Origin of the sequence: Bacteroides muris (ex Afrizal et al. 2022), assembly GCF_004793475.1 — a bacterium.
GTDB classification, from domain to species: Bacteria; Bacteroidota; Bacteroidia; order Bacteroidales; family Bacteroidaceae; genus Bacteroides; species Bacteroides muris.
This window is the reverse complement of record NZ_SRYZ01000029.1, coordinates 1-46998: the sequence shown is the minus strand read 5'-3', so window position 1 is coordinate 46998 and position 46998 is coordinate 1. Positions and strand designations below refer to the sequence as shown.

Annotated in this window: 25 protein-coding genes and 1 pseudogene; 3 read left to right on the top strand and 23 right to left on the bottom strand. The window is 50.0% G+C overall.

From position 1 onward, the window contains the following. Positions 1-73 precede the first annotated feature (73 nt). The 19 genes and pseudogenes from sufD to E5355_RS12575 all read right to left on the bottom strand — a co-directional run bounded on the left by sufD (position 74) and on the right by E5355_RS12575 (position 29900). Positions 74-1417: a Fe-S cluster assembly protein SufD gene (sufD, locus tag E5355_RS12665; RefSeq protein ID WP_136010636.1), complete on the bottom strand. Its 1344-nt coding sequence runs from the start codon at positions 1415-1417 to the stop codon at positions 74-76. Between the two features lie 17 nt (positions 1418-1434). Beyond that, on the bottom strand, positions 1435-2190 hold the full coding sequence (gene sufC / locus E5355_RS12660) for a Fe-S cluster assembly ATPase SufC (protein ID WP_136010635.1): 756 nt from the start codon (positions 2188-2190) through the stop codon (positions 1435-1437). A 41-nt stretch (positions 2191-2231) separates the two neighbouring features. Next, positions 2232-3686, bottom strand: a complete 1455-nt coding sequence (gene sufB, locus E5355_RS12655; protein WP_136010634.1) for a Fe-S cluster assembly protein SufB — start codon at positions 3684-3686, stop codon at positions 2232-2234. A 48-nt stretch (positions 3687-3734) separates the two neighbouring features. Next, positions 3735-4247, bottom strand: coding sequence for a CvpA family protein (locus E5355_RS12650; RefSeq protein WP_136010633.1), 513 nt, complete (start codon positions 4245-4247; stop codon positions 3735-3737). A gap of 121 nt (positions 4248-4368) precedes the next feature. Then, positions 4369-7416: a translation initiation factor IF-2 gene (gene infB, locus E5355_RS12645; RefSeq protein WP_136010632.1), complete on the bottom strand. Its 3048-nt coding sequence runs from the start codon at positions 7414-7416 to the stop codon at positions 4369-4371. A gap of 123 nt (positions 7417-7539) precedes the next feature. Further along, the gene (gene nusA, locus E5355_RS12640) at positions 7540-8805 is read right to left on the bottom strand and encodes a transcription termination factor NusA (protein ID WP_136010631.1); all 1266 of its coding nucleotides are present in this window, start codon (positions 8803-8805) and stop codon (positions 7540-7542) included. Between the two features lie 4 nt (positions 8806-8809). Next, on the bottom strand, positions 8810-9277 hold the full coding sequence (gene rimP / locus E5355_RS12635) for a ribosome assembly cofactor RimP (protein WP_136010630.1): 468 nt from the start codon (positions 9275-9277) through the stop codon (positions 8810-8812). A 145-nt stretch (positions 9278-9422) separates the two neighbouring features. After that, positions 9423-9590, bottom strand: a pseudogene (locus tag E5355_RS12630) (HlyD family secretion protein); the annotation flags it as partial. A 95-nt stretch (positions 9591-9685) separates the two neighbouring features. Next, positions 9686-9988, bottom strand: coding sequence for a hypothetical protein (locus E5355_RS12625; RefSeq protein ID WP_136010629.1), 303 nt, complete (start codon positions 9986-9988; stop codon positions 9686-9688). 53 nt (positions 9989-10041) lie between these two features. After that, positions 10042-11916, bottom strand: a complete 1875-nt coding sequence (locus tag E5355_RS12620; RefSeq protein ID WP_370281904.1) for an alpha-L-fucosidase — start codon at positions 11914-11916, stop codon at positions 10042-10044. A 118-nt stretch (positions 11917-12034) separates the two neighbouring features. Beyond that, the gene (locus E5355_RS12615) at positions 12035-14524 is read right to left on the bottom strand and encodes a glycoside hydrolase family 3 N-terminal domain-containing protein (protein WP_136010627.1); all 2490 of its coding nucleotides are present in this window, start codon (positions 14522-14524) and stop codon (positions 12035-12037) included. 136 nt (positions 14525-14660) lie between these two features. Continuing rightward, positions 14661-16988, bottom strand: a complete 2328-nt coding sequence (locus E5355_RS12610; protein WP_136010626.1) for a glycoside hydrolase family 3 C-terminal domain-containing protein — start codon at positions 16986-16988, stop codon at positions 14661-14663. A gap of 3 nt (positions 16989-16991) precedes the next feature. Then, positions 16992-18188, bottom strand: a complete 1197-nt coding sequence (locus E5355_RS12605; protein ID WP_136010625.1) for an esterase — start codon at positions 18186-18188, stop codon at positions 16992-16994. An 89-nt stretch (positions 18189-18277) separates the two neighbouring features. Beyond that, positions 18278-19480, bottom strand: coding sequence for an esterase (locus E5355_RS12600; protein WP_136010624.1), 1203 nt, complete (start codon positions 19478-19480; stop codon positions 18278-18280). A 169-nt stretch (positions 19481-19649) separates the two neighbouring features. Next, positions 19650-20534 (bottom strand): alpha/beta hydrolase, encoded by an 885-nt coding sequence (locus E5355_RS12595; protein ID WP_136010623.1) that lies wholly within the window; start codon positions 20532-20534, stop codon positions 19650-19652. 95 nt (positions 20535-20629) lie between these two features. Continuing rightward, on the bottom strand, positions 20630-22996 hold the full coding sequence (locus E5355_RS12590) for a glycoside hydrolase family 3 C-terminal domain-containing protein (protein ID WP_136010622.1): 2367 nt from the start codon (positions 22994-22996) through the stop codon (positions 20630-20632). Positions 22997-23008: 12 nt separating this feature from the next. Beyond that, entirely contained in the window at positions 23009-24652 is a 1644-nt protein-coding gene (locus E5355_RS12585; RefSeq protein WP_136010621.1) for a RagB/SusD family nutrient uptake outer membrane protein, read from the bottom strand. A 25-nt stretch (positions 24653-24677) separates the two neighbouring features. After that, entirely contained in the window at positions 24678-27758 is a 3081-nt protein-coding gene (locus E5355_RS12580) for a SusC/RagA family TonB-linked outer membrane protein (RefSeq protein WP_136010620.1), read from the bottom strand. A 480-nt stretch (positions 27759-28238) separates the two neighbouring features. Continuing rightward, positions 28239-29900, bottom strand: coding sequence for a carboxylesterase/lipase family protein (locus tag E5355_RS12575; protein ID WP_136010619.1), 1662 nt, complete (start codon positions 29898-29900; stop codon positions 28239-28241). Positions 29901-30256: 356 nt separating this feature from the next. Between E5355_RS12575 and E5355_RS12570 the strand changes: the two genes are divergently transcribed. Further along, entirely contained in the window at positions 30257-34339 is a 4083-nt protein-coding gene (locus E5355_RS12570) for a two-component regulator propeller domain-containing protein (protein ID WP_136010618.1), read from the top strand. Between the two features lie 203 nt (positions 34340-34542). Here E5355_RS12570 and E5355_RS12565 read toward each other — a convergent pair whose 3' ends face one another. Genes E5355_RS12565 through E5355_RS12555 form a run of 3 tightly spaced genes read right to left on the bottom strand, consistent with a single transcriptional unit; the run spans position 34543 to position 40196 of the window. Next, positions 34543-35370: an MBL fold metallo-hydrolase gene (locus tag E5355_RS12565; RefSeq protein ID WP_136010617.1), complete on the bottom strand. Its 828-nt coding sequence runs from the start codon at positions 35368-35370 to the stop codon at positions 34543-34545. Positions 35371-35420: 50 nt separating this feature from the next. Then, positions 35421-37082, bottom strand: coding sequence for a RagB/SusD family nutrient uptake outer membrane protein (locus E5355_RS12560; RefSeq protein ID WP_136010616.1), 1662 nt, complete (start codon positions 37080-37082; stop codon positions 35421-35423). Positions 37083-37103: 21 nt separating this feature from the next. After that, complete coding sequence (locus tag E5355_RS12555) at positions 37104-40196, bottom strand: SusC/RagA family TonB-linked outer membrane protein (RefSeq protein ID WP_136010615.1); 3093 nt, start codon at positions 40194-40196, stop codon at positions 37104-37106. Between the two features lie 307 nt (positions 40197-40503). On the opposite strand from E5355_RS12555, the gene E5355_RS12550 reads away from it, so the two are divergent. Then, positions 40504-44550 (top strand): hybrid sensor histidine kinase/response regulator transcription factor, encoded by a 4047-nt coding sequence (locus tag E5355_RS12550; RefSeq protein WP_136010614.1) that lies wholly within the window; start codon positions 40504-40506, stop codon positions 44548-44550. A gap of 74 nt (positions 44551-44624) precedes the next feature. Here the strand turns inward: E5355_RS12550 and E5355_RS12545 are convergent, their stop codons facing one another. Then, the gene (locus E5355_RS12545; RefSeq protein WP_136010613.1) at positions 44625-46313 is read right to left on the bottom strand and encodes a PHB depolymerase family esterase; all 1689 of its coding nucleotides are present in this window, start codon (positions 46311-46313) and stop codon (positions 44625-44627) included. A 138-nt stretch (positions 46314-46451) separates the two neighbouring features. Between E5355_RS12545 and E5355_RS12540 the strand changes: the two genes are divergently transcribed. Next, entirely contained in the window at positions 46452-46850 is a 399-nt protein-coding gene (locus E5355_RS12540) for a hypothetical protein (protein ID WP_136010612.1), read from the top strand. The last annotated feature ends 148 nt before the right edge of the window (positions 46851-46998 follow it).

Sequence of the window (46998 nt, the reverse complement as noted above, 5' to 3'; positions counted from 1 at the left end):
GACTAAATACTAATATATTAATCGCAGTGGTTGGATTTTTATCGCACCACTACTAAATCGAAATTATAAGTTATTACTTGCAGATGGCACATCCCCGGCATTTGTTCAGTTCACCCCGGAAACGCTTCTCTACCAACAAGTGCAGACGGTCTTTCAAAGCATCCAAACGGATTGTATCAATGACTTCGTTGACAAAAGCGAACATAAGCAGCAGGCGCGCCTCACGCACCGGAATACCACGCTGCTGCATGTAAAAGAGAGCGCTTTCATCGAGCTGCCCCACCGTAGCACCATGACTGCACTTCACGTCATCTGCATAAATCTCCAGCTGAGGCTGGGTGTACATACGTGCATCGCGGGTGGCACAAAGATTACGGTTGGTCTGTTGCGAACTGGTGTGCTGTGCGTCAGGACGCACTAAAACCAGACCGGCAAAGGCACCTACAGCCTGGTCGTCAAGGACATACTTATAAAGTTCATTACTGGTACAGTTGGGCACGGCATGGTCGATTGTCGTATGATTGTCCACATGCTGATTCTTGTCTGCAATGGCCATACCGCACAGATTCAGCTCCGCATGTTCACCGACAAGCGTCACACGGGTTGTATTGCGTGTAGTGCCATTGTGCAGGGTCATGCCATTCAGCAAAACATTACTGTTGGCTTCCTGCTTTACATACATATTGCTGATACGCACTGTACTGGTGTGCGTCTCCTCCAATTCATAAAAATCAAAAACAGCATTTTCACCGGCAAAGATTTCTATCACCTGTGTTGCCAGGAAGTTCACACTATCCATCGCATGGTCACATGCCAGCAAGCGAGCTTGCGCACCCTCTTCCAAAATAACCAGCATACGGCGGTTCACCATAAAATTGACGTCACCACGCAGGATATTCACCAGCTGAACAGGTTTCTCTACCACCACGTTCTTAGGAACATAAAACAGAACACCGTCTTGCGCAAAAGCCGTGTTGAACGCTGTCACTCCATCCTCTGTCGTATCAGCCAGTTTACCGTAGTATTTCTTCACCAATTCAGGATTCTGTTCAGCCACTTCCTTCAGACTACCGAAAATAACTCCATTAGGCAGATGGGATTTGGGCAAAGCCTTGCCATAGAAAGCATCGTTCACCACAAAATAAAGGGCAGTGCTCATGTTAGGAACATCGCACTTGAACACCTCGTATGGATTCACCGGAATTTCCAATCGGTTCAAGTTCAAGCCATAATCCGGCTCAAAGAACTTACTGATATCCGTATATTTGTATTTCTCCTCCTTACGGGTGGGAAAGCCTAGGCGCTCGAAGTCGGCAAAAGCAGCGGCACGCGGCGCATTCAGCACCTCAGTGCTATGCCGGCATATCATCGCCTCCGTCTGGGAGAAAAGGTCTATATATTGTTGCTCTACACTCATGTTTTCAGATTATGAGTTTATAATTCACTTGCTTCTTTCTTTATCCAATCGAAGCCACGTGTTTCAATCTCCTTCGCCAGTTCCGGTCCACCGGTCTTTACGATACGTCCGCCCAGCAATACATGTACCGTATCGGGTTTGATATAGTCCAACAATCGCTGGTAGTGGGTAATGACCATAGCACTGGTTTCCGCAGTCTTGAGTTTGTTGAAACCGTCGGCCACAATACGCAGGGCATCCACATCCAATCCGGAATCCGTTTCGTCCAGAATAGCAAAAGTCGGTTCCAACATCGCCATCTGGAATATCTCGTTACGCTTCTTTTCACCGCCGCTGAAACCTTCGTTCACGCTGCGGTTGGCAAGCTTGTTGTCTAATTCCACAATGGCACGCTTCTCGCGCATCAGCTTCAGGAACTCACTGGCCGACAAAGCAGGCAGATGGCGGTACTTGCGTTGCTCATTTACAGCAGCACGCATGAAGTTTACCATCGAAACACCCGGAATCTCTACCGGAGTCTGGAAAGAAAGGAAAATTCCTTCATGCGCACGGTCTTCAGGGCTCATGGCAAGCAGGTCCTTGCCATTAAAGGTGATGGAGCCGCGCGTCACTTCGTAAGCAGGATGGCCTACCAACACATTACTCAACGTACTTTTACCGGCACCGTTCTGTCCCATCAGTGCATGTACTTCTCCATCATGTATGGTCAAGTTGATGCCTTTCAATATTTCTTTGCCATTGATGCTGGCATGTAGGTCTTTTATCTTTAACATCTTTATATTTACTATTTGACTATTTACAATTTACAATTTAATCACCCCACGCTTCCTTCCAGCGAAATAGCAAGCAATTTCTGCGCTTCTACGGCAAACTCCATTGGCAGCTTATTCAATACCTCCTTGGCATAACCGTTCACAATCAGTCCTACGGCATCTTCCGTAGAAATACCGCGTTGGTTGCAGTAGAATATCTGGTCCTCACTGATTTTGCTGGTAGTGGCCTCATGCTCCACGATGGCCGTTTCGTTTCGGATGTCCATGTAAGGGAAAGTGTGCGCACCGCATTTGTCGCCAAGCAACAAGGAGTCGCACTGGCTGTAATTACGGGCATTGTCCGCTCTCTGTGCCACGCGCACCAGGCCACGGTAAGAGTTCTCACTCTTTCCGGCAGAGATACCTTTGCTCACAATGGTACTCCGGGTATTCTTGCCCAGATGAATCATTTTTGTTCCCGTGTCTGCCTGCTGATGGTTATTGGTTACTGCCACACTATAGAATTCTGCCGTCGAATTGTCGCCGGAAAGGATGCAAGACGGATACTTCCAAGTAATGGCCGAACCAGTTTCCACTTGTGTCCAAGACAGTTTACTGTCCACCCCTTTACAATGGCCACGCTTCGTCACAAAGTTATAGACACCACCCCGGCCCTCGGCATCACCGGGATACCAGTTCTGCACGGTGCTGTATTTCACTTCTGCACGGTCGTGCACTACAATTTCCACAATGGCTGCGTGCAACTGGTTCTCGTCACGCATCGGAGCCGTACACCCTTCCAGATAAGAAACGTACGAATCATCATCCGCCACAATCAAGGTTCTTTCGAACTGCCCCGTATTGCGGGCATTGATGCGGAAATAGGTAGACAACTCCATCGGACAGCGTACCCCCTTCGGGATATAGACAAAAGAACCGTCGGAGAACACCGCCGAGTTCAGTGCCGCAAAGAAGTTGTCACGATAAGGCACCACCGAACCGAGATATTTCTGTACTAAGTCGGGATGCTCGCGTACAGCCTCACTAAACGAGCAGAAGATGATTCCTTTCTCCATCAGCGTCTCCTTGAAGGTAGTCTTTACAGACACCGAGTCCATAACGGCATCCACAGCCATACCGCTCAACGCCATCTGCTCTTCCAGCGGAATGCCCAGCTTATTGAAAGTCTTTATCAACTCAGGGTCCACCTCATCCATGCTCTTCGGGCCCTCCTTCTTCTTCGTAGGGTCAGCATAGTAGGATATGGCCTGATAATCTATTTCGGGAATGCGGAGATGTGCCCATGTAGGCATCTCCAACGTCAGCCAGTGGCGATATGCCTTCAGGCGGAACTCCAGCAACCATTCCGGTTCTCCCTTCTTCTCAGAGATAAGCCGCACAACATCTTCATTCAGCCCGCGCTCAATGATGTCGGTATGCACGTCGGTCGTGAAACCATACTTATACTTTTCCTGAGTGAGTTCCTTTACATATTTATTGGGTTCTTCTTGTTGCATCACTTCTATAATTACAAATTATGAATTACAAAATCACGGCTCACGGTATCAGTCAAAGTCTCCGTTTACAATCTGCTCCGTAACCGCCTTTGCCGCGGGAAAGAATATCCCGGCAAACTCTTCCATAGGATAATATAACACTGATTCTTTCTTTTTTGTTTTGCCAATCAGCGCATTGTCTCCGTCTATAAATTCGATGACACCAATCAGCAGGCTCGTCAGCAGGAGGTACTTCAAAGCCCCCAGACCGGCTCCCAACCAATGATTGAGCCAGCCCAGCGAGACGGCCTCCATTGCCTGGGTCAGCAGAGAAGCCACCAGGGAGAAGAGCAAGGGAACAGCCAGCCAGATGAGGACAAATGCCAGTACTTGCGCCACTGTCATAGAGTCTGTCAATGTGGGGCACAGCTTCGCTGCCAACGAAGCATACAAAGCCTTTGCCGCCAGCAGACCGACAATCAGCCCCAGCAGAGAGGCCAATTGCTTCACAAAACCTTTCATGAAGCCGACGATTGCGCCCAAGCCGAAAACTGCCAATATGATGATATCTATAATTGCCATAAAATTAATGTATTAATGTACCAATGAGCAAATAGCTAATATGCAAAATGTGCCAATTGCCCTGCGGCATTTTCTTTACACGCAGCCAATTGGCACATTAGCATATTTGCACATTATTCAATTATAATGTTTGCTTCACTTCTATTTCTTCGTAAGATTCGATAATATCGCCCACCTTGATGTCGTTGCAGTTTGTCAGGCTGATACCGCACTCGAAGTTGGTACCTACCTCCTTCACGTCGTCCTTGAAGCGCTTCAGGGCATTGATGGCACCTGTAAAGATTACGATACCGTCGCGTATCAAACGGGCCTTGTCGCTGCGTTTCACCTTTCCGGTCTTGACCATGGCACCTGCCACAAGTCCCACCTTCGTGATGTTGAACACCTCGCGCACCTCGATGGTTGCCGTAACCTGCTCCTTCAAAGTCGGTGCCAGCATACCTTCCATGGCAGCCTTCACCTCTTCGATGGCATCGTAGATGACGGAATACTTGCGGATATCCACACCCTCCTGCTCTGCCAGCTTGGCGGCAGCACCCGAAGGACGTACCTGGAAACCGACGATTATCGCATCCGAAGCGGCAGCCAGAGAAACATCCGATTCGGAAATCTGACCGACACCCTTGTGAATTACGTTCACCTGCACCTGCTCCGTAGACAGCTTAATCAAAGAGTCGCTCAACGCTTCCACAGAACCGTCCACGTCACCCTTCACAATCACATTCAGCTCATGGAAGTCACCCAGTGCCAGACGGCGGCCCACTTCGTCAAGCGTCAACATCTTCTGCGTACGCAGACCTTGTTCACGCTGTAATTGCTCACGTTTGTTGGCAATCTCGCGTGCTTCCTGCTCCGTCTCGATTACGTGGAACGTGTCACCTGCAGCAGGCGCACCGTTCAAGCCCAATATCAAGGCCGGTGTAGAAGGACCGGCTTCCTTCATGCGCTGGTTACGTTCGTTGAACATGGCCTTTACCTTACCGTAGCTGGTACCTGCCAGCACGATGTCGCCCATCTTCAGCGTACCGTTAGAAACCAATACCGTAGCCACATAGCCACGCCCCTTATCCAATGAAGATTCGATGATGGACCCGGTAGCACGACGGTTCGGGTTTGCTTTCAGCTCCAGCATTTCCGCTTCGAGCAGCACTTTCTCCATCAGCTCGGGTACACCGATACCCTTTTTGGCAGAGATATCCTGCGACTGATACTTACCGCCCCACTCTTCCACCAGGAAGTTCATGGCAGCCAGCTCTTCCTTGATTTTGTCGGGGTTGGCAGTCGGCTTATCAATCTTATTGATTGCAAATACAATGGGAACACCCGCAGCCATGGCATGGTTGATGGCTTCCTTTGTCTGCGGCATCACATTGTCGTCAGCAGCCACAATGATGATGGCAATATCCGTAGCCTTGGCACCACGGGCACGCATGGCGGTAAACGCTTCGTGACCCGGAGTATCGAGGAACGTAATCTTACGTCCGTCGTCCAATGACACGTGGTAGGCACCGATGTGCTGTGTGATACCACCCGCCTCACCGGCAATCACATTCGCCTTGCGGATGTAATCGAGCAATGAAGTCTTACCGTGGTCTACGTGACCCATCACCGTCACAATCGGAGCACGAGGTTCCAAGTCTTCCTCATCATCCTCTTCCTCTACAATGGCCTGCGCCACTTCCGCACTGACATATTCCGTCTTGAAGCCGAATTCCTCAGCCACCAGGTTGATGGTCTCCGCATCCAGACGCTGGTTGATGGATACCATGATACCAATGCTCATACAAGTGGCGATGACCTGGGTAACGGAAATATCCATCATGCTTGCCAACTCGTTGGCTGTCACAAATTCCGTGATTTTCAACACCTTACTTTCTGCCATTTCCATGTCTTCCAATTCCTGCATACGGCTGGAAGCCATTTCACGTTTCTCCTTACGATACTTGGCACCTTTGTTCTTTCCTTTTGAAGTGAGGCGTGCCAAAGTTTCCTTTACCTGCTTTGCTACATCTTCCTCGCTAACCTCCTGCTTGATGACCGGCTTCTTGAAGCGGTCTTTATTGCGGTTGCGGTTATTGTTGGAATTGCTTCCACCAGGCTGGTTCCCACCTTGCGGGCGGGCACCCTGACCTTGCTGGGCACCTGCGTGTCCACGATCGTTGCCACTACGCTGAAAGTTGGAGGCATTGTTGATATCCACTTTCTCCTTATTGATACGGACACGCTTCTTTTTGCCATTGGCATCGCCGGCAGCAGTGTCCTTTAACTTGCTGTCATCACGGCGGATTTCCTTGATGATAGCTTCCTTCATCTGTTTCTTCTGGTCTTGGCGAATCTTTTCCTTCTCTTCACGCTCCTTACGTTTCTCCTCTTTCGATTTCTTCTTCGGACGTGTGGACTGGTTCAAGGCAGCCAAATCTATCTGTCCGATGACATTAATCTTCGAAACAAACTCGGGCTGATGTATTTTGAAGATTTCTTCTCCTTCTTCTTTCACCTCTTTTTCAACCGGTGCTTCTTTAGCTGCCAGTGCGAGGGCAGGCGTTTCTATCATTTCTTCCTTTTTAAATTCTTGTTTAGCCTCAACAACCGAAGCAGGTTCTTCCTTGACAACGGGTTGGGGCTGCAGTTCCGAAACAAGCTGCGGCTCGGACTCAGATGCTGACTGTACCTCCGGTTGCGGCTGTGGCTCCGGTTGGGGGGCAGGAGTAGGTTCCGGTTTCGGTGTCTCTACAACTACCGATTCCTCCACCTTCTTCTCCTCTGCCACTATTTCCACTTCTTTCTCTTTTTCCTGAGCAGGAGCAGGTCTACGGTTTAATTTATCCAAATCAATCTTGCCTACCGGCTTGAACTTCGGACGTACATCTTCCGGAACAACTGTCTTAATCTCCTCAGGTTTCGCTTTTTCCTGCATTTCCTTATAGCCGTCAATAGACACAGACGCTTTGTTGCGATCCTTGCTCTGACGTTCCTGGCTGAAACGCTCCGACTTTATCTTAAGGTCCTTATCTGTACTAAACTCCTTTTTAAGCAGTTCGAACTGTTCATCCGTAATTTTCGTGTTCGGATTTGCCTCAACGGCAAACCCCTTCTTTTGCAGGAACTCGACAGCCGTCGTAATTCCCACATTTAAATCTCTTGTTACTTTGTTTAACCTTATCGTCATACTAATTTAATGAATTAATGCGCCAATATGCTAATGTGCTAATTGGCTGAGAAAAAAGGAGTGTGCACTTCATCCGATATGCTATCTGCATTGGCACATTAGCATACTACCCACATTACCACATTACTGCTCCTCCTCTTCAAACTCCTGTTTCAAAATACGCAATACCTCGTCCACCGTCTCTTCTTCGAGGTCCGTCTTCTCAATCAACATCTCACGGGGAGCGTTCAACACAGCCTTTGCCGTATCTATACCGATAGCCTTGATGGCATCGATGACCCAACCGTCTATCTCATCACGGAACTCATCCAAGTAGATGTCTTCATCCTCTATGGCCTCATCCAACTCACGGAACACGTCGATGGTATACTCAGTCAACATACTGGCCAGCTTGATATTCAGGCCGCCTTTACCAATAGCCAGCGACACCTCTTCCGGTTTCAGGAACACTTCGGCCTTGCGTTCTTCCTCGTTCAAGCGGATGGAGGAAATCTTGGCAGGGCTCAAGGCACGCTGTATGAACAACTGAGTATTCGACGTATAGTTGATGACGTCGATATTCTCGTTGCGAAGCTCGCGGACAATACCATGAATACGGCTACCCTTCACACCCACGCAGGCACCTACCGGGTCGATACGGTCATCGTAGCTTTCAACGGCAATCTTAGCACGCTCGCCGGGGATGCGGGCAATCTTCTTGATGGTAATCAGTCCGTCATTGATTTCAGGTACTTCCATCTCGAACAGACGTTGCAGGAAGACGGGCGACGTACGGCTCAGGATAATCTTCGGATTATTGTTCTTGTTGTCCACACGTGCCACCACGGCGCGGGCGGTCTCACCCTTGCGGTAGAAGTCACTCGGTATCTGTTCGGTCTTGGGCAGCAACAACTCATTGCCCTCATCATCAAGCAGCAGCATCTCTTTTTTCCAAATCTGGTAGACCTCCGCATTGATGATGGTACCCACCTTATCAATGTATTTGTTGTAAATACTGTCTTTTTCCAGTTCCAAAATCTTGGAGGCCAGCGTCTGGCGCAAGTTCAGGATGGCACGGCGACCAAAGTTCGCGAAGATAACTTCATCCGTCACTTCCTCGCCCACCTCATACGAAGCATCAATCTTCTGTGCCTCGGTCAATGCAATCTGCAGATTCGGATTTTCCAGGTCTTCGTCCGCCACTACCTCACGGTTACGCCATATTTCGAAGTCACCCTTGTCCGGGTTTACAATTACGTCGTAATTCTCATCGGTACCGAACATTTTCGCAATCACACTACGGAACGACTCCTCGAGTACGCTTACCATCGTGGTCCTGTCGATGTTCTTCAGTTCCTTAAATTCCGAGAATGTATCTATCAAGCTGACAGTTTCTACTTTTTTGGCCATAGTCTTATTTAAAACTGATTAAGTATTTAGTATATTTTATCTCTTCATACGCAAAGTCCAAGTCCTCATCCACCATCTTGGGACGCTTGGCACCTTCTTCTTTCACTTTCTTCTGGATGGTAACGACGAAATGCTGTTTGTCGGCTTCCTTCAGCACGCCGCAGAACTTGCATCCGTCCTTTGTCAGCACTTCCACTTCCTTGCCGATGTGGTTCATGTACTGCTGCAGTACCTTGAATGGCTGCCCGATGCCGGCCGAGCCTACTTCCAACTCATAATCCTCATCCTCACGGTTCAACTTAGACTCGATGTAGCGGCTCAGCTCCACGCAGTCCTCAATCCAAACACCTTCCTTGTGGTCTATTTCCACCACAATCTTGTCATCCGGGCTGATTGTCACCTCCACGAGGAAGTAGTCCTTTCCTTCCAGCCACTCGTCAACAATCTGACAAACAGTTTTCTTTTCTATCATAGATTAACCATTAAGAACAAAAAAGAGGAGCTTAATCGCCCCTCCACCTTTCATCCATTTCCGCATGCAAAGATATAAATAATATGTTCGACTACAAAATATTAGGAGAAAAAAGATAGTTTTAACGATTCAAACAATCAAAATATTACTCTTCATATTCCACCACCTTTCTCAACGGCGCCAGCAATCTCTCCAATACATTTCTATCGGCAAGAATAATATCCGCCGTTCCCTTTAACTCACGCGAAGCAGGCAACAGCTTACCGTAATTGGTACGCAATCCTTCAGGCAAAGCGATTTCCACTACATAGACAGAGCCACACTTCCGTAGGTGCCGACGAAATTGTCCGAATTGAGACGCTATAGGTATGACCTTTTCCATAGGAACTGGCAGAAACATCACTCCACTCATTCAGTTCCCTTATTACACATTTTTTCTAATTTTTCTCTGTTTATATCTAATAACAACGTCAAACTATCATCCGGCATCTTTACAAAATTAGAATCAATAAGAAACAAATTGTTCAGTAGACAAGAGCAGATCGACTCTGCTTGCAAAGAATCCACATCGGCATTATCAATCATAACCCTCACACAAGACTTCAATTTTTTTTCATATTGTTCATCAAACAGTTCTCGGTTACTTTTAACAGCGTGCTGACAAGCCGAAAACATAATGCACATAAACGAGCACAACACAACTTTCTTCATTTTCATATTTATTTATCCAATATTACTAAAAAACATTCCCATTTTAGAAGCTATCACTGGACGGCTATCTCGGCAAACCCCATCGCCTCTCCGGGCACTACCATACGGGTGGCTTTCAGCACGAGGTAGCGTGCCTTGACCGGAGTGAAGTAGACGGACTGCATGACCGGATTGTTCCGGATGTTGGAGAACTCACCGCTCTTCACCAAACGATTCACTCGGTCGGGCACCATGCCCACCGACAGCTCGTAAGTGGCGACAAGTCCCCGGTTGGGTTCTGCCTGGTCGGGCAGGAAATGGAACGAGGAAACGGTACGCTCGGCGCCCAGGTCGATGAGCAGGCGGTCGCCTTCTACAAAGAGAGTGGTCTGCGCATTGCGGTCGGCAGCAAGGGCGGAATCTTGTTCCGGCAGGTCGGGCAAAGTAAAAGAGAAGCTTTTCAGTTGCTCCGTCGGCACGGTATAGGCGATGTCGGCTCCTTGGCCTGCATCGTACACGCCAATGCTGCTAATGCACAACGGTCCGCGGGAATCGGTGAAGCGGATGCGGAGCGCATCGGACGTAATCGTCTCAAAACGCAACAGACGCTTATAGCCGATGGTGGTGGTTTCTTCGTTCAGGCGTACGGGAAGCCATGCGCCTTGCTTATCCTTGTATTCTACCACGAACGACTTCACCCGCTGCCCTAGCGGAATATACTCTTGTAAGAGCATGCGGTTCATGCGCCGGGGGGTGTCGAAAGCGAATTCCACATCGGCGGTATGAACACCGTCTTCAGTAGCCCAATAGGTATCATAATCGCTGTCGGTCATGGCAGCGGCCTTGAAGTGTCCGCCCCGCTCATTGGAAACCTTCGGGGTGAGCCCTGCCACCAGGTTGGTCTTCAGTTCCTGCTGCGCCAGTTGGTGGAAGCGGACGGCGTTGGCAGAATCAACGGGATGAATCAGCCCGTTGCGGTCGACGGGGAAGTTGAGCAGCAGTGTGCCGTTGTGTCCCACACTGCGGTAGTAAAGATCGAGCAGCTGTTCGGGCGTCTTTACACGGTTGTCCTCTTCAGGATGATAGAACCAGCCCGGACGGATGGAGACGTCGCACTCTGCCGGCACCCACTGGTTGCCATCAGGATGTCCGTATTGCAGTTCGTAGCTTTTGTCATAACCCGGAAAGACTTCCCCCTTGCGGAGGAACGACCAATTGGTGGCACCGGCAAAGCCTTTCTCATTACCCACCCAGCGGCATCCGGGACCTCCGTCGGAGAAGATGACCGCCTGCGGCTGTATGCTGTCCAGCATTTCGTAGATACGCGGATAGTTATAATAGTTCTTACGATCGATGGTACGCATGTCTTTGGCACCGCCATACCAGCCGTCACCACCATTGGCACCATCGAACCAGACTTCGAACACTTCGCCGTAGTTGGTCAGCAGGTCGCGAAGCTGTGCATAGAAGTAGTCCAGATAGGCGGGAGTGCCGTAATCGGCCCGGTTCCTGTCCCACGGCGAAAGATAGACGGCAAATTTCAGCCCGTACTTCCGGCAGGCATCGGAGAGTTCGCGTACGATGTCGCCCTTTCCATCCTTATAAGGAGAGTGGGCGATGCTGTAGTCCGTGCCCTGAAAAGGCCAAAGGCAGAAACCATCATGGTGCTTGGCGGTAAGGATGACGCCTTTCATACCGGAGTTGACCAGCGTCTGCGCCCACTGCTCGCAGTCAAGCCTGGCGGGGTTGAAGGTAGCAGGGTCGGAATCGCCGTACCCCCACTCGCGATCGTTGAAGGTGTTCAGACCAAAATGGATGAAGGCATACGTTTCCATTTGCTGCCACTCTACTTGTTTCTGTTCGGGAATGGGCAGAATCGCCTCCGGCGTTTTGACGTCCGACGACGAACAAGATGCCATAGCCAGAGCCATGGCGAGACTGGATGTCATTGATGCAAAAAATCTCATAGTATCATTATATTTGATGTCAGGCGGTAAAGATAAGCAAAAAACGCCACTGACAATTCTATCAGCAGCGTTTTCCTATTTCAATGACAAACAATTTCGGCTATTTGTTCGGAGTCTCCCACTTCTTGGTATCCGTACAAACCACGTTCACTGTCTGGTCGCCTGCCTGGATGCGGAAATCACCTTTTTCCAGAATCCACTTGCCGTCATAACCTACGAAAGCAAGGTCGGAGCCTTTCAGTTTCAGTGTCACGGTCTTGGTTTCACCGGGTTTCAGCTCTATCTTCTCAAAAGCACGGAGGCGGCGGGTATCGGGAGTAAGGGAGGCAACGAGGTCGCTGCTGAAGAGCAGAACGCTTTCCTTGCCGACACGGTTACCGGTATTCTTCACATCAACGGTGAACGTAAGCACATCATCGGCAGCAAAGCTTGACTTATCCACCTTGAGGTTGCTGTATGCAAAAGTGGTATAGCTCAAACCATAACCGAACGCCCACTGTACAGACACCTGCGCATCGTAGTTATAAGCGCCTTCCATCTGCTTGCCGATGTGTTCGCACGGTTTGTAGTCGTACGTAATCAGCGAGTTGATTTCCTTCGGATAAGTGAAAGGCATCTTTCCGCTGAAGTTGGCGTCGCCGGCAAGAAGGTTTGCCAAAGCATCGCCACCGTAGTTTCCCGGAAGCATGGTGTTGACAACAGCCTTTGCCAAAGGCTCGATGTCGGCTATCAGGCGAGGACGGCCCTCGTTCAGCACCAGAATGACGGGCTTGCCGGTCTTGGCAAGAGCCTTCACCAAGTCAATCTGGTTCTGGGAGAGGAAGAGGTTCGTCAGGTTACCCGGAGTTTCGCAGTAGGAGTTCTCACCGATGCAGGCCACGATGCAGTCGGCAGCGGCAGCGGCAGCTACGGCTTTCTCTATCTCCGGAGCATTCTCTTCCCACCAGTTGCCACCTTGCTTATAGGTAACACCGGCTTCGTAGATGATATTATCCGCACCGAATTTATGGGTGAAAGCCTCGAGGATAGTGTTATATTGGCCTGCATGCTCGTCGGCCTTGTCGCCCTGCCAAGAATAGGACCATCCGCCATTGAGGCAACGCATGGAGTTGGCATTCGGACCGGTAACCAGCAGTTTCTTGCCTTTTGCCAACGGCAATATGCCGTCTGTATTCTTCAGAAGCACCAAGGACTCTTCGGCAGCCCGGAGTGCGACGGCGGCATGTTCCTCGCTGCCGAACAACGGAAAGTCCTTCAAGTCATAGTAGGGCTTTTCAAACAGATTGAGTCGGTACTTCAGGCGCAATACGCGACGCACGGCATCGTCTATACGGCTCATGGGGACTTCACCTTCTTCTACCAGCTGCTTGAGGAGCGGGCAGAACTTCCAGTCGTACGGGTCCATGGACATGTCGATACCGGCATTGATGGCGAGCTTGATGGCTTCCTTCTTGTCTTTGGCAATGTGGTCGCGCTTCCAGAGGTTGTCTATGTCCGCCCAGTCAGTCACAATCATACCGTCCCAATTGAGGTCTTCCTTCAGCCACTTGGTCAGGAGTTCGTAGTTGGCATGGAAAGGCAGGCCGTTGTTCATGGCTGAGTTCACCATCACAGAAAGGGCACCAGCTTTCACCATCTCCAGATAAGGAGCGAAATGCTTCTCGCGCATATCCTGCCCGGTGATGGAGGACGGTGTACGGTCCTTGCCGGATACGGGAACACCATAACCCATATAGTGCTTCATACAAGCGGCAACGTTGTTTTCACCAATCAAGTTGGGATTCCCGCCTTGGAAGCCGATAACGGCTTCACGTCCCATTTCAGCATTTACATAGCAGTCTTCACCGTAGTTTTCCCACATACGCGGCCAGCGGGGGTCACGTCCGAGGTCGGTCACCGGAGCATACGTCCAAGGGATGCTTCCCGCCTTAGTTTCGTAGGCAGAGATGCGTGCCCCCTCACGCGTCAGTTCACGATTGAAGGTAGCTCCCATGTTGACGCCCTGCGGGAAGAAAGTACCGCCCAGCGTATAGGTAGTTCCATGTATTTGGTCTACGCCATATACACAAGGGATGCCCATCACTTCCATGGATTTCTCCTGAATGCGTTTGATGATTTCCTGCCACTTCTCTACACTCTGTGCCACACCGTTGGGGACGTTCAGGATGGAGCCTACTTTGTATTTTCCGATGACCGAGTCAAGCATCGCCTCGTCCAACTGGAAGCCTTTGGCATTCTCTATCCCCTGGATGCGCATGTAAAGCTTCATCATCACATCCTGCGAAGGCATCTCCTTGCCCAACTTGAACTCCTTTTCAAGTTTGTATCTCTTGATGATTTTTTGCAAATCCTTCACCGTAATGTTCTTCGGGTCGAGACCGGCAAAGGGATTGACGCGTTTCTGCAGAACATCGATGGTGAGTTCGCACATCTGTCCGACCTTCTCGTCAAGCGTCATTTTCTTCAGCAAAGTCTCAATCTGCAATTCTATTGTCTCGTCTCTTGGAATGGCAGGCGCAACAGTGGTCTGCGCCGTAGCAGTAAGTACTAACCCTGACAGGGCTAAAGATAAGATTAACTTTTTACTCATGGTTGTGATATTGGTTTATAATAGTTGCATTATCTGTTTATACCAGGCACAAAGATAAGAACATCCTACCATACCAAAGGGTACAACAGGATGTTTTTTAGGGTATGATTTGTTATTTTTTCAGACAATCCTACTCTCATCTCTTCAAGAGATTCATCGGTTCCTGAAGTTTCAGGATATCGTTCGTCTTCTGCGTTGCGGCAGCTACTTCAGCCTCCAGCGTAGCCCTGATATCGCGTGAGGAAGCTCCGACGAGAAACTTGTAGTTTCCGGGAGTTACCACCCATGCCGATGCAGCCTCATCGTAGGAAGCCAGGTCATCAGCATTCACCTTCAGCGTCACCACAACCGCTTCGCCCGGTTTCAGTTCCTTGGTCTTGGCAAAGGCCTTCAGTTCCTTTTCGGGTTTGTCGGCATCTGCGGCATCGGGAGCAGATACATAAAGCTGAACCACCTCCTTGCCTGCCATCTTACCGATGTTCTTCACTTCCACCGATACGGCATAGACGCCGTTGTCAGCCTTGACAGCAGCCTTGCCGTAAGCAAAAGCTGTATAGGAGAGACCGTAACCGAAAGGATAGGAAACCTGCTTGCCAAAGGTATCGAAGTAACGGTAACCCACGTAGATATCCTCTTCGTAATCGGCATAGTCCACATTCTTCACGTCATTCTTCTTCTCGCCCTTGTTCACAAGGTCAGTGCTTACGCGCATATCTATCGGGAAATTGGCGGAAGAAGCGGCATCTTCAAACTTCACCGGGAAAGTCATTGTCAGCTTGCCCGAAGGAGAAGCCTTGCCGCTCAACACGTCGGCCACACTGTTTCCTCCCTCTTGGCCTGCCTGCCATGCACAAAGGATGGCATCGGGAACAGATTTCCAGGAAGCGGTTTCAATCACCCCGCCGATGTTGAGCACCACCACTACCTTCTTTCCGGCAGCATGGAAAGCACCGGACACGGCTTTCAGCATGTCCAGCTCCTCTTTAGTGAGGTTGAAGTCTGCTATCATACGGTCGAGGAACTCACCGGAGGTACGTCCCAGCGTTACCAGTGCCACATCGGCCTTAGCAGCCTGCTCGCGGATGACCTGTGCAGACACGACCATCTCAGCGGGACGTTCATCGGGCATGAACCATTCTTTCTTGACTTTGGAGAGACGTTCTTTCTCAGCTTTCAGGTAAGCCTCGTAACTGTCCTTCAGTGCTTCGTCCACCACGTAGCCGGCATTCTTCAAGCCGTCCAGCAGCGAAACGGTATAAGCACGGTTCACATTGCCCGAACCTGTACCGCCGGCAATGAAGTCGTAGGAAGTACAACCGAAGAGTGCCACGTTCTTCACATCAGCTGGCAGCGGCAGCGCACCGTTATCGTTCTTCAGCAATACCATACCTTCCGTCGCCGACTGGCGGGTAACGGCGGCATGTGCTTTCAAGTCGGGCTTGTTGGAGTATTCATATCCCTTGAAACGGGGAGTCTGGAGAATCATTTCCAGGATGCGCTTCACGTTCTGATTGAGGATGGCTTCGTCCAGCGCTCCATCCTGCACACCCTTCACGATGGCTTCGTACTGCTTGGGCAAACCGGGCTGCAACATGTCGTTGCCTGCCACCATCTGTGCCACGGCATCCTTGCCACCGAACCAGTCAGTCATCACCATGCCCTTGAAGCCCCATTCGTCGCGCAGCATCGTTGTCTGCAACTCCTTGTTTTCCGAAGTATAGACACCGTTCAGGTAGTTGTACGAGGACATCACAGTCCAAGGTGCGGATTCCTTCACGGCAATCTCAAATCCTTTCAGGTAGATTTCGCGCAAAGCGCGTGGAGAAACATGTGCATCCGTAGCCATACGGTTGGTTTCCTGGTTATTCACGGCAAAATGCTTGATGCTAGTACCCACGCCATTGCTCTGCACCCCACGTACGTATGCGGCAGCAATCTTACCCGAAACCACCGGATCTTCGGAATAATACTCGAAGTTACGTCCGCAAAGCGGGTTACGGTGAATGTTCAGCGCCGGAGCCAACAGCACGTCCGCACCGTATTCCAGCACTTCGTTACCGATGGACTGACCTACACTTTCCACCAAATCCTGATTCCAAGTAGAGGCGAGCAAAGTTCCGATAGGGAAATGAGTACAATAGTATGTAGCCGAATCCCCCTCACGGGTGGGGTCAATACGCAGTCCGGCGGGACCATCGGCCAGCACCACGGCGGGGATGCCGAGGCGCTCAATCGGGTATGTGGTTCCTGCCGCGCCCGGCACCAGCTTTTTCGTTGCACCGATAACAGCACTGTCACCCGAGAAGCCTGCCATACCGGTACCTACTACCAGATGCGCTTTTTCTTCCAAGGTCATGGCGCCAATCACCTCATCCAAAGACGACTTTCCAAGCTGCGGCACACTCGGTCCGCAAGCCGACAAGACAGCCATTGCTGCTGCCATGGATATGATATTCTTCTTCATAACTTATTTAAATATCTTCGGTGCGAATTCTGTCAGATAGATACGCCAGTTCTTCCAGATATGACCTTCTCCAGTTTCATAATATTCATACTTGTAACCCTTTTCGTCCAGCATCTTGCGGTAGTCGTTGTTGGCTTGGAACAAGAAGTCCTTGTCACCGATGGCAATGTAATAGAGTGCCGGCTTCTTGGCAAACTGCGTCTTCAGCTTGGCTTCAAGATTGTCATAAATCGGAGACTTCACATCCTTGTTGGGCATGATAGCAGCGGAGAACAGACCTACGTAGTCGAACATGTCCGGATATTGCTTGGAGATGTGCATGGAATGGAAACCTCCCATAGATAATCCGGCAATGGCACGTCCTTTCTTGTTGGCTTGTGTGCGGTAAGTCTTGTCGATGAATTTCACTACGTCGGGGAAAGCTGTCTCGAAAGAACCTTCCATCGTCTTGGGCAGATTCATGCTGGGAGCGGCAAAGCCCAGTGAAGATTCGCCTGGAGCAGCTTCCAATGCAGCATTGCCGTTGGTCATTACCACAATCATCGGTTTAGCCTTGCCTTGTGCGATGAGGTTGTCCAGAATCTGTGCCGTACGTCCCAGTTCGCTCCATGCGTTCTCGTCGCCACCCATGCCGTGAAGCAGGTAGAAGACAGGGTAGCGCTTGCCGCTTGTCTCATATCCAGCAGGCGTATAAACAGTCAAACGACGGTCCATGCCCAGCGTGGGGCTGTTGTACCATACCTTAGATACTGTTCCATGAGGAACTTTATTCACCTTGTAGAGGTCGATGCGCTCGTCACCGCCGATGATGAACACATTCGTCACGCTTGCCACGTCGCGAATCATATAAACATTGGAGGGATCGTTGATTTTCAGACCATCTACCAGGAAAGTGTAGCTGTAGAGTTCCGGTTTCAGTGGTTCGGGAGTAGTGAATTCCCATACACCGTCCTTGTTCTCTTTCAAATCGGCCACGCCCGGCCCGTCGAACTCGCCGAAGGGAGTCTTGATTTTCTGCGTGGGCAGGAAGTCACCGGTCACCTGCACCTTCACGGCTTTCGGTGCTTTCAGGCGAAAGGTTACTGTATTGTTGTCGTGTATCTCAGGTGATACCACGGGGGCACCTCCCCAGAGAGCTTGCTGCGCGAAAGTCATCGCACACATCAGCAACAGAGCTGATAAAATAGAAATTCTTTTCATAATGGGTTTATTATTTTGTTATTAAACAGATTGTCTATAATCCTGCACTTCGGATTGGCAAAGTGCAGGGTGAATCAATCGGCACGAGGTCACTTGAACAACTTCGGCACGAACTCCGTCAGATAGATGCGCCAGTTCCTCCAGATATGTCCCTCGCCCGTTTCCAGATACTCGTACTTGCAACCGTTGTCATCGAGCAGTTTACGGAAGTCCGTCACGCTCTTGAAGACAAAGTCACGGTTGCCGCAAGCGATGAAATAGAGTGCCGGTTTCTTGGCAAACTGCGTCTTCAGTTTACCCTCGAAGTCGGTATAGACCGGACAAGTGGACTTATCGTTTCTGGAAGCAGTACCCGAGAACAAGCCCACATAGTCGAACATATCCGGATAGTACTTCGAGATGCTGCAAGAGTGGAAGCCACCCATCGAGAGGCCTGCAATGGCACGGTGCTTCTTGTTCGGCAATGTGCGGAAATTCTTCTCCACGAATTTCACGACTTCCGGGAAAGAGAGTTCGAAGCCTCCTTCCGGAGCGGAAGCACGTTCCTTCGGACTCATGGAAGGGATAGTGAAACCTTTGGGCGATTCACCGGGAGCGGCATCCTGCCAGGCATTGCCGTTGGTCATCACTACAATCATCGGTTCGGCCTTGCCCTGCGCTATCAGGTTATCCAGAATTTGTGAAGTACGGCCCAAGGCAATCCATGCCTCTTCGTCACCTCCGGCGCCGTGCAGCAGGTAGAAGACGGGGTAACGCTTCTTGCCGTTCTCGTAGCCGGCGGGTGTATAAACCGTCAGACGGCGATCCATACCCAGCGTAGGACTATTGTACCACATACGTCTCACTGTTCCGTGAGGCACTTTGTTCACCTTGTAGAGGTCGGCACGGTCACCGCCGATGATGAACACATTCGTCACAGTTGCCACATCACGAATCATATAGACGTTGCCGGGATCCATTATTTTCAGCCCGTCCACAAAGAAAGCATAGCCATAAAGTTCGGGTTTCAGCGGTTCGGCAGTGGTATATTCCCACACGCCGTCCTTGCCCTCCTTCATATCGACGATGCCCGGAGCGTCATACTCGCCCCTCGGTGTCTGGATGGTGTGCGGCGGCAGGAAGTCACCCGTCAACTGCACCTTCACGGCTTTCGGTGCCTTCAAGCGGAAAGTGACCGTATTGTCATCATGAATTTCCGGCGAAACTACCGGAGCACCGCCCCACAAGGCTTGCTGCGCAAAGGTTATTGCACACATCAGCAACAGGGCAAATAAAACTGTAAATTTCTTCATAATCATTTTAATTGTTTAAGGAGTTGGAAGAAGTTGAAGGGAATTATCACCCTTCGGGCTTAAGAGTCAAAGCCGACAGCCCGGTTATGAATAAACCTTTTTCAATGATAACTTCTCAATAACAACCCATCATTATCGAAACTATCGGCTTCTCACTCCTATATAAATCTTATCTCTCAAAGCACCGGCTCACAAAAGGCAAACACATATACAATGCCGAATGCCAGTATTCACCGGTATGTCCTCCGTCGCGCACGCGGAACTGGCAAGGAATGCCGGCATTGCGCATCGCCTGGAAGAACTCGATGTTACGGTCGAGCAGGAAATCATCGTCACCGCAATCCACAAACCACTGCACGGTGCGCAGAGCGGCTTTACGGGCCTCATCAGCCTCCAGCACATACTTGATGCAACTATGCTCCTGCACCGAACGGGTCAGCACAGCCACCTTGTTCGTGGGGTCGGGGTCTTTTCCCGCCGCCTCACCACTGACGGGGATATTCATCAAGGCACTCATAGCGTATGCCGCACAATAGAGGTCGGGATAGCGCTGCGCGTAGCTTGTGGTTCCGCCGCCACCCATCGAAAGGCCCGCAACGGCACGATGCTGACGGTCGCCCACCACACGATAAGTCTTCTCGATATAGGGCATGAACTCCTTGTAGAAGAAATCCTCGTAAGCCCATCCCGGCATGTTGAAATAACCGTTCCAGCACGTGGCCGGATTACCTCCGGCGTTAGGGCTGACGATAATCATCTCGCACGCCTCGCCCGATGCCGTCAGCTGGTCCATCACGTCCTTCACACGCTGGTCCGTAAACCAGCTGGTATTCACCCCCGACATGCCGTGCAGCAGGTAGAGAATGGGATACTTCCTGTCCACCTCCTTGTCATAGCTCTGAGGCAGATAGATGGTATAGGCGCGGTGCGTCTTCAGCACCGTGCTGTAGATGCTGTCGGTCACGACCTTGCTTTGCGGTCCCCATGCAGGATTCTGTGCATTTGCCATCCACAGCGAGCAGACGGCAAAAAGAGAAAGTATCAATCTTTTCATAGCATAGATTTTAAAAATGTACTACAAAATAAGTGCTTTCCATTCTAAAACGGATTGATATATATCAGTTTTTTCAGGTGATGCACATGCATACCTCATCTCTTCACCATGGGATGCACAGCCACCGGCACTTGTGCCCGCATGGCATCGTGCACTTTCTGCTTGCGTGCCTTTGCCACCTTCTGCACCGTAGTGCAACGCACGTCGGCCGAAGATGCGGCGACCATCCATTGATATTCCCCCTTAGCCAACTCCCAAGAGCTGCTTTTCTCGTTGAAGGAGGCCATGTCCATCACGTTCCACTCCAATGTCAGGGTCTGGCTCTCGCCGGGTTTCAGCAGACGGGTCTTGCCGAAGGCTTTCAGTTCCTTGACGGGCTTGTCCATGCCGCCCTTGGGAGCTTTGACATAGAGCTGCACGGCTTCACGGCCTGCCACCTTACCGGTGTTCTTCACGCTCACTTTCATGCGGCAGCGGTCACCGTCGATGGCAGCCTCTTCCACCGCATATTCAAAGGTGGTATAGCTCAGTCCGTGGCCGAAGGGGTAAGACACCTCTTTACCAAAGGTATCGAAGTAGCGGTAACCCACGTAGACGCCCTCCTCGTAGAGGGTGAAATCGACGTTGCGTTCCGGCTCTTTCGGTTTCTCCTCTTTCTTGTCGGACTTGAAGTTCATGCCGGTACCCATGGCGAACGACGGCAACTTGAACTCATAGTCGAAGGGAAAATTGGCATCCGACGGCGCGTCGCCATACTTCACGGCAAACGTCATGGGCAGCTTGCCACTGGGGTTCACCTTACCCGTCAACACGTCGGCAATGCAGTTGCCCACTTCCTGCCCGGGCTGGAAAGCGCATACCAAAGCATCTGCCAGTTCCTTCCATGAAGCAGTCTCCACGGGGCTGCAGATGTTGAGAACCACCACCAGCTTCTTGCCTGCGGCACGATAGGCGGCAGACACTTGCTTTATCAGAGCCAGTTCGTTCTCCTTCAAGAGGAAATCTTCCACACGGCGGTCGCAGCCTTCACCACTGACACGTCCCAGCGTAAGCACGGCGATGTCGTTGGCCTTCACTTGCGCGGCCAGTTCCTCGGCAGTGGGCAGGAACTCTTCGGCACGGGGCAGCGGAGTGAACGAGAAAGGAGGACGACCGTGGGGGAAGAGGCGTTTCTGCTCGTCGGCCATGTGCTTCTTGTAGCGGTTCAGCAAATCCTTATCTACCGTATAGCCCGCATTGCGCAAGCCTTCTACCATAGAGACCGTATAATATCCGAAGCCCGTACTGCCGAATCCCATACCGGCAGGAACCATGTCGTAAGAAGTAGTGCCGTAAAGGGCTACCTTCCTGATGCCGGCAGCCATAGGCAGCGCATTCTTGTTATCCAGCAGCACGATGCCCTCGGCACCTATCTGACGGTCCACTTGCGCATGGGCTTTGAGGTCGGTCTCGTTGGGATAATTGTAACCGGCAAAGGTGTGGCTCTTCACCACAAACTCCAGCACACGCTTCACGCTGAGGTTGAGGAGCGCCTCATCCAGCGTGCCGTTCTTCACGGCTTCCAGAATGGCGTTGTACTGGCGTTCCTGCCCCGGCTGCAACATGTCGTTGCCTGCCGCGATGGAAGTCACGGCATCTTTTCCGGCATTCCAGTCGGACATCACCAATCCCTTGAATCCCCATTCATTGCGGAGGATATCTTCGGTCAGTTCGCGGTCTTCGCAGGTGTATTTGCCGTTCACCTTGTTGTAGGCGGTCATCACGCTCCAGGGCTGAGCCTCCTTGACGGCTATCTCGAAGCATTTCAGATAAAGCTCGCGCAAGGGGCGCTGCGTCAGTCGGGAGTCGTTGTTGTTGCGGTTGGTCTCCTGGTTGTTCACGGCGAAGTGCTTCAGGCAGGTGCCGGTACCTTCGCTCTGGATGCCGTTGATGTAGGCGGCGGCTATCTTGCCCACCAGCACGGGGTCTTCGGCATAATACTCGTGGTTTCGTCCGCAGAGGGCGTTACGCATCAGGTTGACACCGGGAGCGAGGAGCACGTCCATACCGTAGTCTTTCACTTCGGTGCCCAGAGCCTGGCCTACACGGTAAGCGGCATCAGGATTGAACGTAGCTGCCACTGTGGTGCTCGAGGGGAATTCGGTGGCGTGATAGGTGCGGCTGTCGAACTCTCGTTTGGAAGCCATCGCCAGGCGGTGCGGTCCGTCGGCAAGGAAAGCCGATGGGATGCCCAGGCGGGGTATGTCGTAGGTACGTCCGGCGGTACCGGGGAACTTGGAGTCACTGCCCATCGACATGCCGCATCCGATGACGAGGTGTACCTTCTCTTCGAGGGTCAAGGCGCTGACCACTTCATCGATGTTGTCGGCACGCAGCACGGGCGAACCGGTGGCGGGCACCGGCTGTGCATTCACAGCCAGCGCCACGCAAAAGGTGAAAAGGGGAGTTAAGAATCTTTTCATGTTTTATTAGGATTACCAACCTGTATTTTGCTTGATATTGGGATTCACATTCAATTCTGCATGAGGAATAGGCAACAGCATGTGTTTGTCTTGGAAACCATACACAGAGTTCTTTACGTTTTCCGGTTCCAGTCTGAATTCAAATACCGGATTCTTGTCTGCATCCACAACCGGTTCGCCATCAGCACCAATTTTGACAAAGTAGCCATAGGCTGGAATGGCCTTGCCTTGTTCACCTAACACAGCTTTTGCATCACCCCAGCGAACCAAATCCTGGAAACGAACACTCTCCAAGCAAAGTTCAAGGCGTTTTTCCTTCTTCACATCATCCAATGTCACGGAAGAAAGCGGAACAAGCTTGGCACGAGTACGGATTTCATTAATATACTTCACAGCCTTGTCGGCAGAGCCACCACCCATTACATGAGCCTCAGCGGCCATAAGCAATACTTCTGCATAACGCATCACACGCAGGTTAGTATATTGAAAGCACTGGAACCCACTTTGATCAATAATATTATCTGAGGCCAAAAGGCGAGTTTTCCAGAAGAAATAGCCCTCGTTACCAACCAGATAGAATCCCGGATTAATAGCCATTTCCACTTCATTCATTTGTTCATAGGTACGCATCGTACTCTTCAGACGATAACCGTCCACCCCTTCTCTTTCGACAAAAGCATCATACAAAGACTTGGTAGGGTTAAAGAATCCATAAGTACCCATTGCAATGCCCTCTTCAGACAGAGCCTTAACACCATATGACATGTGGCTTGTACGCCAGCCCAACATTATATAGAACTGTACGAACTGACTCCATATTTGTTCGCTATTATTGCGACGTTGTACTTCAAGCATAGATTCACTACAATTGTTAGTCACAGCATGTCCCAACATGTCAAAGCCGCCTTGATATAACTCATATTTCTTAGAATTAATGACTTCGTCCAAAACAGTAGCAGCATCAGAATATTTACCTTGGAAAAGATAAGCTTTACCAAGATAAGCTTTAGCTGTTTCAAGCGTAACACGTGAAGTAGCATCCTCATCGTTTACACCGGATTTAGATGGCAATGCACCGGAAGAAATGGCTTCTTCAAGATTCTGCTCCACAAAGGCCCACAGAGTTTCAGGTGTACTGTTGCTCACGTGATACTCGGACGGAGATAACAAATGGTCCACCAAAGGAGCAGTACCCCACAAAGTGACCAACTCAAAATAAGACCATGCCCGATAGAATTTAGCCTCGGCCACAGCACGTCTCATGATTGGAGAATCACCTTTTACATTCTCTATGATCAAGTTGGCTTTATAAACCACAGTATAAAGTCCGGAATACAAACCGGAAACCAGACCATTGTCTGTAAAGAACGTGAATTCATTCAACTGCTCCATCATGGCATTGTCACCACGGGAGCCACCACCTGTATAGGCATCATCAGAGAGGCTGTTTTTCACATAAAACCAATTGGAATATACATCACGCCAAGAGATAAGCATAGAAGCCACGGCAGCCTCAGCCTCTGCATCAGTTCTATAGTAATTCTCGGGACCTCCCAGACTACCGTGTTTCTCTATATTCAAGCGGTCTTCACAGCCAGTGCATGCCAAGGTAAACAAGGCTGCAAAAAGTACATATATATAATGTGTTGCTTTCATTGTCTTATACCATTAAGTTTAAAAGTTAGAATTCTATATTGAAACCAAGCACCACTTTCTTGGAAGCAGGATAACCACCCATATCAATACCCATACCCGTAGTGGCGTTAGCCGAAGATTCCGGATCGAAACCGGGGTATTTTGTGAAAACGAAGAAGTCGTCAAGTGAACAATAAAGGCGCATGTTGTTGATAAATACCTTTTTCAGCAGTGATTTCGGCAAGGTATAGCCCAACTGAATCTGCTTGATGCGGAAGAAAGAAGCATCGTAAACCATCGCATCGGACTGGATGTACTGGTCTATATTATTAGCATTAGCCAAAGGTACTGTACCGGTCGGATTGTTTGTAGACCAATGATTATCATACCAAACTTCTTTCAAACGGTTACTCTTACTATAATCAGGACGGTAGTAACAATGGAAAATATCGTTACCTTGTGAACCCGTACCAAATATAGTAAGGTCAAGCCCTTTATAGGCAGCTGTCAAGGTAATACCATACGTAAAATCGGGAATGGCATCACCAATATAAGCCAAGTCGCCTTCATTAAGAGTGCCGCTGTTATCAAGGTCTTTGAAGGTAGGATTGCCCTTTTCGTCCAGACCATTAAACTGATAACCACGGAAATAGTACACCGGATAGCCCTTTTCAAAGTAGCTCAGTTTGTAAGTATGGAATGAAGCTCCTTCAATACGAGGCTGTGAGGGATCCAGATAAGTTACTTCATTCTTCAATGTGGCCAAGTTGGCACGAATGCCGTAGCTGAAATCCTTGATGTTATCGCGCCAGCCCAATTCAAACTCCCAGCCTTTGTTGCTTACATTACCGGCATTCATCGGAGAAGTCTTTCCACCGATACTGAGAGAGGGTTTCGTATCCAGCACCAACAAATCTTTCGTCTTCTTTTCATAATAATCTACGCTGAAAATCAAGCGGTCACGCAGGAAACGGGCATCCATACCAAAATCAATCTGTTCGGATGTCTCCCATTTCAACTCATCATTACCCAATGAAGCGGGGTTCACACCAGTAGTGAAACCATTGCCTCCGGTCAGCGGATAGATACCGCTGGAAGCCATATCCGTACTGTAGGCATAACCGCTCAATGCGGAAAGGCTACCGTTCTGTCCCCAACTGGCGCGCAGCTTCAAGCTGCTGACGTGCTGTTTCACCGGCTCAAAGAACTTTTCTTCCGAAATCGTCCAACCTAAAGAGACTGCCGGGAAATATCCCCAACGGTTTGTCACTGGCAGTTGTGACATATCTGCCGCATCAGCACGCAGCGAGAACTGAGCCATATAGCGCCCCATATAATCGTAGCTTGCACGGCCAAAGTAAGACATCTTGGCCGAACGGGTCTTCTCACCACCGATACCCTTGATTGCAGAAGCAGCACCGTAATTCAGATAAAAGAACAACGGATTGTTCTGAAGTACGGCATGCTCGCCATCCGGGTCGAGAGAACCTTTTACATAGTCGTAAGTGGATTCTTGGAACGACATACCCAGCATGGCATTGATGGTATGCCCATTGAACGATTTTACGTAATTGGCAAAGTTTTCCCATTGGTAATAAATGCTTGTAGAAGACTGGCTACTTACGTTTACATAATCACGTTTCTGTATTGAGTTGCCATAGAAAGGCAAATTGGTTGTAGCAGAGCGAGTGCCCCCCAGACGGTAGCCGAAACGGGAAGTAAAGGTAAATCCCTTGATGGGCGTGAAGTCCGCATAAATAGAACCATTGACATTGAATCCGCTGTTACGGCCGATGGTATTCTTACGCATCACTGTAGGATGGTAGTTTTCACCTTCATAGAAAAGAGAAGAGGCATAATAGTTGCCGTTTTCGTCCTGCAACAAAGTACTGCCTTGATTCAGTGCATTCTGCATGTGGGCAGGCAATTTGTCCGGTGCATAAGTGTCCGGTGTCAAAGGATCCATCATCAAGACAGCTTGCAGGAAACTGCCATAAGCATTCTGCGTAGATACACCGCGAGTATTATACTTCTCAATCTGGTTTGTCGTACCTACCTTCAACCAGGGCTTTATGTTGTACTCGGCATTGACGGTAGCTGTCATACGTCTGTAAACATCGTCTTTGCCTTTTACAATACCGTCATTGTCCAGATAAGTCAGTGACAGATAGTAATTCCCCTGCTCGCCACCTCCGGCAAAAGCCAAGTTATGCTTCATCATCAATGAGTTTTCAAAGGCAATATCCAGCCAGTCCGTACTGGTCTTTCCATCCCAATTGGCTTTTATGAAATTGGGGTCGAAAGCACTGCTTTCCGACATGTAATCAACGTATTCTTCTGCATTAAGCAACTTGGGCATACGGGCAATGGATTGCGTAGAAAGCTGGAAGTCATACGTAATTTTTCCTTGTCCGGCTTTACCTTTCTTTGTTGATATAAGGATAACACCGTTACCGGCCTCAGCACCATAGATAGCAGCGGAAGCAGCATCCTTCAACACTTCCATGCTGGCAATATCATTAGGGTCGATACCGGCAATGCTGCTCATGCGTACGCCATCCACCACATAAAGCGGACTGGAAGCCGCATTGGACGAATAACCGCGCACACGTACCGTAGGTGAGGAACCCGGAGCGGCAGAAGTCGTAATCAACTGCACACCGGCTGTCTTACCCTGCAAGGCTTGTGAAGCATCACTGATAGTACGGTTTTGCATGTCTTCGGCCTTCACCTGCGAAATGGCACCCGTCACGGAGCTTTTCTTCTGCACACCGTAACCTACTACCACCACTTCGTCCAGCGTCTCGCTGTCTTCTTTCAAGACAATGTTCATCACACCGGCAACGGCTTGTTTCTCTTGGGTTATGTAGCCGATGTAAGAGAAAATAATTGTCGCTCCCTGATTTACATTCAATGTATAATTACCGTCAATATCGGTAATACAACCGTTGGTAGTACCTTTCTCTACGATACTTACACCAATCATCGGTTCATTCAGGTTGTCAGTCACCTTACCGGTCACTTTCACGGTCTGGGCTTGTGCCAGAGAGAAAGGAAGGCAGATTAAGAGAAAGAGTGCCATAGCGGCAAGTCTCTTTCGGGCTGCTTGATTCATGATTCGTTTCATTTTAGTTAGTTTAAAATTAGATTTATAGTTACATTATTAGTTACAAGTCGATGGTTATTAATAGGGTTGACACCAACCGTATCTCATTGTATATGGATAACCGTAATTGACTACTATTGTATAAGGAGGATGATGTACGCTTTCTAAATCATAACCTGGGTTTGTTGGTGAGGTAGCACTATTTATCTCATAAACCTGAGTTTGATATATTTCAGTTTCTTTACCTTCGCAAGGCAACGTCACCCCTCGTCAGCGGGGCAACGCACCCCCTCGTCAGGTTATCCCAAAGGATATTCGTTCTGGTCGCCGTCCTCACCGGAGCCACCGTTTCCGCTTCCGCTGCCGGAACCGCTGCCAGGCACCTAAATGTTTTTGCCATAATATTGAGTTGTTTTAATGTCGGTCCGATGAATGGGGAAACCGTTCACCGGACCGGCTCTATTATTTAAAGCCAACAATTCGGTTCCGCGTCGGAAAGCCTCAGAATCCCCGCGTAGGGAACGCCCGTACCACCTCCAGCAATTCCTTGTCGTGGTGGTGCTTCACCTCGCAACGGTTGTTGAAGAACATCGTGGCTCCTCCCTCTTCGGTATAGGCATCCCACTGAGGCAGGCCTTCTGCGTTGGGATTGCCCGTGCGGGCGAAGTTCAGCCAGGCACTGCTCATCTTCTCGGCCAAGGCCTGCGCTTCGGCGCCGCCGCCCGTCATGGAGGCGTGGACCACGGCATTGTTGAAGGCGAAAGGTATCTCCATGCAGTGCGTGCTGCGGAACATGCCGTCGAGCACCGGAGATTCCCAGGCGAACATGTACATATAGACCGGAGCACCCTGCTGCGCAGCTTTCAGTCTGGCTTGCTCCACCGCACCGGGGCGGAATACGAAATCCACATCTACCAAATCCTTGGGCCGGTAGTTGGGGTAAGCCTTCTCGAAGGCGGCGAGGAAGTCGTCCGTGCGGTCAGCGTAGCGTTGTTTCAGGAATTCCACGGCTTTTTCTTTGGTGATGGTGCGGAAAGCGGGCACGTAGGTGCTCATGGTGAACTCGTGCAAGGTAGTTCCTATCATCACGGGCACGTCCTTGCTCTGTGCAGGCGCCTGCGGGTCGAAGGGCTGTGCGGGCAGCACGTCGCCGTCCACGGTGGGCGCCCATCCGAAGATGAAGGTGGATATGCCGTCCTCTTTCTCGGCCTCGGCCTTCACCTTGGCAACGGCTTTCTCACCGGCGGCAAGCAGCCGTTCGTAAGGCATCTTCTGCAGCTCGTCTATCTGCGAGGCTTTCAGTCCCAGCTCGTCCATCACGGCTGCACCGATGCGACGGGAGTACTTGGCATTCATCGTGCGCAGCATGGAACCGCTCTGAACGATAGCCTTGTGGTAGAGCCCTTTGGCAGACGGAGTGGCAAGCAATGTGGAAACCTTTCCGCCACCGCCCGACTGTCCGAAAATCGTTACGTTTTGTGCGTCGCCGCCAAACGCGGCTATATTCTTGTTTACCCATTGAAGTGCTGCCACGAGGTCGAGCAGACCGGCATTGCCGGATTTGGCATATTTGTCGCCGTAGGCGGAAAGGTCGAGGAAGCCGAGGACGTTGAGACGGTGGTTGAGCGTGACTACCACCGCATCACCTTTCTTGGCAAGGTTGAAACCGTCGTAGGAGGGAAGTTCCTGCCCACTTCCTGCCGCATAGCCGCCGCCGTGGAGCCACACCATGACGGGACGCTTCTTGCCATCGTTCAGGCCCGGAGTCCAGATATTGACCCGCAGGCAGTCTTCGCCGGGATAGCCGTCGTCCCAGTGGAAGGCGAAAGCATGCTCGTCAGCACCCCAGCCGGCACGCTTCCCCTGCGGACAGGTGGGACCGAACATGCGGCTACTGCGCACGCCTTCCCATTTGTCGGCAGGCTGAGGGGGCATGAAACGCTCTGCCTTGGCGTAGGGAATACCTTTATATATATAGATACCGTCTTGCAGGAATCCTCCCACTTTGCCCGACTCTGTTTCGGTGATGGCTGTCTCGGAAGAGGCGATGATTTCGCCCGGAGCTTGTTGCGCGTCGGCGGTCTTCACGCCCGCTGTCTGTCCGCAAGAGGAGAGAATCAGCAGGAAGGCCAACGCAAGCATAGATAAAGGTTGCTTTTTCATGGTTGTATACCGTTTTTTTAAGTTGATAATTTGTCTTTGACTTGCTTTTAGTGAACAAGTTGACAAGGCTACAAGAAGGGATAAACAGCCCTCGGCCTATATCTTGCTTTTTAAAGCGATTACAAGGAAAAGCCTTGTTCACTTGTAGCCTTGTTAACTCGTTCACTTTTTCCGGTTGCAATATTACGCCGATTGCGCCGGAGGGGCTGGCCGATATGTAAAAAGGATTTGCCCGGAAGTTTAAAAGCGCTTGCCCGTAGGTTCAAATGTTTGCCTTTTTGTTCAAAACATGCTGTAAAGCAACTTATATTCAATTTTTTATCCTTATTTTCGCACATCATTCAAAACCTTTTAATATGACCTTGCCTAACCGGAAAATCCTTTGCACCCTGCTCTGCCTGCTGGCCGGAACTTTGTTTGCCGTCTGCTTGCAGGCATGCGATGCCAAAGAGCCATCATCTGAAAACCAGGATGCCGAAATCGAAAGTCCCATCATCGCCAACGACCTCTCCAACCAGAAAGTCACCGCCATAGCCGAAGACGCGCAAGGCCATATATGGATAGGCACGTTCCGCGGGCTGAACAGATACGACGTGCACGACTACCACCAGTACTTCTGCACCGACGACTCGCTGGGACTACCCGACAACCAGATTACCCACCTGCTACGCGACTCGAAGAACCGCTTCTGGGTGGGCACCGTGAACGGTGTGTGTCTATACACCGACAAGGACAACTTCCGCATCATCCCCGTCGAGGCCGACAACAAGAACATACGGCAAATCCTGGAAGACCGCAACGGGCGCATCTTCCTGAACACCGGTTTCCAGCTCTACGCCTACCACCCCGAAACGGAAAAAATTATCTGCGTACTGCCTGACATCAGCTCCGGACATACCTTCTACGCCCAGTGCCACATCGCCCCCGACAACAACCTCTGGGTAATGACTGCCGTCAACCTCTACTGCTACGACCTCTCCACCTTGCAACTGAAAGAGACGGTTGCCCTCAGCGGATATCCCTACTATTCTTATCTGCACAATAACGAGTTGTGGATAACCGGCAACCGCACCCTCAATATCTTCGACACCCGCACGCGCAGCTTCAAACCGCTACCGACGCCCATCGCCCAGAACACCACGCTGTGCAACGCCGACATCGTCTACATACATCCCTACGGTAACAACAGTCTGCTGCTGAACACTGCCAGGCATGGTATGTTCTACTACAACCCGGGCACCGGCAGTGTGACCCGCCAGGACGAGAACGGATTCCCCTTCGAGATGCCCCGCTTCCGAATCAACCAAATGTTCACCGACTCGCAGCAGAACCTGTGGATAGGCTCCGTAGACCAGGGATACACCGTGTGCTACCACTACAAGGAGCGGTTCAACAACGACAACTACCTGCGCTCCGAACTGAACAACAAATCCGTGGTGTCGCTAAGCGCCGGCAAAGACAACAAACTGTGGATTTCCACCCTGATGGACGGCATCTACGTGTATGACACGAAGAGCAGCGAAATCAGGCACATCGACTCCGAAATGTTCTGCGAACAAGAGAAACAGAAAGCCATCTACGCGAATCAGCTGATGGTGGACAGCGACAACAACCTATGGATGGCCATCACCAACAACGAAGTACTGAAAGCACGCTACACGCCCGACGGGCAACTGAAGATAGAAGAACGGCACCGGATTTTCCTGCCCATGTCCATCACCCAGTCGCCCGACGGAACCATCTGGATAGGCACCGCCACGGTCAACGTCTATGCCCTGCGCCCCGGCAAGAAGGAATTCGAGGCGATGAAGCTCTTCGAAGGATTCACCTTCGTGCCTGGCGTGGCGATGATGGACAACCGCCGGCTGATGGTGACGGGCTTCTACCAACCCATCAAGCAGATTGACATCGAAAACCTGGAAACGGGCACGGTGGACATCGCGGAGGAGGACTGGAAAGCCTGCATCCGCCGCTCCGTATTCGTCCCCACGGCCTTGTACAAAGACACATACGGCATTCTCTGGATAGGCACCGTAAGCAACGGCCTGATGTGCTACCATCCCGAAACGGGCCGGATGACACCCATGCCCGGCACCTCCTGCCTCGACATATCGGGCATCGAGGAAGACCTGCAAGGCAACCTATGGATAAGCACCCAATACGGTCTGAGCAAATATGACCGGACAACCGCACGATTCATCAACTATTACGCCGCCGACGGCATAGGCGGAAACCAGTTCTACGACCGCGCCTCGTGCCGCCTGCCCGACGGCACGCTCGTCTTCGGCGGCACGCACGGGCTCACACTCTTCAACCCCATCGACGTACCCATAAAGCGCAACATCCCGCTGCTGTTCAGCGACCTGAAGATACACAACAAGCTGATACGTCCGCAATTGCACGGAGAGACCATCGACAAGCACCTCTCCTACCGCCCCGACATACACCTGCGACACGACCAAAACAGTTTCAGCATCTCCTTCTCCGCCCTGAACTACAGCGAGTACGGACGGGTGCACTACCAATACCATCTGGAGGGCTTCGACAACTACTGGATAGACGCCCGCAACAACCACGAGGCCTACTACGCCAACCTGCCCGCAGGCGAGTATGTGTTCCACGTGAAAATCACCAACAACGACCGGAGCATCGTGGAGGCCGAGAACTCCATCCGCATCAAGGTCTATCCCGCCCCCTGGCGCACATGGTGGGCCTACTGCATCTACTTCTTGTCGGCAACCACCCTCGCCCTACTCTTCCTGCGTGCCCTTTTGCGCGTCAGGGCGGAAAAAGGAGCCGCGCGGCGTGCACGACAAGAAAAAGAGCAGGAGCAACGGGTGAACCGAATGAACATGAGTTTCTTCGCCAACATCTCACACGAATTCCGTACTCCCCTCACCATGATTTCCGGACCGGTAACGCAACTCTGCAACAGCTCCCGGATAGAAGGCGAGGACAAAAACCTGCTCCTCATCGTACAGCGCAGCGTAAGCCGCATGCTAAGGCTCGTCAACCAGATGATGGACTTCAACAAACTGGAGAACGACACCCTGCGCCTGCAAGTAAGACGCACCGACGTCATCGCCTGCCTGCAACGGCAAGTGAGCGTCTTTCAAGTAAATGCCGGTGACAAATGCATCGACCTGAGCACCCATGGGCTGGAAGACACCTTCCTGATGTGGCTGGACGAGGACAAGGTGGAGAAAATCTTCAACAACCTGATGTCCAATGCCCTGAAGTTCACTCCCCAAGGCGGGAAAATCAACGTCAGCTTCGACGTGATAAGCCGTGACGATGCCTCGCAATCCTTCAGCCTGCCGCCAGAGGAGCGGGCCACGCAGTACATCAAAGTATCCGTAGCCAATACGGGACAGAACATCCCTGAAGACAAGATAGAGAAAATCTTCGAACGCTATTACCAGATAGGAAACCAGGCAGAAGGAACCTACAACTGGGGAACCGGCATCGGTCTGTACTACGCACGCAGTCTGGCCGTACTTCATCACGGACAACTGAAGGCCCGGCAACCCGACGAAGGAAGCGGCGCCGTATTCACCTTCATACTGCCCGTCAACGACGCAGTGTATGCCGAGGACGAACGGACTACCGAACAGAGCAACCAGTCGGAAGCCTTCCCGCTCGCCTCCGCCTCGCAGCTTGCCGGAGACAAGGCCGGCACCGACGAAAAGCAATTCACCGTACTGGTGGTGGACGACGATACCGAAGTGGCCCACTACCTGCGCATGCTCCTCTCCTCCCACTATAAGGTGATATGCCGCTTCAATGCCGACGACGCACTGAAGGCCATGCGCGAGGAGGCTCCCGACCTGATTATCAGCGATGTGGTAATGCCGGGAAAGGACGGTTACCAACTCTGCCGGGAAATAAAAGAGGACCTGCAGCTTTGCCACCTGCCGGTGATTCTGGTAACGGCCAAAGCCACGATGGAAAACCAGGTGGAAGGACTGAATACCGGAGCCGACGCCTACGTGACGAAACCCTTCGACCCTACCTATCTGCTGGCACTCGTCAAGTCATTGCTCAGGAACCGTGAAAAAGCACGCAGCATGCTTGGCAGAGCCACCCAGACGGACAAGATAGAAGAAAACATCCTCTCCCCGCAAGACAACGTCTTCATGACCGAACTCTACCATCTGATGGAGAGCGAGCTTTCCAACCCCGAACTGGACATTGCCCGCATGACCGAGCTGCTGAGAATATCACGTACCAAGTTCTACTACAAAGTAAAAGGACTGACCGGCGAGAATCCCAGCACCTTCTTCAAGACCTACAAGTTGAACCGCGCCGCCGAACTGATAACGGAAGGGAAATATACCGTCTCGGAAATTGCGGACATGACGGGGTTCAGCACGCTGTCCCACTTCTCGAAGAGCTTCAAGAAACAGTTTGGAGTAAGTCCAAGCGAATACGGCAAATAAAAGGACGGGCTACTTAGCCTGCTGCATGAGGGTTATGCCTTTCAGGGGTGAAGGTATAACCTTCATTCTTTTATCAACCGCTCTTTCTATGCACGAGATGCACATCTCAAACAGCGCGAGATGCACATCTCAATACACATAAGATGCACATCTCGTGCATGCAAGGACTACGCCTTAAAATAAGAAAGGAATAGCCTTGCGGGTTACCGGGCTTCCGGTATGTTAGTCGAATCATATACAATCATCGCACGGCCTTCGGACAACTTCCTCGCAGTGGGAGGCATCTTGATGAAATAGTTGGAATAAGGTTCCGAGCCTTCCTGGTCTCCATTCATCAGTCTGTGGGAAATACGTATCATCGTCTGAATATAGGCCAGCGACAAAGAGGATTTCAGATAAGGATAATGTCCGCACCAGATATCCTTGATGCCCCCTTCCTTCATGAGCTTTTCCATACGGCAACACGACTCATGGAAAGTGGCGACGGGAGACATCGGCACGCACTGCAGCCATACTTCGCCCGAACCGAACGCATCACCCGAATAGCAGTCTCCGTTTGCCTTGTCCAGGAGTACCACCGAGCCGGGCGTATGTCCGGGCATCCATGCCACTTCCAGCTTGCGTCCGCCCAAGTCGAACACCTGTCCTTCTTCCATATAGAGGAATTCTCCTTCATAATCTGCCGCATGCTGGGCCACCAGCACCGTATCGGCCCGATGCATCCATACTTTATCGAAATACTTGATGCATCCGGCATGGTCGGGGTGCATGTGGGTGACAATCACTTCCAGCGGTTTCGGGGTTATCTGTCCCACAATCTTATCCAAATCCGCACAACGCGTGCCGGTATCAATCAGTACGGCCTTGTCTTCGCCCTCTATCAGATACATGGTAGTATGGTCCCAAGTGGAGAACACCCAGGTCTTCTCTTTCAGCAAGGAAACCTCCACCTCTTCATTCTTGAATACCGTCTGCGCCCCTATGGACATGCAAGCAAGCAGCAGGGCAAACATCACTAAACTTCTTTTCATGTTTCTCTTATTTATACAGTTAAATCGAATTGCGAATTTCTCAGGATAAATCAATAACCGGGATTCTGTTTCAGGTTGCCGTTCACTTCCAACTCGTTTTCTGGAAACGGCAGCCACTCGTCGCGACCGGGAGTCCAACCCGCCAACGGCTTTTCATTGTCGACATAGGTAATCTTGGTCGTATAACGGGCGTTGTAGATGCCTGCCGCCGTAGTCAGATCATTATTCGGGTCGGGTACAATCTGGAAGGTCGGCAACTTTTTCCCTTTATCCGCCAATACCGCCGGAGCATCCCCCCAACGCTTCAGGTCCTGGAAGCGCATGCCTTCCATAGCAAGTTCCAGGCGGCGCTCCAGCTTTATATCGGAAAGCGTCACATGACTCTTTCTGGGAAGACGGGCCCTGTCGCGCACTCTGCCCAAATATTCGTCGGCACCGGCCTGGTCGCCCGCCTGGAGGCAAGCCTCGGCAGCCATCAACAAGACATCCGCATATCTGATGACCGGAGTGTTGCTCTGGTTTCCACACCAGTACCCTACAAATTCGTCATCAGTGCTTGCCAGCCATTTCAGACGGAAATAGCCTTCGCTGGCATATTTATTGGTCGTCGTGTTCACCGCAATGTTCATGGCAACCACCTGCTCCCAGGTTCTGATCCAAGCATTCAAACGATACCCGTCAGCACCCTCTTCGGCCACAAAGGCATCATACAAGGACTTCGACGGATTGAAATAGCTGTAACCGCTGGTGGTGTTGAACTTATAGTGCATGGACGCTTCCGGACCGGCTATAAAGCCGTAGCCGAATCCCCAATTGGCCAAGATGCCGTACCAGCCCTCCTGAGAATACATGTTGGAAGGGTCGTAATGGCGCACACACTCCAGCACATACTCCTCGCAGCCTGCAGAGGCCGGATGATAGAACGTGCCGACGTCGGCTATCAAATCGTATTTGCCGGAGGATATGACCTTCTCCAACTCACTTTTGGCATCGGCATATTTCTCCTGATACAGATAAATCTTTCCCAACAAGCAGCGGGCAGCCTCCAACGTGGCGCGGGTTCCCCCGTCCCTGTCTTCCAAACTCGTTTTCGAAGTGAGTTTCCCGGAAGTTATAGCTTCCGTAAGGTCTGTCTCCATGAATTTCCACAACTGTTCGGCAGTGGAGTTGGGCACCTTATACTCTTCCGAATTCTTCAATACCCTATCTACCAAAGGAGGAGTCCCCCACAAAGTGGTCAGCTCGAAATAGCAGATGGCTCTGAAGAATTTGGCCTCGGCAATGTTTCTTGCCTTCACTTCACTTTCAGCGGCATCGAACCGCTCAATCACCAGATTGGCCAAATAAATCGTGGCATACAACCTCTTATAATAGTTTTCCACCCAACCGTTCGTGGCCACTATCGCACTTTCGTATATCTCCTGCGCATACACCTGATCGGAGCGGGCACCACCCGAATTGAAATCGTCTGCCAAGAAATTTTTCAGGAAGAAACCGTTGGCATACTGCGAGGCTTTCTCACCACGCCCGGAATAAGCATTCCGCCAGGACGCATAGACAGCAGCGATGGCAGACTCACACTGTTCATCCGTCTGATAATAATTCTCTTCATTCTCTACACCTTTCTGGGGAATATCCAGCAAATCGACATCGCATGCGGAAAATGTGAGTGCACACGCCAACAGTCCGGACAAGATATATTTTCTTTTCATACTTCTTCTATTTTATATAATTCAAAATGTAACTGATAAACCGAACACCACCTTTTTCGTCGTGGGATAATTTCCGTAATCCACGCCCATACCACTGGTAGCCGTGGATGAAACCTCCGGGTCGAGTCCCGGATACTTGGTGAACAAGAAGAAATTATCCAACGAGGCATATACCCTCAGCTTGTCGACCAGGAACTTCTTCGTAACCGTCCGGGGCAACGTATATCCCAGCTGTATCTGCTTGATGCGGAAATAAGAGCCGTCAAAGATATAGGCATCGGACAGGCCATACTTGTCTGCATTCGTATTCTGCGGCCGCGCAAACTTACGGCCGGTAGTCCCGTCCGCCGTCCAGCGCTGGTCGTACATCTCCTTCAGCGTATAGGATATCGAATTATAACTGTAGGACATGAACACGTCATTGCCCACGGAACCGTTACCGAAAATCAGGAAATCAAGATTCTTGTAGTTGGCAGTCAACGTGATGCCATACGTGAAGTCCGGCATCGGCTTGCCGATCATCGCCTTGTCACTGGCATCAATGGTACCGTCGCCCGTATTATCCCTGAATACGGGATTCCCCTTGTCGTCCAGATGGTCGACCTGATAGCCTCTGAAATACCACACCGGATAGCCTACCTCGAATGCGGAGAACGAACCGTTCGAAGCCATCGTAGTGGCGCCTTCTATGCGTCCGCCGCTGACATGCGGATCCAGATAAGTAACCTCGTTCTTCAAAGTGGCCAGATTGGCAGTCACAGAATAGCTGAAATCACCGGCCTTGTCTTTCCATCCGGCTTCAAACTCAAAGCCCTTATTCGTCACATTACCGGCATTCATCGGAGCCGACGAGTTTCCCGCCTCATAAGGAATGACAATGTTGGACACGATCAAGTCTTTAGTCTTCTTCCTATACCAGTCCATACCAAACGAGAAGCGGTCGTTGAAAGCGCGCAGATCCATACCCAAATCCAGCTGTTCGGAGGTTTCCCACTTCAGGTCAGGATTATAGAGCTGCGAAGGCTTGGCGGAAGTGACATAGTTCATCGCCGTATTGCTGAAAGAGTATCCGGCAGCCGAAGTCACCAGGGAATTGGAATACTTATAACCACTCAGATTGCTTGTGCTTCCATTCTGTCCCCAGCTGGCACGCAATTTCAGGAATGTCAAAGGGGTATTGTTCTTTTCCGTGAAAAAGCGCTCGTTGGAAATAACCCAGCCGGCCGATACCGACGGGAAATAACCCCAGCGATTGGTGCCCGGAAGCACGGAAGTATCGGCGGCATCGGCACGCATGGCCGCTTGCAGCATATAGCGGTTTTGGTAATCGTAAGCCAGACGGCCGAAATAGGACAGTTTGCGATTAATCAGATTGTAACCGGCGGTACTCTTCACGGCATCTCCGGCAGGATACGAAACGTCGGCATACAAAGGATCGTGCTTGGCTGTCTTGTCCACACCGGCAGAAACGTAAGTGAAGTTATTCTCGCTGTAAGACATACCCAGCATGGCAGACACATGATGCTTGTCCCACAAATCCGTACTATAGTTCACAAAGTTCTCCCACTGGTAATAAGTAGTGGAGGAGTTGGAGCGGCTGGCCCCGTTCTTATCCTTATTATTGGCGGAAGCCGAGCCGTAATAGAGATTGTTATACTGATAAGTGTTTGCGTTCAGTTCTCTGTAACCCAGTCGGGTAGTAAACACAAATCCTTTGAAAGGAGTCAGGTTGGCATAGAGCGTTCCCATCAGACTGTTGCCGAAGTTCTTCTTGTCGCTCATGCGGATGGCTACCATAGGATGTATCTGTTCCATGGAACCCAGACAGCTGTAATAATCGCCCTTGTCATTGCGCAGCAAAGTAAAGCCGTTGGCAATCAATGCCTCCATCTGCTTAGGAAGCGCATCGGCAGCATAAGTGTCCGCATAATAAGGAGCCATGGTCATCACGGTAGCAATCATGCTGGAATATGAATTGCCCGCACTGCCGTCATTGATGGATTTCTGCGTATATTTTGCATAATTGGCAGTAACACCTACCTTTAACCAGGGTTTAATGTCATAGTCGGCGTTCAGCATGACGGAAAGCCGCTTGTAGGTATCCTTGTTTTCACGAAGAATACCATTGTCATACAGATTGTTTAATGACAGGAAGAAAGAGCCCTTGTCATTCGCTCCCTGAAAGTTGACCGTATGATGGGAGGATGGTGAAGCATTAAAAGCCACATCATACCAATCGGTAGTCGATACGCCGTCCCATGTGCCGCTGGTAATAAGCTCCTGGATATTATCATCTGTAAAAGTAGGGTCTTGCTCCTTCTTTTGCAATAAGGCTTCTTGCGAATTAATCAGCTTGGGACGTCGGGCCAGGCTACTGATGGAATATTGAAAGTCGTAGGAAATGCTGCTGGTGCCTTTGCTTCCGCTCTTTGTGGTAATAAGCACCACGCCATTACCGGCCTGCGCACCATAAATGGCAGCGGATGCGGCATCTTTCAGGACTTCCATGCTTTTTATATTGTTAGGATCCACAGCACTCAAGTCGGATACTATCAATCCATCTACCACATAGAGAGGGTCGGAAGTGCCATTCGACGAGAAACCACGGACACGAATGGTAGGCGAGGCGCCCGGTTGCGAAGTCGTGGATATCAGTTGCACACCGGCTGTCTTGCCCTGCAGGGCTTCTTCCACCCGGGTGATGGAGCGGTTCTGGATGTCTTCCGCCTTGACGGAAGAAATGGCACCCGTCAGGTCACTCTTCTTCTGCACACCATAGCCCACCACTACCACTTCATCCAGCGTCCGGGTGTCTTCCTTCATCGTCACATTCATTCTCTCCGATACGGCTTTCAGCTCCTGTGTCACATATCCGATGTACGAATAGACAATGACGGCGCCTTGCTTTACCTTTAAGGAATAATTTCCCTCCATATTCGTAATCACTCCGTTGGAAGTACCCTTTTCAAGTACACTCACACCAATCATCGGTTCTCCCAAATCATCTGTGATCCGTCCCGATACCATCATCGGACTTTGCGCCAGCATATAAGGTATTCCCACCAAAAGGAACAGCCAGAATGCCATCAGCTTTCTTTTAAAGTTGTTTTCCATAATGCTTAAATAATTAGATTTGTTAATAAAAAAGCTGCATTCACTCATTGCAGGATTTCCGATACAATTTTATCAAAAGAGGGAATAAGAGGATATTGAGAAAATACAAAAACATTTCTTATATGTTCAAATATCATTTCCTGTACGTTCAAAAAATTATCAATATGTTCAAAATATGCCTTACAGCATAATCCAGGCAGAAAAATCACTGTTACAGCAAATATCACCTACTTATTTTCTTTCTACTTTTGTCTGCTTCAGTGTAAAAAAACACTTTCCGCGAAACATATCCTAATACGCTCCATATATGAAAAAAATCATCCTTTCCCTCATTGCTTTATCTGCAACGGCCGTGTTTTCGTGCAAACCGGCAACCGCCCAAGAAGAAGCGGAAAAGCTGGACGTTCATAGAGTTTCGGCAACCATCTCCAATCAAAACATTACAGATTTCCAAGAAGACGCGCAAGGCTATATCTGGATAGGGACCACGCGCGGACTGAACAGATTCAACGCCCACGAATACCGGCAATATTACAGTTCCAACGACTCACTGCAACTGCCCGGAGACAGAATCCAGGACATTTTCATGGACTCACGCAAACGCTTATGGATAGCGACAACCGACGGAACATGCCGATATACCGACCAAGACAACTTCCGCCAGATACCCATAAACGTACCATACAACAATAGGAACGGACATCAGTTCATAGAAAGCAAGGATGGAAAAATCTTCTTAAACATGGTGGTACATCTCTGCGTCTATAATCCCGAAACGGACACCTTCAACCGCATTTTCATCAACTTTGACCCGGACAAGACCTATAAGCAGACCTGCTACATGGATAACAACAACTGTCTGTGGGCCGTCAACCCCGTCTCCATCCGATGCTACGACTCCCGAAACATGCAACTGACAGATTCCATCCCCATGCCGCAGAAGATTACCTACTCTTACATGCACAACCACACTTCCCTATGGCTGGCAAGCAAGAACCGGCTCTTCATATTCGATACCGAAAGCAAAAGATTCAAAACGACTCCCGACGCAATAAGTAATCATCCCATCTTATCGAAAGCCGCTATCACCTATATACACCCGTACGACAGGAACAGCCTACTAATCTGCACACAGAAGCATACATTCCTTTACAATCATAAAGAAAACACCGTCATACGTGAAAAGGAAAACGGATTTCCGTTTGAAGTCCCGCAACATGGCGTCAAATGCATGTACACCGACTCGCACAAGAATCTGTGGATAGGCTCGTCGGACCAAGGGTATACCGTACGCTATTATTACAAGGAGCGTTTCAACAGCAACAACTATCTACGCTCGTTCTTCCATCAGAAATCCATCATAGCCCTCGATGCCGACTCCTGTAACTTGTACATATCCACCCTGAAAGACGGAATGTATGTCTACAGCCTGAACACCAGGCATATAGAGGCTGTGAATATCAGCAGAATCCTACCTGCACAAAACGCAGAAAATATAATTGTCAGGCACATCTATCACGACAAAGACCGACACATCTGGCTTGCCACCAATACCAATCAGGTCATAAAATGTGTGCTTGAATATAATCAATTAAAAGCAACGGATATCTTCTCCGTCCCTTCCGTACTGTGCATAACGCAAGACCGTAACGGAACAATATGGGCCGGCAGCTTCAGCCAGACAATATATGCCCTGAAAAAAGGAGAAAAGGAATTCACGCCCGTATCACTTTACCTCCAGTCATTTTTCACCTTCACCCCCACCATACACCCTCTCTCCAACGGAGAAGTATGGATTGCCTCCTTTGGCAACAAGATTCGTTCAATAAACCCCGATACATGGAAAATCCGGATACCGGACATCTCAAGGACGGACAGCCTGGCCTGCATACGCCGCTCTAAATTTATCCCTTCCGTATTATACGAAGACAGCCAGGGAGATATCTGGATTGGGACCTCCCATAACGGGCTTTTACGATATACTTCGCAGAATCATAAATTATCTCCTATATCCGGCATTGGCTGCACAGAGATTTGCAGCATCGAAGAAGATATACAAGGGAACCTATGGATATCCACATTATACGGATTAAGTAAATATGAGCGCCAGACCAATCAAATCAGCAACTACTATGCAACTGACGGTATCGGCGGCAATCAATTCTACGACCGTGCATCCTGCCGACTTTCAAACGGAACCTTAGTATTCGGCGGCACTCACGGAATGACATTCTTCAATCCGATGGAAACTCCTTTCAAATACCATGTTCCACTCACTTTCGAGAATCTGAAGATTCATAACAAGCTTATATATCCCGGAAAGAATGCAATCATCGACAAAGACCTCTCCTATCAACCGGACGTACACCTGAAACATGGTCAGAGCAGCTTCAGCATATCATTTGCCGCATTGGATTATAGTGAATATGAACGAATACACTATCACTACCAATTGGAAGGCATTGACCGCTACTGGATAGATGCACACACCAACCGGGAAGCTTATTATGCCAACCTTCCCACAGGAACTTATATGTTCAAAATAAAAATCACCAATGAAGACCAAAGCATAATCGGAGAAGAAAAACGACTGCGCATTATCGTCAAACCGGCTCTTTGGAATACTTGGTGGGCAAGATGCGCCTATGCCCTGGTAATCATCGGAATAGCAGGTACACTTATACACAGTTGGCGGCGCGTAAGAATTGAAAAAGAAACCGCCTGCCGTGCCGAACAGGAAAAAGCACAAGAGCAGAAAATGAATAAAACATACATGAGCTATTTTACAAACATATCCCACGAGTTCCGGACACCACTGACCACAATGTTGGGTTCCATCAGACAACTGTGTGCCGCCCCGACCAATACAGTGCCCAACCGGGAACTACTAAATGTCCTGCAAAACGGTATTCTGCGAATGCTCCAGCTAGTCAACCAATTACTTGATTTTAACAAATTAGACAACGACAACCTGGGACTGGAAGTCCAACAGACCAACCTCGCCTCCACCATCAAACGAATCATCAGTTTCTTCAACATCAATGCCCAAAGCAAGAATATAACCCTAAGCATTCATGGATTACAACACGACATCCTCTATTGGGTCGATGAAGACAAAGTAGAGAAAATACTGAGCAATCTGCTTTCCAATGCCATGAAGTTTACTCCTATAGGAGGCGAAATAGAAATCTCGTTCGCCATCGTCACGCGTCAGGAAGCCGAAGAGTTCTTCAGCCTGACAGAACAAGACCAAAGCGCCCGATATATCCGGATTTCCGTAACTAACACCGGAGAAAATATTCCGGAAGAACAGCTGGAAAAAATCTTTGAGCGGTTCTATCAGATAAGAAACGACAAAGGGACTTACAATTTGGGAACCGGTATCGGGCTTTATTATGCCCGTAGCCTTGCCCGGTTGCACCACGGACATCTGAAAGCAGCAAATCGAAAAGAAGGAAACGGAGCCATGTTTATCCTGATTCTTCCTGCAGACGATTTCTCGTACACAAAAGAGGAACGGTTCTATGGCAAAAAAACACTCCTGAACAATACTTCCATAGAACCTGCGAAAATAGAACCGGATACTGCCCGTGAAGGTAAAACAAGTCCGAAAACAATACTCATAGTAGACGATGACCCGGCCATCATGCACTATCTGCAGATTCTGCTGACCCCGCATTATCACATCATCAGCCGGCTCAATTCCACCAACATCTTCCAGACCATTGTAGACGAAGCTCCGGATTTGATACTGAGCGATGTACTGATGCCGGACAAAGACGGTTACCAGCTTTGCAAAGAAATCAAAGCAAACCTGCAATTCTGTCACATACCCGTCATTCTAGTAACTGCCAAATCCACCGTGGAAAACCAGATAGAAGGATTGCATACCGGAGCTGACGCATACGTGTCCAAACCTTTTGAACCGGCTTACTTACTGGCCCTGATTGAATCACTATTGACGAACCGTGATAAAATACGCAGTTTCCTGATGAACAATACCCGGACAAGCCGGATGAAGGAACTTGCCCTTGCCCCAAAAGACGAAGCCTTCATGCAAGAACTGTATAAACTAATGGAAAATGAACTGGATAATCCGGAACTGGACATCACGCGGATGGCCGAATTACTCAAAATTTCCCGTACCAAGTTTTACTACAAGGTGAAAGGGTTAACCGGCAAGAATCCAAGCGTTTTCTTCAGAACTTATAAACTGAACCGCGCAGCCGAACTAATCAAGGAAGGAACCTATACCATTTCCGAAATAGCGGACATGACCGGCTTCAATACCCTTCCCCACTTCTCTACCTGCTTTAAAAAGCAATTCGGCATAAATCCGAGTGAGTATCAATAAACCTTGTACATCTCCTTGCCGGCACCTACGGCTCTTTCATTCCCTCAAATATTACTTCCGGTAAAAGCTGCTGATTATCGCCTGTTATAAACCAGTTTCTTCGTTCGCGGGTCGCGAGAGAATTGTTTCATGAAATCCCACATCAACCGTGCATCAGGCTTGAAGTTCCAATGACCGTAGTCATTCACAGCCACGACTTTAATCAGCGGAATGTCTCCCTTGTAAAGCACTCCCGCTTCCATCGTGACGCGCTTGTTGGTGGAGATTACTTCCCTGTCCTTGAGTGCCATGCCGAAGGTGGCATCTTTCGAAAAGTCGGGTTGGCTGCTCACTTCCATGCCATTCATGGTCTGATAGGCAGTCCAGGCACAGAAGAAGGCATTGGTGCGCCAATTGTTTTCGCTTACAAAAGGCACAACTTCGTCGTCCGTACCAGTCACAGAGAAATAAGCGGTCTCCACACTGCCCCGTTTCTGCATCGCCTCGTTCATCAACGCTTCACCATTGTAGCCGAACATATACCTGTCTGGAGTCAGCCCTGCCGACTGGGCGCCCACAGCGGCAAACACGTGCGACTTGCGTATACCGAGCCCCGTAGCCGTGGCGGCTCCTGCCGAAAGCCCTTCGGCATATACCCGCGAAGGGTCTATCTGCGGATAGGTCTTCAACAGATGATACACCACCTGCTCGATGCCATCCAGCCCCATAGGAGCATAGCCGTTTCCCTGCCATTCCAGTTCGGCAACAATGAAGTTCTCCTCGGCCGCCAGCTCAATGAAGCCGGATGTCTCAGCCTGTGTACGCGGATCATTGTTGTTGCCATGCAGCAAAAGCAACAACGGCACAGAAGCCTTTTCCGCCTTCAAGGTAGCCTCCGGGTGGAATTCATACCATAGGAAATCGCCTGTACCGATAAGGTCTTTCTTCATCACACGACGAATGATTCCCCAATCTTCGGGCATGATATACGGCTCCAGCTCATACGTACCATATTGGTCGAATTGAGCTCCCGTGTACCAGGTATGTTCGTAATTGTTAAAACGGTAGTTCTTGCAAAGCAATGTCTTCCAGGCTTCTGCAAAAGCCTCTTTCAAGGAAATGTACTTGTTTGCACTTACCACAACCTGCTGTAACGGCTCCTTTCGGTTGACATAACAAGCCAACCCGTTTTCTTTCCGCACCAGTTCCGCCTGATTCTGCAAGATATAGGTAGCCGCTACCTGCCGACTGTGTGTTCCGGCAATAAAAGCAGGAACGGGGGCGGCACCCTCAACCGTCTTGGCCGGTCGGCCATTCAGCGATACGATACCGGCAACAGCACCTGCATGTGCGGCAATAGCCTTATTGACAAACGTCGCTCCCTTACCTACACCGATTATCTTCAGATTAGTAAAAACACGCATCTTGTTCAGGAAATTCTTATAAGCTTCCAAATCCTTCACCGCATCATACTCCTTTCCCAAGGGATTCACCACACAAACCGTCCCCGAGTAGGTGTGCGCATAGAACGCAATGCCCAATTCGTCCGTCAATGCCGCCGCTTCGGAAGCATCGCACGGCTTGTCCGGATAAATCACGAAAAAAGGGGAAAAGCCGGGGAAACGTCCCTCCACACTCTTGCACGTATCACGCGTAATGTAAACTTCCTGCTCCAACCCAGGAAAACGAACAAACGGAGGAAGCCCTTCAGGGGTTCCACCAGCCCCTTTCATCTGCAATGCAACTACAGAAAACAAGAGCCCAAAAATGAAATTCAGTTTCATAGTATCTTTAACAATTTGTTTTACGACCGCAATATTAGCGAATTACCCTCAAAGCATTCTTTCCTATTTGTTCAAATGTTTATCCTCCGGTTCAATTTTATTCATTACATTTGCAGTGTTTCTTAAAACCAACCGTATATGGCACATCGTCTTAATACCAACAAACAGTTTATGGTAGGCAACGGCATCCTTGCCTTTGCAGTAATTTTCGTAGTCGTCATCTTTGTCTATATGAGCATGAGGCTACAGCAACAGAAGTCGGACCACCGCAACTTCATCGAAACCTATACCATCACACTGACGAAAGGCTTTGCCGGAGACTCCACCTCCATCTTCATCAACGACAGCCTGCTGGTGAACCGCACCATGATGGAAGAACCTTTCATCCTCGAAGTGAAACGCTTTGCCGAACAAAGTGCACTGATGATTGTGAACAATGCAACCGAAAAGCTTTCCCTGTTTGAGCTTAGCGAAAAAGGAGGAGAATACCGGTTCGAGAAGGAAGGGGAAGAGGTGAAACAGCTGGCGCAGGAATAAAAAAGCTCAGCAAGGAGTGTTGTCAGACGTTATCAACTTTCATTTTATTTTTTCTTACATCAATATAAAGCAAATCATCATGGTCTGTTATACTAATAGTCCGTTAAAAATTCACCATATCGGCTAAGCGGCTTCTGCCACTATGCCA

Coding starts and splice junctions, on each gene's coding strand:
- sufD (WP_136010636.1), bottom strand. CDS start 1,417: ATGAGTGTAGAGCAACAATATATAGACCTTTTCTCCCAGACGGAGGCG.
- sufC (WP_136010635.1), bottom strand. CDS start 2,190: ATGTTAAAGATAAAAGACCTACATGCCAGCATCAATGGCAAAGAAATA.
- sufB (WP_136010634.1), bottom strand. CDS start 3,686: ATGCAACAAGAAGAACCCAATAAATATGTAAAGGAACTCACTCAGGAA.
- E5355_RS12650 (WP_136010633.1), bottom strand. CDS start 4,247: ATGGCAATTATAGATATCATCATATTGGCAGTTTTCGGCTTGGGCGCA.
- infB (WP_136010632.1), bottom strand. CDS start 7,416: ATGACGATAAGGTTAAACAAAGTAACAAGAGATTTAAATGTGGGAATT.
- nusA (WP_136010631.1), bottom strand. CDS start 8,805: ATGGCCAAAAAAGTAGAAACTGTCAGCTTGATAGATACATTCTCGGAA.
- rimP (WP_136010630.1), bottom strand. CDS start 9,277: ATGATAGAAAAGAAAACTGTTTGTCAGATTGTTGACGAGTGGCTGGAA.
- E5355_RS12625 (WP_136010629.1), bottom strand. CDS start 9,988: ATGAAGAAAGTTGTGTTGTGCTCGTTTATGTGCATTATGTTTTCGGCT.
- E5355_RS12620 (WP_370281904.1), bottom strand. CDS start 11,916: ATGACATCCAGTCTCGCCATGGCTCTGGCTATGGCATCTTGTTCGTCG.
- E5355_RS12615 (WP_136010627.1), bottom strand. CDS start 14,524: ATGAGTAAAAAGTTAATCTTATCTTTAGCCCTGTCAGGGTTAGTACTT.
- E5355_RS12610 (WP_136010626.1), bottom strand. CDS start 16,988: ATGAAGAAGAATATCATATCCATGGCAGCAGCAATGGCTGTCTTGTCG.
- E5355_RS12605 (WP_136010625.1), bottom strand. CDS start 18,188: ATGAAAAGAATTTCTATTTTATCAGCTCTGTTGCTGATGTGTGCGATG.
- E5355_RS12600 (WP_136010624.1), bottom strand. CDS start 19,480: ATGAAGAAATTTACAGTTTTATTTGCCCTGTTGCTGATGTGTGCAATA.
- E5355_RS12595 (WP_136010623.1), bottom strand. CDS start 20,534: ATGAAAAGATTGATACTTTCTCTTTTTGCCGTCTGCTCGCTGTGGATG.
- E5355_RS12590 (WP_136010622.1), bottom strand. CDS start 22,996: ATGAAAAGATTCTTAACTCCCCTTTTCACCTTTTGCGTGGCGCTGGCT.
- E5355_RS12585 (WP_136010621.1), bottom strand. CDS start 24,652: ATGAAAGCAACACATTATATATATGTACTTTTTGCAGCCTTGTTTACC.
- E5355_RS12580 (WP_136010620.1), bottom strand. CDS start 27,758: ATGAAACGAATCATGAATCAAGCAGCCCGAAAGAGACTTGCCGCTATG.
- E5355_RS12575 (WP_136010619.1), bottom strand. CDS start 29,900: ATGAAAAAGCAACCTTTATCTATGCTTGCGTTGGCCTTCCTGCTGATT.
- E5355_RS12570 (WP_136010618.1), top strand. CDS start 30,257: ATGACCTTGCCTAACCGGAAAATCCTTTGCACCCTGCTCTGCCTGCTG.
- E5355_RS12565 (WP_136010617.1), bottom strand. CDS start 35,370: ATGAAAAGAAGTTTAGTGATGTTTGCCCTGCTGCTTGCTTGCATGTCC.
- E5355_RS12560 (WP_136010616.1), bottom strand. CDS start 37,082: ATGAAAAGAAAATATATCTTGTCCGGACTGTTGGCGTGTGCACTCACA.
- E5355_RS12555 (WP_136010615.1), bottom strand. CDS start 40,196: ATGGAAAACAACTTTAAAAGAAAGCTGATGGCATTCTGGCTGTTCCTT.
- E5355_RS12550 (WP_136010614.1), top strand. CDS start 40,504: ATGAAAAAAATCATCCTTTCCCTCATTGCTTTATCTGCAACGGCCGTG.
- E5355_RS12545 (WP_136010613.1), bottom strand. CDS start 46,313: ATGAAACTGAATTTCATTTTTGGGCTCTTGTTTTCTGTAGTTGCATTG.
- E5355_RS12540 (WP_136010612.1), top strand. CDS start 46,452: ATGGCACATCGTCTTAATACCAACAAACAGTTTATGGTAGGCAACGGC.